This is a genomic window from Lysinibacillus sp. FSL P2-0066 (assembly GCF_037969495.1).
Classification (GTDB): Bacteria; Bacillota; Bacilli; order Bacillales_A; family Planococcaceae; genus Lysinibacillus; species Lysinibacillus boronitolerans.
The window spans coordinates 3,001,085-3,058,755 of record NZ_CP150202.1; the positions used below are offsets into that span (position 1 = coordinate 3,001,085).

Annotated in this window: 50 protein-coding genes, 1 other RNA gene, 1 riboswitch and 3 other annotated features (2 of these 55 running past the window's edge); of the genes, 7 read left to right on the forward strand and 44 right to left on the reverse strand. The window is 38.7% G+C overall.

Going from position 1 to position 57,671, the window contains the following annotated elements:
- From MKZ14_RS15030 to MKZ14_RS15065, 8 genes are all read right to left on the reverse strand, one after another.
- Nucleotides 1-125 carry the beginning of a DUF1292 domain-containing protein gene (locus tag MKZ14_RS15030; RefSeq protein WP_339280184.1) on the reverse strand. It extends 403 nt beyond the left edge of the window, so 125 of the gene's 528 nt are visible here — the first part of the coding sequence; it begins with the start codon at nt 123-125; its stop codon lies off the left edge, out of view.
- Nucleotides 126-895: 770 nt separating this feature from the next.
- Nucleotides 896-1,204, reverse strand: a complete 309-nt coding sequence (locus MKZ14_RS15035; RefSeq protein WP_016994165.1) for a DUF1292 domain-containing protein — start codon at nt 1,202-1,204, stop codon at nt 896-898.
- An 18-nt stretch (nt 1,205-1,222) separates the two neighbouring features.
- Nucleotides 1,223-1,639, reverse strand: coding sequence for a Holliday junction resolvase RuvX (gene ruvX / locus MKZ14_RS15040; protein ID WP_016994166.1), 417 nt, complete (start codon nt 1,637-1,639; stop codon nt 1,223-1,225).
- 2 nt (nt 1,640-1,641) lie between these two features.
- A complete protein-coding gene (locus tag MKZ14_RS15045; protein WP_004226839.1) occupies nt 1,642-1,908 on the reverse strand; it encodes an IreB family regulatory phosphoprotein in 267 nt (88 codons plus the stop codon).
- An 88-nt stretch (nt 1,909-1,996) separates the two neighbouring features.
- Nucleotides 1,997-4,657, reverse strand: coding sequence for an alanine--tRNA ligase (gene alaS / locus MKZ14_RS15050; protein WP_339280185.1), 2,661 nt, complete (start codon nt 4,655-4,657; stop codon nt 1,997-1,999).
- Between the two features lie 88 nt (nt 4,658-4,745).
- Nucleotides 4,746-4,962 (reverse strand) — a binding site (T-box leader).
- A gap of 68 nt (nt 4,963-5,030) precedes the next feature.
- A complete protein-coding gene (locus MKZ14_RS15055; RefSeq protein ID WP_016994168.1) occupies nt 5,031-5,996 on the reverse strand; it encodes a magnesium transporter CorA family protein in 966 nt (321 codons plus the stop codon).
- A 246-nt stretch (nt 5,997-6,242) separates the two neighbouring features.
- A riboswitch (M-box (ykoK) riboswitch) is annotated at nt 6,243-6,408 on the reverse strand.
- Nucleotides 6,409-6,456: 48 nt separating this feature from the next.
- A complete protein-coding gene (gene hpaB / locus MKZ14_RS15060; RefSeq protein ID WP_339280186.1) occupies nt 6,457-7,890 on the reverse strand; it encodes a 4-hydroxyphenylacetate 3-monooxygenase, oxygenase component in 1,434 nt (477 codons plus the stop codon).
- Nucleotides 7,891-8,013: 123 nt separating this feature from the next.
- The gene (locus MKZ14_RS15065) at nt 8,014-10,446 is read right to left on the reverse strand and encodes an ATP-dependent RecD-like DNA helicase (protein WP_339280187.1); all 2,433 of its coding nucleotides are present in this window, start codon (nt 10,444-10,446) and stop codon (nt 8,014-8,016) included.
- Between the two features lie 188 nt (nt 10,447-10,634).
- Here MKZ14_RS15065 and hisA point away from each other — a divergent pair, with 188 nt between their 5' ends.
- From hisA to MKZ14_RS15080, 3 genes are all read left to right on the forward strand, one after another.
- Complete coding sequence (gene hisA / locus MKZ14_RS15070) at nt 10,635-11,402, forward strand: phosphoribosylformimino-5-aminoimidazole carboxamide ribotide isomerase (protein WP_036076247.1); 768 nt, start codon at nt 10,635-10,637, stop codon at nt 11,400-11,402.
- A complete protein-coding gene (locus tag MKZ14_RS15075) occupies nt 11,399-11,686 on the forward strand; it encodes a hypothetical protein (RefSeq protein WP_016991611.1) in 288 nt (95 codons plus the stop codon). The genes hisA and MKZ14_RS15075 overlap by 4 nt, the downstream gene beginning before the upstream one ends.
- Nucleotides 11,687-12,472: 786 nt before the next feature.
- A complete protein-coding gene (locus tag MKZ14_RS15080) occupies nt 12,473-13,222 on the forward strand; it encodes a GTP pyrophosphokinase family protein (RefSeq protein WP_036076297.1) in 750 nt (249 codons plus the stop codon).
- A gap of 86 nt (nt 13,223-13,308) precedes the next feature.
- Here the strand turns inward: MKZ14_RS15080 and MKZ14_RS15085 are convergent, their stop codons facing one another.
- From MKZ14_RS15085 to MKZ14_RS15105, 5 genes are all read right to left on the reverse strand, one after another.
- On the reverse strand, nt 13,309-14,754 hold the full coding sequence (locus tag MKZ14_RS15085; RefSeq protein ID WP_016991614.1) for an MDR family MFS transporter: 1,446 nt from the start codon (nt 14,752-14,754) through the stop codon (nt 13,309-13,311).
- A 173-nt stretch (nt 14,755-14,927) separates the two neighbouring features.
- Nucleotides 14,928-15,587 carry a tetratricopeptide repeat protein gene (locus MKZ14_RS15090; protein WP_016991615.1) on the reverse strand — a complete coding sequence of 220 codons (660 nt, stop codon included), beginning with the start codon at nt 15,585-15,587 and terminating at the stop codon, nt 14,928-14,930.
- A gap of 74 nt (nt 15,588-15,661) precedes the next feature.
- Complete coding sequence (gene mnmA / locus MKZ14_RS15095; RefSeq protein WP_036076246.1) at nt 15,662-16,786, reverse strand: tRNA 2-thiouridine(34) synthase MnmA; 1,125 nt, start codon at nt 16,784-16,786, stop codon at nt 15,662-15,664.
- 78 nt (nt 16,787-16,864) lie between these two features.
- Entirely contained in the window at nt 16,865-18,013 is a 1,149-nt protein-coding gene (locus MKZ14_RS15100; protein ID WP_016991616.1) for a cysteine desulfurase family protein, read from the reverse strand.
- A 339-nt stretch (nt 18,014-18,352) separates the two neighbouring features.
- Nucleotides 18,353-18,772 (reverse strand): Rrf2 family transcriptional regulator, encoded by a 420-nt coding sequence (locus MKZ14_RS15105; protein WP_004226809.1) that lies wholly within the window; start codon nt 18,770-18,772, stop codon nt 18,353-18,355.
- 204 nt (nt 18,773-18,976) lie between these two features.
- Here MKZ14_RS15105 and MKZ14_RS15110 point away from each other — a divergent pair, with 204 nt between their 5' ends.
- Entirely contained in the window at nt 18,977-20,263 is a 1,287-nt protein-coding gene (locus MKZ14_RS15110; protein ID WP_339280188.1) for a replication-associated recombination protein A, read from the forward strand.
- Between the two features lie 84 nt (nt 20,264-20,347).
- Here the strand turns inward: MKZ14_RS15110 and MKZ14_RS15115 are convergent, their stop codons facing one another.
- The 15 genes from MKZ14_RS15115 to hisS all read right to left on the reverse strand — a co-directional run bounded on the left by MKZ14_RS15115 (nt 20,348) and on the right by hisS (nt 33,946).
- A complete protein-coding gene (locus MKZ14_RS15115; RefSeq protein ID WP_339280189.1) occupies nt 20,348-21,064 on the reverse strand; it encodes a hypothetical protein in 717 nt (238 codons plus the stop codon).
- A gap of 279 nt (nt 21,065-21,343) precedes the next feature.
- Nucleotides 21,344-21,862: a hypothetical protein gene (locus MKZ14_RS15120; protein WP_016991619.1), complete on the reverse strand. Its 519-nt coding sequence runs from the start codon at nt 21,860-21,862 to the stop codon at nt 21,344-21,346.
- A gap of 209 nt (nt 21,863-22,071) precedes the next feature.
- Nucleotides 22,072-22,458 carry a hypothetical protein gene (locus MKZ14_RS15125; protein WP_333004799.1) on the reverse strand — a complete coding sequence of 129 codons (387 nt, stop codon included), beginning with the start codon at nt 22,456-22,458 and terminating at the stop codon, nt 22,072-22,074.
- 140 nt (nt 22,459-22,598) lie between these two features.
- Nucleotides 22,599-23,360: a tRNA threonylcarbamoyladenosine dehydratase gene (locus tag MKZ14_RS15130; RefSeq protein WP_339280190.1), complete on the reverse strand. Its 762-nt coding sequence runs from the start codon at nt 23,358-23,360 to the stop codon at nt 22,599-22,601.
- Between the two features lie 194 nt (nt 23,361-23,554).
- Nucleotides 23,555-24,637: a MupG family TIM beta-alpha barrel fold protein gene (locus MKZ14_RS15135; RefSeq protein WP_339280191.1), complete on the reverse strand. Its 1,083-nt coding sequence runs from the start codon at nt 24,635-24,637 to the stop codon at nt 23,555-23,557.
- Between the two features lie 25 nt (nt 24,638-24,662).
- Nucleotides 24,663-25,988: a PTS sugar transporter subunit IIC gene (locus MKZ14_RS15140; protein ID WP_016991622.1), complete on the reverse strand. Its 1,326-nt coding sequence runs from the start codon at nt 25,986-25,988 to the stop codon at nt 24,663-24,665.
- 47 nt (nt 25,989-26,035) lie between these two features.
- Nucleotides 26,036-26,356 carry a PTS lactose/cellobiose transporter subunit IIA gene (locus MKZ14_RS15145; protein ID WP_016991623.1) on the reverse strand — a complete coding sequence of 107 codons (321 nt, stop codon included), beginning with the start codon at nt 26,354-26,356 and terminating at the stop codon, nt 26,036-26,038.
- A gap of 17 nt (nt 26,357-26,373) precedes the next feature.
- Nucleotides 26,374-26,685: a PTS sugar transporter subunit IIB gene (locus tag MKZ14_RS15150; protein ID WP_016991624.1), complete on the reverse strand. Its 312-nt coding sequence runs from the start codon at nt 26,683-26,685 to the stop codon at nt 26,374-26,376.
- A 226-nt stretch (nt 26,686-26,911) separates the two neighbouring features.
- Nucleotides 26,912-28,087 (reverse strand): GNAT family N-acetyltransferase, encoded by a 1,176-nt coding sequence (locus MKZ14_RS15155; protein WP_339280192.1) that lies wholly within the window; start codon nt 28,085-28,087, stop codon nt 26,912-26,914.
- An 86-nt stretch (nt 28,088-28,173) separates the two neighbouring features.
- Nucleotides 28,174-28,452: an HPr family phosphocarrier protein gene (locus MKZ14_RS15160; RefSeq protein WP_339280193.1), complete on the reverse strand. Its 279-nt coding sequence runs from the start codon at nt 28,450-28,452 to the stop codon at nt 28,174-28,176.
- A gap of 19 nt (nt 28,453-28,471) precedes the next feature.
- A complete protein-coding gene (locus tag MKZ14_RS15165) occupies nt 28,472-29,191 on the reverse strand; it encodes an SIS domain-containing protein (protein WP_339280194.1) in 720 nt (239 codons plus the stop codon).
- 4 nt (nt 29,192-29,195) lie between these two features.
- Nucleotides 29,196-29,918 (reverse strand): GntR family transcriptional regulator, encoded by a 723-nt coding sequence (locus MKZ14_RS15170; RefSeq protein ID WP_016991628.1) that lies wholly within the window; start codon nt 29,916-29,918, stop codon nt 29,196-29,198.
- Nucleotides 29,919-30,502: 584 nt separating this feature from the next.
- Nucleotides 30,503-30,702, reverse strand: a non-coding RNA gene (gene ssrS, locus MKZ14_RS15175) — 6S RNA.
- Between the two features lie 139 nt (nt 30,703-30,841).
- Nucleotides 30,842-32,611: an aspartate--tRNA ligase gene (gene aspS, locus MKZ14_RS15180; protein ID WP_205444597.1), complete on the reverse strand. Its 1,770-nt coding sequence runs from the start codon at nt 32,609-32,611 to the stop codon at nt 30,842-30,844.
- A gap of 66 nt (nt 32,612-32,677) precedes the next feature.
- Nucleotides 32,678-33,946, reverse strand: coding sequence for a histidine--tRNA ligase (gene hisS / locus MKZ14_RS15185; RefSeq protein WP_339280195.1), 1,269 nt, complete (start codon nt 33,944-33,946; stop codon nt 32,678-32,680).
- 233 nt (nt 33,947-34,179) lie between these two features.
- Nucleotides 34,180-34,423: a binding site (T-box leader), on the reverse strand.
- A 164-nt stretch (nt 34,424-34,587) separates the two neighbouring features.
- Between hisS and MKZ14_RS15190 the strand changes: the two genes are divergently transcribed.
- On the forward strand, nt 34,588-36,174 hold the full coding sequence (locus MKZ14_RS15190) for an SH3 domain-containing protein (protein ID WP_036076239.1): 1,587 nt from the start codon (nt 34,588-34,590) through the stop codon (nt 36,172-36,174).
- Between the two features lie 43 nt (nt 36,175-36,217).
- On the opposite strand, the gene MKZ14_RS15195 is transcribed toward MKZ14_RS15190, so the two are convergent.
- The 7 genes from MKZ14_RS15195 to MKZ14_RS15225 form a co-directional block, all read right to left on the reverse strand.
- Nucleotides 36,218-37,624, reverse strand: a complete 1,407-nt coding sequence (locus MKZ14_RS15195; RefSeq protein WP_036075835.1) for an AbgT family transporter — start codon at nt 37,622-37,624, stop codon at nt 36,218-36,220.
- A 596-nt stretch (nt 37,625-38,220) separates the two neighbouring features.
- On the reverse strand, nt 38,221-38,436 hold the full coding sequence (locus MKZ14_RS15200) for a DUF2642 domain-containing protein (protein WP_016991632.1): 216 nt from the start codon (nt 38,434-38,436) through the stop codon (nt 38,221-38,223).
- Between the two features lie 71 nt (nt 38,437-38,507).
- Nucleotides 38,508-38,948 carry a D-aminoacyl-tRNA deacylase gene (gene dtd / locus MKZ14_RS15205; RefSeq protein WP_333004809.1) on the reverse strand — a complete coding sequence of 147 codons (441 nt, stop codon included), beginning with the start codon at nt 38,946-38,948 and terminating at the stop codon, nt 38,508-38,510.
- Between the two features lie 32 nt (nt 38,949-38,980).
- Nucleotides 38,981-41,176: a bifunctional (p)ppGpp synthetase/guanosine-3',5'-bis(diphosphate) 3'-pyrophosphohydrolase gene (locus tag MKZ14_RS15210; RefSeq protein WP_016991633.1), complete on the reverse strand. Its 2,196-nt coding sequence runs from the start codon at nt 41,174-41,176 to the stop codon at nt 38,981-38,983.
- 205 nt (nt 41,177-41,381) lie between these two features.
- On the reverse strand, nt 41,382-42,296 hold the full coding sequence (locus tag MKZ14_RS15215) for a pseudouridine-5'-phosphate glycosidase (protein ID WP_333004813.1): 915 nt from the start codon (nt 42,294-42,296) through the stop codon (nt 41,382-41,384).
- 4 nt (nt 42,297-42,300) lie between these two features.
- Nucleotides 42,301-43,392 (reverse strand): carbohydrate kinase, encoded by a 1,092-nt coding sequence (locus MKZ14_RS15220; RefSeq protein WP_016991634.1) that lies wholly within the window; start codon nt 43,390-43,392, stop codon nt 42,301-42,303.
- Between the two features lie 113 nt (nt 43,393-43,505).
- On the reverse strand, nt 43,506-44,756 hold the full coding sequence (locus MKZ14_RS15225) for an MFS transporter (RefSeq protein ID WP_333004814.1): 1,251 nt from the start codon (nt 44,754-44,756) through the stop codon (nt 43,506-43,508).
- A gap of 184 nt (nt 44,757-44,940) precedes the next feature.
- On the opposite strand from MKZ14_RS15225, the gene MKZ14_RS15230 reads away from it, so the two are divergent.
- Nucleotides 44,941-45,399 carry a MarR family winged helix-turn-helix transcriptional regulator gene (locus tag MKZ14_RS15230; protein WP_036075828.1) on the forward strand — a complete coding sequence of 153 codons (459 nt, stop codon included), beginning with the start codon at nt 44,941-44,943 and terminating at the stop codon, nt 45,397-45,399.
- A 36-nt stretch (nt 45,400-45,435) separates the two neighbouring features.
- Here MKZ14_RS15230 and MKZ14_RS15235 read toward each other — a convergent pair whose 3' ends face one another.
- The 8 genes from MKZ14_RS15235 to MKZ14_RS15270 form a co-directional block, all read right to left on the reverse strand.
- Nucleotides 45,436-45,948, reverse strand: coding sequence for an adenine phosphoribosyltransferase (locus tag MKZ14_RS15235; protein WP_016991635.1), 513 nt, complete (start codon nt 45,946-45,948; stop codon nt 45,436-45,438).
- 35 nt (nt 45,949-45,983) lie between these two features.
- Nucleotides 45,984-48,302 (reverse strand): single-stranded-DNA-specific exonuclease RecJ, encoded by a 2,319-nt coding sequence (gene recJ, locus MKZ14_RS15240; protein ID WP_333004815.1) that lies wholly within the window; start codon nt 48,300-48,302, stop codon nt 45,984-45,986.
- A gap of 157 nt (nt 48,303-48,459) precedes the next feature.
- Complete coding sequence (trpA, locus tag MKZ14_RS15245) at nt 48,460-49,251, reverse strand: tryptophan synthase subunit alpha (RefSeq protein WP_333004817.1); 792 nt, start codon at nt 49,249-49,251, stop codon at nt 48,460-48,462.
- Complete coding sequence (trpB, locus tag MKZ14_RS15250) at nt 49,248-50,459, reverse strand: tryptophan synthase subunit beta (RefSeq protein WP_004226717.1); 1,212 nt, start codon at nt 50,457-50,459, stop codon at nt 49,248-49,250. The genes trpA and trpB overlap by 4 nt, the downstream gene beginning before the upstream one ends.
- A complete protein-coding gene (locus tag MKZ14_RS15255) occupies nt 50,459-51,073 on the reverse strand; it encodes a phosphoribosylanthranilate isomerase (RefSeq protein ID WP_333004819.1) in 615 nt (204 codons plus the stop codon). The genes trpB and MKZ14_RS15255 overlap by 1 nt, the downstream gene beginning before the upstream one ends.
- Nucleotides 51,070-51,861, reverse strand: coding sequence for an indole-3-glycerol phosphate synthase TrpC (gene trpC, locus MKZ14_RS15260; protein WP_333004820.1), 792 nt, complete (start codon nt 51,859-51,861; stop codon nt 51,070-51,072). The genes MKZ14_RS15255 and trpC overlap by 4 nt, the downstream gene beginning before the upstream one ends.
- Nucleotides 51,861-52,889 (reverse strand): anthranilate phosphoribosyltransferase, encoded by a 1,029-nt coding sequence (trpD, locus tag MKZ14_RS15265; RefSeq protein ID WP_333004821.1) that lies wholly within the window; start codon nt 52,887-52,889, stop codon nt 51,861-51,863. Before trpD ends, trpC begins: the two co-directional genes overlap by 1 nt.
- Nucleotides 52,889-54,217, reverse strand: coding sequence for a chorismate-binding protein (locus tag MKZ14_RS15270; protein WP_333004822.1), 1,329 nt, complete (start codon nt 54,215-54,217; stop codon nt 52,889-52,891). Before MKZ14_RS15270 ends, trpD begins: the two co-directional genes overlap by 1 nt.
- A gap of 99 nt (nt 54,218-54,316) precedes the next feature.
- Nucleotides 54,317-54,557, reverse strand: a binding site (T-box leader).
- Nucleotides 54,558-54,877: 320 nt separating this feature from the next.
- On the opposite strand from MKZ14_RS15270, the gene MKZ14_RS15275 reads away from it, so the two are divergent.
- Nucleotides 54,878-56,566, forward strand: coding sequence for a methyl-accepting chemotaxis protein (locus MKZ14_RS15275; protein ID WP_333004824.1), 1,689 nt, complete (start codon nt 54,878-54,880; stop codon nt 56,564-56,566).
- 105 nt (nt 56,567-56,671) lie between these two features.
- Here the strand turns inward: MKZ14_RS15275 and secDF are convergent, their stop codons facing one another.
- Nucleotides 56,672-57,671: the final stretch of a protein translocase subunit SecDF gene (gene secDF, locus MKZ14_RS15280; protein ID WP_333004825.1), read on the reverse strand. The gene runs 1,268 nt beyond the window's last position; only the last 1,000 of its 2,268 coding nucleotides appear in the window; its start codon lies off the right edge, out of view — the gene reads right to left on this strand; the stop codon is at nt 56,672-56,674.

Sequence of the window (57,671 nt, forward strand, 5' to 3'; positions counted from 1 at the left end):
TTTTCATCTACAAGAGAAAATAACACATAAGACTTGTCCTCTGCATCAAATGTAAAGACTACACGACACTGCTGTTCCTTTCCATCTTTTCCGATAATCATAAATTCTTGCGTTTCTTCATTCATACGTTTTCCTCCTTTTTGACAATTTGATGTCAATTAATAAAAAGTTTTTTATCGAGTGGGGTTAAGGCACTTTTTGATTAGGTTCTTCTATTTTCGAGCGGATTCTCACATTTTAGGAGCGCTTCTTCTCTACTTTTGAGCGGGTCCCCTCATTTTAGGAGCACTTCTTCCCTATTTTTGAGCGGGTCGCCCCATCTTAGGAGCACTTCTTCCCTACTTCTGAGCGGGTCGCCCCACCTTAGGAGCGCTTCTTACTTACTTTTGAGCGGGTCGCCCCATCTTAGGAGCGCTTCTTCTCTTCTTTTGAGCGGGTCCACCCTCCTTAAGAGCGCTTCTTCTCTACTTCTGAGCGGGTTCTCACATTTTAGGAGCGCTTTTTCTCTATTTTTGAGCGGGTCGCCCCACCTTAGGAGCGCTTCTCACCTACTTTTGAGCGGGTCGCCCCATCTTAGGAGCGCTTCTTCTTTACTTCTAAGCGGGTCCTCCCATCTTAGGAACACTTCTTCCCTACTTCTGAGCGGGTCGCCCCACCTTAGGAGCGCTTCTTACCTACTTTTGAGCGGGTCCACCCTCCTTAGGAGCACTTCTTCTCTACTTCTGAGCAAATCCCCTCATTTTAAGAGCAATCCTCATCATTTGTGGATCAAAATTCACACATTTATCGAGCATTCACTCCTTAATTTAACAATCCTTGTACAAAGAAGAGTGTCAATAAAAAAGGAACAAGGACTGCAAGCTGCGATCCTTGTTCCAAGCTTTGAGTTAGAAGTTTAGTCTTCGTATTCATCCTCTAAAGCGTTTAAAACGTCCTCTACCATATCCCACTCTGCTTCAGTTTCGATTGGTGTTAATTCACCATCTTCACCATTTTCAGATGGTACAAATGAAGATACGAAAATTTCAACGGAGCCATCTTCGTCTTCCTCTGCTCCTACCATTGAGTAAAATACATATGATTTGCCAAACTCTGGAGATTCATGAACGTGAATCACTTCACAAAGCTGCTCGTTTCCGTTCTCGTCAATCACTGTAATGTGTTGAACATGTAGTTCTTCTTCATGGTTATGCTCGTGTGCCATGCATTGTCACCTCATCAATTAATTTTTGCTATCTAAGTAGCCTTGTAAAATCATCACAGCTGCCATTTTATCAATGACCTGCTTGCGCTTTTTGCGACTCACGTCCGCTTCGATCAGCATACGTTCTGCAGCCATCGTCGTTAAACGTTCATCCCATAACTTGACGGGTAGTGAAAATGTTTCTTCCAACAACTTTTTATAGTTCTCGGATGCTTCACCACGCGGTCCTACCGTATTATTCATGTTTTTTGGGTATCCTACAACAAATTCTGTTATAGTATATTCCTTTACTAGCTCGGCGATACGGTCAATACCGAACTCACCATTAGCCTCATCAATTTTTACGGTTTCAATACCTTGGGCGGTCCAACCAAGTGCATCACTTACAGCAACACCCACAGTTTTTGACCCAACGTCTAATCCCATAATTCTCATTTCTAGTCCTCGTTATTCTTTTTAATATAAAATTTAACAAGCTCCTCTAGAATTTCGTCACGCTCAAGCTTGCGAATTAAATTACGAGCATCCTGATGGCGAGGAATATACGCCGGATCACCAGAAAGTAAGTAACCAACAATCTGATTGATAGGGTTATATCCCTTTTCCTCTAATGAAGAATGAACTTTCAACATTACCTGCTTGACTTCCTGTTCCATTGATTCTTCTGGAAAATTAAATTTCATCGTTTGATCAAATGAACTCATGACCAGCACCTCGCTTTCAGAAATAAGGAGATGTGCAAACAAGCTCATCTCCAATTTCTCTTTATTATAACATGTTTTGGTGAATTAATTAAATGGATTTAACATAATCATACACAGAAAGTAGTGCTTCATCAAGTTTTGATGCATCTTTTGCACCTGCCATCGCCATATCTGGACGACCGCCACCTTTACCACCACATGCTTCTGCAACCATTTTCACAATATTCCCCGCATGGTAATTGCCACCAACTAATTCTTTTGAAACGCCAGCACATAACATAACTTTTTCACCATCAACTGCTCCAAGAACAATGACTGCTTTTGGCATCTTCGCTTTCAGGTCATCCATCATTTGACGAAGTTGATTGTTATCCTTCGCTTCCACTTTTGTAGATAGCACTGTTACATCTCCAATTGTTTGAGCGGCATCCACAACTGCCCCTGCCTGTGCATTGGCAATTTTTTGAGATAATGCTTCGTTTTCACGTTGTAATTCTTTGTAGTCGGCTTGTAATGCCTGTACTTTTGTGACAATATCTTTCGCATTTGCTTTTAGTAATGCTGCTGCATCATTTAATAATGCTTCTTCTTCTTTTACTGCTTCATAAGCCACTTTTCCTGTAACAGCTTCAATACGACGAGTACCTGCACCGATACCACCTTCTGAAACAATTTTGAAGAAGCCAATTTCAGAAGAGCGTTTAACATGGATACCACCACATAGCTCAATTGAATAATCTCCAATTGATACTACACGTACAACATCTCCATATTTTTCACCGAACAAGGCCATGGCACCCATTGCTTTTGCTTCATCAATGCCTTTTTCTTCAATAACGACCTCTATATCATCCCACACTTTTTCATTTACAATACGTTCAATTTGTTGTAATTCTTCTTTTGTAACTTGACCAAAGTGAGAGAAGTCAAAGCGTAAACGATCAGGGCCTACATATGATCCAGCTTGGTTCACATGATCGCCTAGCACATCTTTTAATGCACGTTGCATAATATGTGTCGCTGTATGGTTTTTAATGATTAAATTACGATCATCACGATTGACCACTGCTTGCACTGCATCTTCCACATGCATTTCACCAGATTCAACTACTACCGTATGAAGCGGTTGACCATTCGGTGCTTTTTGAACATCTTTTACAATAGCCGTAAAGCTATCATTTGAAATTGTCCCACTATCGGCAATTTGGCCACCCATTTCAGCGTAGAATGGTGTCTTCGCTAAAATAACCAATGCTTCTTGACCTTCTGAAGCGACTTTTGCTACTTGACCATTGACGATCATTGCAGCGATTTCAGTACTAGCTGTTAACGTATCATAGCCAACAAATTCACTTTCCACCGTTAAGTTTGCTAATACTTCATTCTGTACTTGCATAGAGTCAACATCTTGACGAGCAGCACGCGCACGTTCACGTTGTTCTTCCATTGCTGCCTCAAAACCTTCATGATCTACTTTCATGCCTACTTCTTCTGCATATTCTTCCGTTAACTCGATTGGGAATCCGTAAGTATCATATAAACGGAAAGCATCTGCTCCTGGAATGTAATCATGACCGGCAGCTTTTTGAGATTCCACTACTTCATTAAAGATAGTCAAACCACCATCTAATGTTTCATGGAAACGAATTTCTTCATTTTTAATGACACGTTGAATAAATTCGCATTTCTCCGTAACTTCTGGATAGAAGTCTTCCATAATTTTACCCACAGTTGGTACAAGTTCAAACATAAATGGTTTTTCAATACCAATTTGTTTAGCATAACGAACAGCGCGTCGTAGTAAGCGACGTAATACATAGCCACGTCCTTCGTTTGATGGCAGGGCACCATCGCCTATTGCAAATGCTACTGTACGGATATGATCTGCAATCACTTTAAATGGTGTATTAATATCTTCTTCTGAGCCAAAGATTTCATTTAAATCTACTTCACCAGGACGCTTATATTTACGGTTGGCAAATTCCTCGATTTTTTCAATGATTGGCATGAATAAATCTGTATCAAAGTTCGTTGGTACATTTTGAACGACTGATACAATACGCTCTAAGCCCATACCTGTATCAATATTTTGCTTTGGTAGTGGCGTGTAAGTACCGTCAGGATTATGGTTAAATTGAGAGAACACAAGATTCCAAATTTCAAGATAACGCTCATTTTCCCCACCTGGATACATTTCAGGATCATTCTCATCTGAGCCGTATTCTACACCGCGATCATAAAAAATCTCAGAGTTTGGACCAGATGGACCTTCTCCGATATCCCAGAAGTTTCCTTCTAAACGAATTAAACGTTCTTCTGGAATACCAATCTCCTGATGCCAAACATCATATGCTTCCTGATCTTCTGGGTGAATCGTAATGGATAATAACGCTGGATCAAAGCCCATCCATTTTTTATCTGTCAAAAATTCCCAAGCGTAATGAATTGCTTCTTTTTTAAAGTAGTCACCAATAGAGAAATTTCCTAACATTTCAAAGAATGTATGGTGACGAGCTGTTTTCCCAACGTTTTCAATATCGTTGGTACGAATCGATTTTTGTGCATTTGTAATACGTGGATTATCAGGAATAATACGTCCATCGAAATATGGTTTCAATGTTGCAACACCTGAGTTGATCCAAAGGAGTGATGGGTCATTTATCGGCACAAGTGGTGCTGATGGCTCATGATGATGCCCCTTTTCTTTAAAAAATTCCAAATACATACGGCGAATATCTACTGCTTTCATTGGATAAATTCCTCCTATTTAATATTGTAAAATCACGATACGAATCCTGCGATTTACCGAAGAAAATAAAAAAAGCCCTCATCCCCAAAAAAGGGACGAGGACTTGTCATTAGTCTCGCGGTACCACCCTAGTTGTAAGTAAAAATTTTTACTTACCTCTTTAGCACTTGTAACGTCAGTGAACGGCAGGGATTAGCTGCACTCTGGAGTAGCTTTCGGCATTTGCTGCTGTGAGGATTTTTTCAGCCTAGAAATCCCTTTCTTGTCCACACACAAATACGTACTTTTTCCATCATCGTTTTTACTTTTTCTATCGAAAATTATAAAAAAAATCTATTGCGCTGTCAATTAGTACTAGTATGACTAACACAAACTAAGCAATCATTTTTTTGAAATATGCCCACATACCCCACGTGAAAATGACTAAAAAGGCGCTGATAGCAATAGTTGTATAAGGTGAATCCTGATAAGGTAAAGGTACATTCATACCAAAAAAGCTAGTAATTACAGATAGCGGCAACATAATTGTCGAAATGACCGTTAATAAATTCAGCTTTTCAATAGATTTACCACTGATTATTGAAAAATACGTATCAAGCGTGCTGTTAACTAAATCGCGGTAAGTCTCTGTAGAGTCGACAATCCGTTCTAGATGGTCATTCAAATCTTTATAGAATGGAATATTTTCTTCTTGAATATCAAATTTCCACTGGCCATTGGTTGTTGAAAAAATTCTTCTTTGTGGCATTATGGCCTGACGAATTAAAATAATTGTCCGCTTCAGTGCAAGAAATTCCTCAGTCACCACTTTCGGTTGATAATCATAAATCTCTTCTTCCAGTTCATCTATACGTGCTCGAATTCGTTCTAATACGGGGAAGTATTCGTCTGTAATTCCATCAATAATGGTATGCAATAAAAAATCAGTACCCTTTTCCAAATATTTTGGACTATTGATACAAACATTCTCCATGTTGCCTAGCCATTGCAACTTTTGTTTATGCACAGTCACAATATAGTTTGGACCCATAAAAATATTTAATTCAACGGTTGTAATTTCATTGTTACTTTTTTCATTATAGATTGGTGCATGAAGCACAAAAAATTTATAATCACCATAACTATCCATTTTCGGACGTGAGCCCTCATGTAAGCAATCCTCCACAGCTAGTGGATGAAAGCCAAATACATCTGCTATATTATTCAATTCATTATAACTATACGCATATAAATCTACCCATAATAAGTCTCCGTTATGAATAGGAAGTTGGAAATCCATCATATTGAAATCATGTTGGACTGTCTTGCTGCCGCTATTATAATAGTGGATTTTAATCATTGCATTTCACCTCGTGTTTTGTTATTGAGGGAAACAAAAGGTCATCCTTTATCACCTTTTGTCTGCGTCGGTGATCAGAAATCGATGACTTTTTATGTGTTTCCGTTTGCCTAAATGATACTTATTCGGTTCAGGACTACTATCCATTTCTCATCACCTTCCTTTCATAACAAAAACACGCCTTCTACGAATGAAGGCGTGTTGAATACACATATCAAAAAATAGCAATTAAAAACATTGCATGCTTGTTACCTTCAAACGTTGAGTTTTAGCACTATGCGGCATAGGAATATGTCCAGCTACGTTAAAAAACACCTTATTTCGATGATTTCTGTTGACCCATTGGCGTCTCTCGACATTTTTGGGTAGTAGCGTATCTCCAGCATAGGAGCCTCACCTAACGAAGGGATGTTATTTTTTTGTTCCTACACATCATAGCGGATTGCCTCAAAACTGTCAATCAATCATTTTTCAAAAAGTCTTCCACTCTTTGCACTAAATGCTCTCGTTGATAAGATTGATAGAGCAGGCTAGATAAACGCACAGGATCACCAAAGAAAAAGCGTTCGTACAATGTTTGCCTTGTGCCAAAACTACTCATCGTTAAATCCCAAGCTAAACGGAATTTCTTTACTCGCTCCTCACCTTTATCTTTGAATGATTGCAAATAATGTTCAAGGTCACCCTCATCTGCTGCAAATGCATGTTCAGTTGGTATGGACATCAAGCCACTTGCCCCTAGTTGCTGGATAATTTCCGTAAAAGTTGGATATACTTTCGGGAAAATTTGAATAGCCACTTGTAATGTTGAGAGATCAGGTCGAATAAAGCCAAACATATCCCTATGTGCATCCACTTCTGATTTGATTAACAATGCTTTCATCGTTTCTAATGGCACAATTACGTCCACTACTTTTTGTTGTACATGTTGGTAGTCACCGATATTAATAGTGTCCACAATCGATTGTACAACCCCTAGTACAAATTCAGTCTTGGCAATTTGACGAGACAACACTTGATGTAAACCGTAAGCCTGGAAGCCACTGACATTCATAAATTGATTTGCAACGTCGACATTTTCATAATAAAAAACGCGTTCCCATGGAACAACTACATCATCAAATACAACGATCGCATCCATTTCTTCAAAACGAGCACTCAAAGGATGATCAAAAGTAGAAGGTCCACCTACAAAAGACTGTCGACATAAAAATTTTAACCCCTTCGTATTACTCGGTATAGAAAAGCCAAATCCCTTTCCTTCATCATAGCCATTTGTAGATAAAACAAGAAGCTCATCTGTTATGCCACCCTGTGTCGCTAGTAATCTTGCCCCTTTAATGACTAAGCCCTCACTTGTTTTCCCAATGATTTTAGCAGCAATGGTCACTTCTTCATCCTCATAGTAATAGCGCTTGCGATTCACCTGTGGTTCGATAAAGGTATGTGTCATCGTAATATCATTCTCGCGAGCATACTCATAAAACTTTAGCAAATGCTCTGGAAAACAATTTGGCTTTTCTTTTAAAAAGTCTGCTGCTGATGCCAGGGCCATTAATGTTGTATTCATATAATCAGGACTTCTTCCCATAAAGCCATGGGAAGATAATGCCCATTCCCTTGCTGCATGGCGCCTTTTCACAAGATCTTCTGGCGTCATTACTTGAAGAAAGGACATGCCAACTCTCTGTTTACTAGTTGGCGATTCATAGGTCATTTTTTCAAGAAGTGCCTCTTGATGTTGTAAATCAAAAAGTTTCGCTTGACTCTGCATAATTCCTTTAAAGGCAGGATGTTCTGACACCTTTCCTGTTACGACTTTCCCATCTAGCGAAATATACGTTTTTAAAGCATCAATTCGTTCAATATACTGCTGCCCTGTCATTATTGGCATTCTGTCACCCCTATACATTCCCTATGTTTTTGTACTTATCTAGTATATGAAATGTCCAAATATTAGGTGACGATACATCAATTAGAAAAACCCGATTAGACAGTCTAAACGGGAATATATATTTTAGTCATCCAAAAAATCATATGGAGAGACATCATTCATACCAATCATTGGATGAATATAAGGGGCTGTTTCTACTGTTAGCTTTTGTTCAACGGAAACAGGCTCCTGCATCCCTTCATTATCTACTGGCACTGCCTCGACTTCCACAAGTTCTTCCTCAATTTCCATAGGGTTAAGTCTTGCACGTAAAGAGGTGAAACGCTGAAGGTCATCTGTACGTTGTAAACCATCCGCAAGCACATCTGGTTCACCACATAAAATCAAAAAGTTTTTAGCACGTGTAATACCTGTGTATAAAAGATTACGCCGTAACATTTTGGAATACCCTCTAACCACTGGCATAATGACCGTTTGAAACTCAGAGCCCTGTGATTTATGGATGGAGCAACAATAAGCTAGTGTCAATTGATTAAGGTCGCTTCGTTGATAGGTCACTTCAATGCCATCAAAGGATACGATCAGTAAATCTTGTTTTTCGATCGTCTCTTTCGCCTTAATAATACTAATGACCTCACCCATATCTCCATTAAAGACATTGCTTTCAGGTTGATTGACTAATTGAAGGACTTTATCTTTTATTCGATAGGTTACATCCCCAAAGACCAGCTCTTTTCGTGTTCCAGTATCATTTGGGTTAATAAGCTCTTGAATCATTTTATTTAAATTATCTATACCAGCTGGTCCTTTATACATGGGCGCCAACACTTGAATATTACGGATTTCCTGACCTTTTGCGACAGCACTTTTGACAACCTGTGTAACAACGTTGGCAACTTGATCGGCTGAAGCCTTAATAAACGAACGATCAGAAGTTTTAGCTGTTAACTCTTTTGGAATCGTTCCTTTTTTTATTTGATGGGCAAGTTCAATAATCGTTGAGCCCTCTGCTTGTCGGTAAACATCTGTTAGCTCAACAGTTGGTAGCTGCTTGGATGCTAATAAATCCTTTAACACCTGTCCTGGACCCACCGGTGGGAGCTGATCCTGATCTCCTACAAAGACAACCTGGACATCTTCATGTAAAGCTTTTAATAATTGATGGGCTAGCCATGTATCAACCATGGACATTTCATCCACAATAATCAGCTTCCCTGTCACTTCCCGCTCTGTCTCTTCCTCTTTTTCTTGCCCTGTAAAGCCAAGCAGTCGATGGATGGTCATCGCTGGAAGCTCTGTTGACTCGGCTAATCGTTTAGCAGCACGTCCAGTCGGCGCACAAAGAATGATCGGAAATGGCTCCTCTTTTTGGGCATACTCTTTTGGATTTAAGGATAGGCCATGAAGCTTTGCATAAACTTCCACGACTCCCCGTACAACAGTGGTTTTCCCCGTACCAGGACCACCCGTTAAAATCATAACAGCTGAATTTAAAGCCTGTTCAATGGCATTCGCTTGTGTTTCTGCATAGGTAACATTGAGTAACTCCTCTGTTTCTCCAATGGCTTTTCGAATTTCATCTTTACTAAAATGTTCAGCCTTATTATTCCGCTCGATAAGCGATAAGATTTTCGATGCAATCCCTACCTCTGAAAAATAGAGTGATGGTAAATATAACCTTGTCTCTTCACCACAAATTTTGCCTTCTTCACGCAAATCAATACAGGCTTGAGAAATGTCCTCGAACGGTATCTCCTGTCGTTGGCTTTGTTCAAGCATTTCCTTAACGAGCGGTAAAACATGTTCTGCATCGAGATAGACATGTCCATCCGATAAAGCCGCTGTATTTAAAATATGTAAAATCGCTGCTTTGACACGATCAGGATGTTTACCGGTTATACCTAATTTCGCACCTAGCTCATCGGCTCGAAAGAAACCAACCCCTTCCACATCTTCAATCAAGCGGTATGGATTTTCTGTTAGTAATTCAATGGCTTCTGTTCGATAGGTTTGATAAATTTTCATCCCAAGCTGTGGACCAAATCCCCACTCATTCAATTGTATCATGACCCGTTCTAAGCCTAAGTTTTGCTCAATAGTGCGATGAATAACTTCTTTTTTTTCAGCGGATAGCCGCGGAACAGCATCGAGAGCACTTGGATCCTCTAAAATAACACGGAGTGCATTAGCACCTAGTTTTTCAACAATCGTTTCAGCTGTTTTTTTCCCTATTCCAACGAATAGGTCACTTGATAAATAATGAATAATTCCTTGCTCGGTGGCAGGTACCTCTTTCGTAAATGTTTCAATTTGAAATTGAGCACCATATTTAGGATGCTGTTTTAAAATACCTGTAAATCGATATTGCTCATCCATTTGTAGTGGGGGAAAATAACCAACAACAATAATTTCTTTATCTTCATATTGCAAATTCGTCTCTTGAATTTTCACACGTACAATCGAATACATATTTTGCGCATTATGAAAGATAGAGACGATCGGACGTCCGAGTATAAAAAATTTATTAAGTTCAAATAAATCTAAATGATCTGTCATGTTCGGTCCGTCCTTTCTATAGTTTTCAATCTTTTTATTTTACCATAGCCTCATGAAAATATCGCAGACAAATATATATTCGCTTTATTATTTTTACATTATTTTGACAAATGACAATTCTCTGCCTTTATCCTCTATTCCATGCTATGATTAAGAAGAATTAGTTGCACGGAAGGATTGTGAAATTATTGGAATTTAGACCTTGCATCGATTTACACGATGGCAAAGTAAAGCAAATTGTAGGGAGTACTTTAGGGTATACGAATCAAGCAGTTGTAGAAAACTTTATTTCTCAGCATGACGCTAGCTACTATGCACAAATGTTTGCCCAAGATCGTTTAACAGGTGGACACGTTATCATGCTCGGTTCAGGTAATGAAGATGCTGCCCTATCCGCTTTAACAGCCTATCCTCAAGGCTTACAAATTGGTGGGGGTATCACGTCTGACAATGCTCAAAAGTATATTGACGCAGGTGCTTCGCATGTCATTGTCACATCCTATATTTTCCATGATGGTCAGCTCGATTTAGCTCGTTTAAAGCATTTAAATCAATTAATAGGTAAAGAACACCTCGTCATCGATCTCAGCTGTAAGATGCGTGACGGGAAGTGGTTTGTCATGACAGATAAATGGACTACATTTAGTCATTTCGAAGTCAATGCAGCGTCCATTGCCTATATTGAAGATTTTTGTGATGAACTGTTAATACATGCTGTCGATGTTGAAGGAAAAAAGGGTGGCATGCAGGAAAGCTTGGTACAGGATTTAGCTGCCTGGACATCTATTCCGACTACCTATGCAGGCGGCGTTCGTTCAATTGAAGACTTAGAAAAGTTTAATCAATTAGCCAATGGAAAACTTCATGTAACAATAGGAAGTGCGCTCTCTATTTTTGGGGGCAATTTACCTTATACAGATGTAGTAGAATATTGTAAAAAAGGCGGGATCTTGTGAAGCTTATTTATAAGGATTATGTTTTTCCATTTCACGAAACAAATTTAGAGAGAATCATAGATGGTAAGTATTTTAAAGTGAATAAAAAAGATCATTCTCTTGCGATTCATGTGCAGCTTGACAACGAACAAATGCTACTGGAATTTTCAAAATCACTAAAGGCAACATGTGGGTTCTTACGCGATCAAGAAACAGAGCCTTATATCGGAACCTATATTGATCTACAAGTTTTCGTTGATGAGTTTAATAAACGTTATAACTTAAATGCTGAAATAATTAGTTAAAACAAGGGACGGAAAGCTTCCCTTGTTTTACCCTCAAACCCTCTTCTGCATAATTCCTTCCCCCTATTACCGAAACCTTTTCATTGTCATGTAAGTTATATATTATATAGCATAAACCATAGGGGGGTTCTATCACTAAACTACATACTCAACATTTCCTACATTATTTTTTATGCTTCCCGCCCTTCTTATAGGGATGCTCTCACCATGATCTCTCATGGCATAGGCTTTATTTTGAATACAGAATATGTTCAGGTATTAGTTTTTGCTATGTTATTTCAACAAAAACTACCCTTAAATCTTTAGATGTAAGCCCTCTTTCTATCCGATCTGTTTTAATCATTTTACGCATTATGCCCTTTTGGTTTAATGGTATAGAGGGTGTTCATTGATGGATAACTTTAGGTCAGATTCATTTTTATATGGTTAGTATTATTTTGCCTATATTAATTGTTTATTTATGGATGCTTTCAATAAATAAACATTTATCATGTATGATAGGATTCATGTTCCTCAATAGAAGGTATATTATTAATGCAACCAAATACAGCGCAAATCACTGGGTTTGCATGTTTATCCACCATTATTTTATGGAGAGCTATAGTAAATTCGAAATGGCAGTACATTTCACTACTTATATTAGCCTTCATTTAGCTCCAGTCCTAGATGTGGATCAAATTATTTTTAGTGGCTGATATGGCTATGGAATTTCGCCAATTATCGGCTATCTCATTGCCATACAAAAATAAAAATCGAACAAACCGAAAAAGAAAGGATTTAACAACGATGAAAACTGAACTAGAAGTAAACACTTTAAAATCATTTCAAACTGAATTAACACGCTTCTTTTTAGCTTACAAATTTGCTCTACAGGAAGTGGAAACGAAAATTAATATTTTACAAGAAGAATTTAAGTTAATTCATGAATATAACCCAATTGAACATATTTCGACACGTGTAAAATCCCCGAAAAGTATTTTAACGAAGATGATGAAAAAAGAGCTTCCTCCTTCAATTGAGGCGGTGCGTGAAAATATCCGTGATATAGCTGGTGCTCGCATCACCTGTTCCTTCGTGGAGGATATTTACAAGGTAAGCGCCATGTTACAAGCACAGCATGACATGGAAGTTGTTGAGGTGAAGGATTATATAGCCAATCCAAAAGAAAATGGCTACCAAAGCTTACATCTCATCATTAAAATCCCGATCTTTATGTCAGACCATATGGAAAAGGTCTATACAGAGATTCAAATTCGTACAATTGCAATGGATTTCTGGGCAAGCTTAGAGCACAAAATTTATTATAAGTACAATAAAGAAGTACCTGAGCATATTCGACATGAATTAAAGGAAGCTGCCCTACAAGCAGCTGAATTAGATCGAAAAATGGAGCGACTGAACAAGGAAATCAATATTTTAAAAGAAAATGAAGCCGAACCTTCATTGCTAGACAGTACCCCAATCGCACATCTAGCGAAATACTTAACGGAACTACCTGGCAATAAAATAATGGATGATGCGCTATTTAAAAAGTAAATCCATGCTGAGATTTGGTCATCAAATGAAAAATCCACCTCACACTGCTTAACCACAGAATGTGAGGTGGATTTTACTGTTTTTCGCTATTGCGACTTCCTTATGGATTTCGTTGCTACAAAAAAGGAGAAAATCAGAGCACAAATAGCAAAAATAAAGGTAGCTATATATACATAACTAACGCCATTCGCAATAGTGTCCTTTAAAAAGCTTACTTCTTCTAAATTAAAGCCACCTTTTGCAAATTCACCATTTAATTGAATTTCACCTTTTCCTAATGAAGCCATTTTTTCACTCGTTGCAAGGTTGAAAATCATACCAAATAGTGCTGCCCCAATCGCTTGGCTAAATGTATTCGTAAAGGAGTTCAAACCAATTGATATACCAAGTTGCTTCGGATCTGCCACCTTTTGTATGGAGATCATCAACATCGGCATAATAAAGCCCATCCCTAGTCCAATTAATGATGAAGCGAAATAAACGCTGAAATCACTAGAACCGGAAGATAGTCTTGCCAACAATAATGTACCCGTAACAAGTAAAATCGTACCCATTTGGATAATGCGTTTATTTGTTAAACGACCGATTAAATAACCTGCCATAATCGAGTTCACCGTCCAAAAAATAGACATTGGTGTTAATAATAAACCAGCCTGCGTTGCATTTTTGCCTAAAACACTTTGGGCAAATATTGGAATATAAACCGTCACACCAATGACAATAGACATGCCGCTTAAAGTTAATGCATTAATGACCATTAGTCGTCCATTTTTAAACAGTGTTAACGGAATAATTGGCTCCTCTGCTCGCAACTCTACCCAGATAAAAATACTTAAGAATACAAGAGCAACACCGTACATTAGCAGCGATTGACCTGATAACCAAGTTTGTGTTTTACTGTTTTCGATAATCACAAACAGTAACGCAACCATGCCAATTGTAAAAAATACTGCACCTAGGTAGTCAATTTTACGCTTCACTGCCTCTAGTTGTTCTTTATAATGTTTAGCAATTAAATAAATAGAGGCTAAACCAAACGGTACATTAATGAAGAAAATAAAATGCCAAGATACTTGGTCAACAATAAACCCTCCAAATAATGGACCTACAACACCAGAAACGCCCCATACCATACTTAAATAGCTTTGTCCTTTGGCACGCTCTTTTTCAGTCTTAAACAATTCACCAACCATTGTTAATGTGATGGGCAAAATTGAACCTGCGCCAATACCTTGAATTGCTCGAAAAACAATTAATTGCTCCATGGATTGAGCTAAACCACATAACATAGAACCTACTAAAAAAATAATGATACCTGTAATAATCATTCGTTTACGGCCAAATAAATCGGCTAATTTACCAAAAATAATCGCCGCAATGGCTGAGGCTAGTAAATAAGCGGAATAGATCCAGCTTATTAAGTCTACACCTAATAAATCAGCCGTAATACTTGGGATAGCAGTACTTACAATCGTTCCTTCAATTGCAGCAAGTGCTGTTACAAGTAATAGTGCCATAAATACTTTATTCATTCTGTCACCTTTTCCTTTCCTGCATGACATACATTACCAAGTTTGAACTAGAAATAAAAGAGAAGGGATTCAATTTATGAAAAAATAAACGATGTTTTTCTGTTTTACTAGATAAAATCAATAAAAAAGCAGCAAGAATGTAAATCAACATTCACTCGCTGCTTATTATCTAATCAGTTAAATCGTTGAGCAATCATATCGTAAATATAACGCGCTTGGTCATATTCAGGTTGTAATGTAAAGGCTTGTTTCAAATGATACATTGCATCTTCTGTTTGTTCAGTGGACACGGCATATAGTACACCTAAATTATAATGTGCATCTGCATTATTCCAATCCTGTTCAATCAAGAGATCCAGTTCCTTCTTCCCTTCCTCAAACATTTCTAATGCACATAGTACGATCGCATAGGCTAAACGAATCTGTGTATCCTCTGGAGCAATTTCTACAGCACGTTGTAAATAAGGTAATGCCAATTTTGTGTTATCCATACGTTCAAAGCATTTCCCCATCATATAATAGACATCGGCACCTTCAATATGATGTTTTAGCGCTTGCTCATATAGCTTCACAGCCTCAGCATAGCGTTCAGCATTGTAATATAAATTGGCTAGACCGTAATAGGCTGTAGCTGCTGATTCATCCACAGTAATTGCCTTTTGGAAGAAACGTTCTGCACGTTCAGTATCCTCTAATACGGCTAATAAATTGCCGAAATTTACATAGCCAAGAGCATTTTCAGGCTCTGCCTCAATTGCTTTTGTAAATAGTTGAGCAGCATCCTCATAACGTTTTTCTTGAAATGCTTGGATGCCCTGTTCATTATAATTCATTTATTCTTCACCTCTATGTAGCGAAAGACTGCTTTTAGGAAGCCAAGAGGCCATAAAAGCAGTCTTAACGCAATTTATCCAACATATGTTAGTTTTTCATTACTTTTAAAGACTTCGTCAATTGTTCCGCCACCCATACATTCTTCTCCATCGTAAAGAACAACAGCTTGTCCTGGAGTGATAGCACGGACAGGCTCTGCAAAGGTAATATGGGCACGCCCATCTGGTAAAATTTCAACTTCTACTGGTGTATCGGTTTGACGATAACGGAATTTTGCTGTGCAAGAAAATTTCCCAGGCAATTTTTTTGTCGAAGTATAGTTCATTTTCACTGCTGTTAATGATGTTGAATACGAATATTCATTGTCAAAGCCTTGTCCGACAAGTAGAACATTACGCGCTAAATCTTTTCCTAGCACAAACCAAGGCTCGCCGTCCCCACCAATACCAAGCCCGTGTCGTTGACCAAGTGTATAGTACATTAAACCATCGTGTTGGCCCATTTCAACGCCATCCATTGTTTCCATTTTCCCAGGTTGAGCTGGTAAATATTGACTTAAGAACTCTTTGAAATTACGTTCACCGATAAAGCAAATGCCTGTTGAATCTTTTTTCTTGGCCGTAGCAAGTCCTGCTTCTTCTGCAATTTTTCGTACTTCTTTTTTCTCTATATCACCAATTGGGAACATTACATGCGCCAATTGCTCTTGTGATAATTGATTTAAAAAGTATGTTTGATCTTTATTATCATCAACGCCACGTAACATTCTAACTTCACCATCACCACTACGATCAATTCGTGCATAGTGACCTGTCGCTAAATAATCAGCACCAAGGTTCATGGCATGCTCTAAAAATGCTTTAAATTTAATTTCTTTATTGCACATAACATCAGGATTTGGTGTACGCCCTGCTTTATATTCTTCTAAAAAGTATGTGAAAACTTTATCCCAATATTGTTTCTCGAAATTGACAGCATAGTATGGGATACCAATTTGATTACATACTTTTATCACATCGTCATAATCTTCCGTTGCTGTACAAACACCGTTTTCATCCGTATCATCCCAGTTTTTCATAAAGATCCCGATTACTTCATATCCTTGTTGTTTTAACAAGTATGCCGCCACCGATGAATCTACCCCACCTGACATGCCGACAACAACTCGAATTTGAGAGGGGTCACGTGTTTCTTTCATTGTGGTCACCTTTTCTTTTATCTAATTACAGTTTATGTTTCAATATTCTACCGAAACATAACATTGGTATTTTGCAAATTATTTTTTAGCTAGTTTTTTCACAATTTGAGCCGTTTTTTCTGCCGCATCTCGAATATCCTTTTCCGTTAAACCCTGCCCAAAGCTGAATCGGATGGAGTTTCGTAGCTCCTCTGCACTTTGTCCAAACATTGCTACTAACACATGAGAAGGATCAATCGATCCTGCAGTACATGCCGAACCACTCGAAACATAAATACCTGCCATATCAAGGTTCACTAAAAACGATTCTACCTCCATGCCCGCAAAGCTAATATTTAAAACATGAGGCAACGAATGTACCTCATCACCATTTACATGAAATGCTAGCTTTTGCTGTGAAAAAACAGCAAGCATAATTTGCTTAAAGTGATTGTATAGTGAACGCTTTTCTTCACGCAACTCATTTGCAACTTGCACTGCTGTCGCAAAAGCAATAATGGCAGGTATATTTTCAGTACCTGCACGACGTTTTTTCTCTTGTGCGCCTCCAAGAGCATAACTTGCTAACGGTGTTCCTGATTTTTGATAAAGGAATCCAACACCTTTTGGACCGTTGATTTTATGAGCAGATACACTCAATAAATCCACCTGTAATTCATTTACATCAATGCGCTCTAAGCCATAAGCCTGAACCGCATCTGTATGGAAAGTGGCAGGATGCTCACGCAATAGCTCACCAATTTCCGCAATTGGCTGAATCGTTCCAACTTCATTATTTCCATACATAATTGTCACTAGAATAGTATCTTCACGAAGGGCTTTTTGGACATCCTCAACCGCGACACGCCCTCTTTGATCGACAGGTAAATAGGTCACCTCAAAGCCATCACGTTCAAGTTTTTCACAAGTATGTAATACTGCATGATGCTCTACTTGCGTTGTAATGATGTGTTTTCCTTCCTTTGCACGGGCATAGACAGTCCCTAAAATTGCCATATTGTCAGCTTCTGTGCCACCACTTGTGAAAATAATTTCCCCTGCTTGCGCACCAATTGATTTCGCCAATAGCTCACGTGCATCATCTAGATATTTTCTTGCCTCTCGACCTGCTTTATGAATACTCGATGCATTGCCAAATACCTCCTGCATAGCAGTCGTCATCGCCTCTATTACTTGGCCATTCATCGGAGACGTGGCCGCATGATCGAGATAGATATATGAATTCATGTTGAAAACTCCTTTTTATCAATTACACCTCGGCATAATTAAGTCAGGATTTTTTCGAGCTCGCTCGAAAAGCCCTTTTCAAACTCTGTGACATCCGCCAGAGGCTTTCGCTTGATTCAGTTAATGCTTGCAAAATCAATACAAGTATACCTCGCTCCTCTATGAGAGGGGAGTCTTCCGTACTTGGTGGTTCATTTTAGGACAAAAAACATTTCTGAATCGAGATAAAAGCACAAAACCCACATCACTCATCGTAAAATAGTTATTGAGATGTGAATCGTTCACAATCTCCCTAAAAGATGAAGTGAATGCAGGAGTAGCGCTTTAGCTTAAACTATTTTAAATATAGAACATGTAGCCTTCCACTACATTTTCTTCTGTATATTGTGCTAAATCTTCAATGGTCGTTGTATCTAACACATTTTTTACTGCATCGCGAATACGTAGCCATAACTCACGTTGAGGTGCTTCTTCATTTTCAATGCCCTCTACTGGTTGAATAGGTCCTTCTAGCACACTAATAACATGGGCCGCTGAAATTTCGCTAGGTGGATTAGCTAGCATGTAACCACCATAAGCACCACGTACACTTTTTACTAGGCCTGAATTACGAAGCGGAGATACTAATTGCTCTAAATATGCTTCTGAAAGCTCCTTTTCCGCAGCAATTTTACGCAAAGGAATTGGTCCTTCCCCATAATGCTTTGCTAATTCAATCATAATTGTAAGCCCGTAACGGCCCTTTGTTGAAATTTTCATTTTATCACCCTCAATTAGTCTAGTCAAAATACTACCAACAGTATATCATAATCTCCTCTTGATGAACTCGGAAATACACCTAGAAGGATATGATATACTTATTAAAGCGATATAAAATCGTTCAAAAGCTATATGAGTGCTTTATTTTAGCGTAAAAAAATGGATGAAGCAAAAAAATGACAACGACTGAAAGGGGAAGTTATTTTGCACAATGAACCACTCGCTTTTCGAATGCGACCTTTAACCCTTGATGAGATTGTTGGTCATCAGGATTTCATTGGTCCCAACACCGCCCTTTATAAAATGATTCAAAATGAACATGTCCCTTCCATGTTGCTATATGGAGAACCTGGAATCGGTAAAACATCCATTGCCAATGCCATTGCAGGAAGTTCCAAGCTCCCTTTCTTCGCACTTAATGCCACACGAGCTGGCAAAAAGGATGTGGAAGATATTGTCCAAGAAGCCAGAATTTCAGGGAAAGTGCTTCTTTTTTTGGATGAAATTCATCGCTTCAATAAATTACAGCAGGATACGCTGTTACCACATGTAGAAAATGGATCGATTGTATTAATTGGTGCCACGACAGAAAATCCGTATCATGATGTTAATCCAGCGATTCGTTCACGCTGTGGCGAAATTTATCAGCTAAAACGTTTAACGAAGGAAAATTTAATCGAATTAATCGAAAAAGCATTAGCTGATGAAAGACGGGGACTAGGCAAATATCATTTTGCCTTAACACCATCACAAATTGAACAAATTGCAGCCGCAGCAAACGGAGATGCGCGAAAGGCATTAACTTTGCTTGAATCCATTTATTATGCCAGTGACGAGGTGGATGGGCAAACGATTGCTGCCGACCATGTCATTGAACATCTCATCAGTCGAATTGGTGTATATGGCGATAAAAAAGGATCACATTTTTATAATTTACTATCAGCCCTGCAAAAATCTGTGCGTGGCAGTGATACCAATGCTGCTTTGTATTATTTAGCGCATTTATTGGAAACAGGCGATTTAGTGGCTGTCAGCAGACGCCTCCTTGTTATGGCCTATGAGGATATTGGTCTGGCTAATCCCGAAGTCGGACCTCATATGTTAGCTGCTATTCAAGCAGCCGAACGACTAGGATTACCAGAGGCACGTATCCCACTTGCAAGTGCTGTCATCGAAATGTGCCTTGCCTCAAAATCCAATTCAGCCATTGTGGCAATTGATGCTGCCATTAAGGCTATTCATGAAGGCAAAATAGGCGATATTCCACATCATTTGCGAGATGCTCATTACGAGGGTGCCAAAGATTTAGGACATGTTGGCTATCAATATCCTCATAACACACCGATTGGTACTTTTGGTGGTTGGGTAAACCAACAATACTTGCCAGACGAACTTGTAGGCACTGAATTCTACAAGCCTGTTATTGCTGGTGAGGAAAAACGCATGGCCAGTATCTACGACAAACTCAAATCATTTCAATATAAGAAATAATAAAACACAAAAGCAAAGTCACTATCTCAAGGAATTGAAATGACTTTGCTTTTTATCTAACAACAGGATAGGCTGCTCTAGCAATCAACCTGTAAAGCTCGGGTTATTTGTTGTGTAGCGTTCTTGGTAAAACAAATTTAATGGTTCTGCTAAATGTCGAAGTGATGGCAAAATGGATTCTTTTACATCTCCTTTATCTGCCTTACTATGCAAAAAGACAATTAAATTATACGACTGATACAATAAGCTCGCGAACTCTTGATTGTTTTCTCTTACCTCAAAGCGAATTGCTTTTACAGCAATTGCTTGTGCAATTTTTTGTTCTCTTGTTTCACAGGAGGGGTCCGTACTTAATTCATCATCCGACACTCTGTATAACCGTTTTAATGCACCATAGACCTCTTGATTTCCACTAAATCGATCTTTTAACCACTGCAAGACAAATTGCAAAAGAATCATTGCATAGATAAGGGAAAGACATTCATCGCCACGTGATTTTTTTGCCAAGCGTTGGAAATATTCTGCTTGTGTGACTAGTTCAAAAAGAATTAAACGAATTGGATAAAGCATGGCATGGCCGCTATTGATGTACAGCTTTTCCCGATCTCTATACATAGCCAACCAAATATCTTTGACCAATGAAATAGATTTCCTTGTTGAGAGCGCTAATTGACATTGAATAAGCTCCTGTTCAATTGTCGGTTGGATAAGCTGTTGAAATAATAGTTCATCTTCCTCACTAACTAATAAAAGAGGTTTTTCCAAATTCGCCAAATCTATTTCTATTCCATTTACAATCATTGCTTAGCCCCCTTCCAATAAGTTCTTACAGCGCGAGCACATATATTACCAATTTTCTAACTATAATTCGACAAAAATACATAAATACCTTTCAAGAAAATATGTCTTTTTACTTTCCCCACAATAAAAAAAAGAATCCACGCCACTAAAAAAGCAAGTAAATCACTCTCTTTCCACATCGAACATTGTAGAAAAAACTGATTTATTTACAATTAGTTACGTAGATTCTTGACGTATAGGCTATTTTCAGAAAATAGATAGTCTATTATTGTCAAAGGTCTAAGAAGAAAGTTCCTGATCAACAAATAATTTAAACTGTTGAAGACATTGCTTCACTTCACCTTTCTGTGACAGCACCTCGTTGCGTATGATTGTTGCTTGTTCTTCATCCTCTAGCACTTCAGTTAAAAGAGCAATGATATCTTCTAATAATTGCTCATTCTCTTCCTGCTCAATACTTGGTAAGGAATAGGCTGCTATTTTTAATAAATGCTCTACTTTTTCAGGCGTTTTTTGTAAAGCATTCGAAGAATAATAGGTCGATGCAGCTAAAAAGTAGCATAATTTTGCACAACAATCGATAAATAAATGCCAATACGTATTTGCTTTTGGTAATTCCCCTGCCCGCTGATTAACATATTCCTTATAATAGGTTGTGACTTGTATATATAAAGGATTCAATTCTCTCATGGCTTTCGGATAATTGTTGGATGTATCCAAATAGTCAAATACAATGGCATTCATTTTCTCTTGAAGTTTGACAATATCTAAATGATCACGAATTACTTGAATTTCCATTTCCCCACTCTCCCATATGTCATTTGCTGTTTAACTTCCTGGCTATTCACTGAGTAGCACCAAGCAAACCAAACAAACTGATCGATTATCTAATGGATGATTTAAATTATAGCAATAAACCATATGAAGTAGTGTGGACATGAAAAAAATAAGACAATTTCGTGAATTAATAGCATTTTATGTACATAAGGGGAACTATTTTGGTAAAATTATACCCTTTGTACATATTCATCAAATAACCATGGATCCTTTGCTCGATCGATGATTTCGATAATACTTCCATACACATATTTTTTAATGCGCTTTTGGGGTATATAAAAATAAGCATTGTTCATAATTAACCATTCACTTAATGTTAAATCACTACCTGCTTGTTGATTTGTTAAGATTTTTTTATGTCGCAGAACATCAGCCATTTTATAAAAACCATCTGACAATTCGTAGGCTGATACATCAAAATTAAAAATGGGGCTGACAACCTGTCCAACATCAAAAATATGTATAGTTTGGTTTTCTTCATCAATAGCTAACTCTACTGTGCTAATCTCGTCGAAAAGATTTAAACCTCTATATTCCATTTGATAAATTTTTTCCATTTGTATACGCCTCCTTTTTTACAACGGTCTAATTGTAACATAGAAAAAGTAGCTACCTCTAAATACAATTAAGGCAGCTACTTCTACGAATATGAACATTTATGCTGTTTTTTGACTATTACCAAAGCACGTAAATGGTATTAACCTTGTACGCGCGTAATTTTTACATCTTTTAGGATGGTATTGATTACCCAGCTTGCTGCAATTAAACCCGCTACGGACGGTACAAAGGCGTTAGATGAAGGCGGCATCTTTGCTTTGCGAATTGCTGCATCAGGCTTACCTACATGTTCGACAACATCTGGACGTACGACAATTGGACTTTCATCTGAAAATACAACCGTAACACCCTTATGAATACCTTCTTTACGTAGCTTAGTACGAATGATTTTAGCCAATGGGTCTGTATGTGTTTTTGAAATATCTGCAATTTGGAAGCGAGTAGGGTCCATCTTATTTGCTGCACCCATGCTTGAAATAATAGGAATATTACGCTTTAAGCATTCCTTCATTATATGAATTTTATACATCACTGTATCACTTGCATCAATTACATAATCAATGCCTTGTGCAAAAAATTCTTCATAGGTTTCTTCCGTATAAAACATGTGCATGTCAATCACTTCACATGCTGGGTTAATATCTGCAATACGCTCTTTCATGACAGCTGATTTTGATTGACCAACTGTTGATAGGTATGCGACAAGTTGTCTGTTGACATTTGTGATATCTACATTGTCCTTATCGACTAGAATAATACGGCCGATTCCGCTTCGTGCACATGCCTCAGCCGCGAATGAACCGACACCACCCACACCAAGAATGGCAACCGTTGTATTTTTTAATTTCTCGAGACCCTCTGTTCCTATTGCGAGCTCGTTACGTGAAAATTGATGTAACATCCTGACACTCTCCATCTATGAAATTTTATTAGTAAACCTAGTTATATACTAAGATAAAATCAAAACCTATCTTACATTTTATCATGTTATTGTTCAAGAGAAAAATATAAAGAAAAAATCCAAATTGCCTACGGAATATGTAAGACCACCATAAAGAAAAGAGATTGATGACTCAATCTCTTTCTCACTCTTCTTTACTTTGTAAACCCAAATGTTGACCATGGTTGAATATGTGTCAATAAAAATTGTTCTTCCTCCACAATGCGAGCTACAACATTACTCGATCCTGTATTCGGAATGTCCTTTAGCACAATCTGTAGCTCTCCCTTATAACGAACATCTAAATTATTATCAATCGTGACATCTCCTGTTTTTAATGGCCGTATATCATGCACAGGAAAATCTCCATTTTTATATTTCACACGGGACTGGGTGCTCCGAATCACGTATTCAGACACATCACCTCGATTAAAATGAGGCTCTTTATAAAGAATCGTCTCCTCTAAAATGCTCGTGTCTTCAGACTGGACAACTCTTAACTCAAGCTTATTACGATTTAATTGTCCTAATGCACGTAGTTCTTCCTCAGAAGCAAACATATTGCCAATAATACAATCGTCAATTAACCCCGTATGCCATAAATCTTTCGCCTGTACAGTGATTGGGAGATGACGGTGTTCCTCTAATGTAGGTAACCCGTGCTCTGTTTGCTCCCAAGGTCCAAATTGACCATGTTGCGAGGAGATCATCGCTGCTGTCCTCACATTGTGTGCTTTAAAGTGTTGAGACGTTTGTAAAAAATGCTGACGAGATAGCCCAGTAAAGCGTCTTGGATAAAAATTATGACAGCCAATAATGTTCTCCTTATTGGGCTGATAAGAGAGAATATTATCTACATACTTCGTACCATTACTAATGTTTAATTCTATTTTTAGATTACTTGCATCAAGCGACATCAACGCTTCTTCCTGACCTGAAAACCCCATATCTAAACGTAAGGCTGCCAAATAATAATGTTCTTTTAAATAGCCAATATCCCTATAGGTTAACCCTAAATCTTCAAAAACACCTGGTGCAATATCAGCGGATATGCCAAAGCCGAGGCGTTGGGCAAATTCATTGATTTGCTGTAACTTTTGACGCTCCTCATCCTGTTTTAATGACATTAGGCATGTAAAAATACGATCAAAGCCATTGTCATGAGCCAGCTGAACATAGCGCTTCATTTCCTCAAACGTACTATGCTGCGGATATAGCGAGATTCCTAATCTTTTCACTTCAAACCCTCCGTTAATTTGACGCTTATACTTCTACTTTTTGTCCTCTGGATTCCACTACAGACTCCTCACTCTGTGCCTCTAAAGCAGCTTTTTGCTCATTCTGCCTTGCCATACGGTTTGCCATCGAGATAAATGGCAGATAAATACAAACAGCGATGACAATTAAGGCCATGCTCAAAACAGCACCACGCCAAGATTGAGTTGCTAAAAATCCATTAATAATCGGCGGTGTTGTCCATGGTGGTGAGACGGTAGCAGCTGGCACCCAGCCCCATTTCGTTGCAAAGAATGCGATGGTTACATTTATCATTGGTGTCAAAATGAACGGTACGAATAAAACCGGATTTAATACAATTGGTAACCCAAAAAGTAATGGCTCATTAATATTGAAAATCCCAGGTGCTGCAGATAATTTCCCAACTGTATTATATTGCTTATTCTTTCTAGCAAATATGAAAATCGCAATAATAAGTGCTATTGTCGTGCCAGAGCCTCCCATATTAATAAAAGCATCAAAGAATGGTTTATTGACAATGTAAGGCGCAACTTTACCAGCAGAGATAGCTGCAACGTTTTCGTTAATAGCGGGTAAATTAATCGTTTGCATAAATGGTTCGATGATATTTGCTCCATGTACGCCAAGTGTCCATAAAAATGTAGGTATAAATGCCAAAATTAAAGCGGCTAGCCATGTATTTGTTAGACCCATAAATGGCTCTTGAACCGCAGAGTAGAAGGATCCGACAATATCAGGTATATCAAAACCTGCTGAAATAATTGTACGTACTATAGCAAATATTCCAATCGTAATAATGGCAGGAAGTAACGCAGCAAATGATTTGGCAACAGCTGGTGGTACACCCGTAGGCATTTTAATTAGTAGCTTAGGATTGCCAGACAATCTACAAAACAATTCTGTAGAAAGTAGTGCAACAATCAGAGCAATAAATATTCCACCGGTACCTGTTGTTAAGCCGGTTAATCCGCCTTCCCCGAAAGTTCCAAATGTCATATAGCTTGATAGACTAATGACCCCAGCAGACAGCCCATCTTTTTGATAACTTTTTGCAAGATGATAAGCAACGGTAAAGGCAAGTAACAGTGAAATGATATTAAATGTAGCACTCCAAATATTACCGCCGAATTGAGTCCATGTCTCATGTTTCCAAATGGCATCGAGTGCATTTTGATAAAAATCGATAGGCAAATTGTTAATAAGTACAGCCAAAGATCCCACAATCGTTAAAGGCATAATCGTAATAAATCCGTCACGAATGGCAACTAAATGACGCTGATTCCCTACCCTAGCAGCAACCGGTACAAACTTTTCTTCTAAAAAACGGAACACTCACATACACTCCCTTTGCTTTTTATTTATAACATCAAAATTTGATGTTACTCCCCTTTGATTCGTTCATATAGCTCAATCATTTCCTGTGCTAAATCGCGAAAAGTAATGGCATTCATTAAATGATCTTGCGCATGAATTAATAACATCGAAACCTCTACTTTTTCTCCCCTTGCTTCTTGAGACAGTAAGCCCGTTTGAGAATGATGTGCATCAATTAATGACTCATTCGCTAGGTTAATTTTTTCTTTTGCTGCCTCAATGTGCCCCTTTTTTGCTAGTTGAATAGCTTCCATACACTCACTTTTCGTATTTCCACTATGCACAATCAGTCCCATAATGGACTCCATTAATGCTGTATCTTCCATTCCCCTTTGCCCTTCTTTCATCCAATTAGTTGTAGTGCCTGTTTCAGGACATTTTCACCGTTCATCATGCCATAATCCGCCATATTGATCACATCGATTGGAAAGCCCTTATCCTTATATTTTGTTTCAAATGAACCTTTCAAATAACGAACCTGTGGGCCTAATAAAAGAACATCAGCCTTCTTTGTCGCTAGGATCTTTTCAACCTCTCCCTCAGCAATGGCGAAAATATCGGCTTCAATATTTTGCTCTTGAGCTGCTTTTTGCATCTTTGACACTAATAAACTAGTACTCATACCCGCTACACACACTAACATGATGTTTTTCATTCGATACACTCCTTTTATTTTCTTCGATTGTGTAATCGCTTACTTATTTTGAGAATAGCACCTATTGGTATATACCACAATATAAATTTTACATTAAATTTATATTAATCAAGTTATTTACAAAATTGGGCTATGTTACTTTTATCGTAAAATTAATGGTTATACTCAACTGGTATAGTCCAGAAAAAAAGCCAAAAAAATTTCAAATTTTCTTATTATTCACTACCTAAAAATACTCATAAAATGCTGGCTTTTCAGTAGGGAGTGCCCGTTGCCACTGTTCGATAATTTTTTCTGCCGTAGGTTGATTAGCATAGACAACCGCTTCTTTGACAGAAAGATATCCTACCATCATCGCAGAAAAAAGATTAATTGGTAGTGTTAGCATATGCTTGTCAGAGACTGAATTTGTCTCAATTATTGAGACCTGACCATTTTTATTTATTTGATAAACATGCTCATTCCAGAGACAAAATGGATCTTCAATACGAATGGTTAATGTTTCTTGAATATCCTTCCACGGATACTGCTGCATAAATGCGAAAACGTCTACTACTCTAATCATCACATCCTGTTTGACTTCTCTTTTGAATTGTGGCTCCTTGAAATAAAAGCCAAAAGGATAATGATTACTAGTAACCCCAGTTATGCTACTGACACTCGCTGCATGAGATGTCATATAACGCCACATAGCTTGTTCGGCTAAGTGATTTGCTACAACAAAATCTTGGATAGTAAATATCCCATCTTGAATCGTATAACGAATATAGCCCTCTATATTATTGTCTTGAAAATAGACTGCAAAGTGACTATCTGGACTCCTTCTTTCAAGTCTTTTCCACCATCCTTCATCCCTTACCATGCCACCATTTCGAATGATTGCCTGTGCATTATGAAAATCCTTAATCATCTGAAAGAGCGCAGGATCTAACCACTCAAAGCTCATCCTTTTCATGACGTCTACTTGTTTCCCTAAAGAGGGAAAAAGCGTCTGAGGAATTGTATAATGGAGCTTCTCAAAAAATAATTCCCAACCAAAATAACGATAGAAGGACACAGAAAATGGTGCTAATACTGAAATCGTTTGTCCATTGTCTCGCATTTTTTGTAGCGCTTCTGTCATAAGCCTTTTGATAATACCCTGCTGTCGATACTCAGGATACGTTGCAACAAAGCCGATGCCTCCCATTTTATAAGAAACCCCATGAACCGTTATATTTAACGGCAATATTAAAAGCTGACCAACAACTTTATTATGATCATAAGCACCTAATGTCGTGCTTTGCTCAATCCAATAATGAAAATCTTCTCGACGAGCCCCTGTATACTTATTTGGAAAGCAATAGTCTCTCAGTCGATGAATCTGCCCATAATCATTAGGCGAGACGATGTGAATGTCCATTTAACCACCTCTTAATTTCCAATATTCAGACAATTAGTTATAAGATTCTGTTGCAGTGGCATGATCGTAACCACTGCAAGAATCTTTTATTCCTCTTGCCATTCTTCTCCTATTGCGTTAGACAACATGACTTCGGTAACAGTTTGAAATAATGTTGCCACATCTGGCCCCTCTGCTGAAATTTCCACTACACTTTCTGGTTTAACACCTAATGACATCACGCCCATAATAGACTTTAAATTAACGGATTTTTCTTTGTATGTTAATTTAATATCATTTTGGAATGGTGTCACTGCAGTAACAAGTAATGCAGCAGGTCTGGCATGAATACCTTCAAGAGATGTAATCTTATACATTTTCTTCATTTACCATACCTCCTTTCTTTCACGTAAAGTTAATCCGATGTTGATATTTGGCAATCATTTTCTCATTATGCGTCCAATCGGAATCAACATTATTGCTGACAAATATCGGTAACTCTATGGAGGACTTTGCTAACGTTTCTATGATTTCACTGAATAAAGCATTTAATAGTAATGAGCCAATAACAGTGGATGCTGGCGCATACTGCATCTCATGTATATTTAGTACACCATCGCCAATCGGTATATGGGTATTGATGACGAAATCTACCACATCTTCTAGCCGTAGCCCACTGTGATGCCGTGTAGACTGTTCCTTATAGAGGAGTGACTGGAGGGATAGCACAAATATCCCTGAGTCCTTTGCTAATAAAGCGACGTCAATAGGTGCTGCATTTCTCCCTGAGGTTGAAATGACGATGCAAACATCATTTTCACGAAAGTCAAACTGTTCCTTATGCTGTTCAATAATAGTTGGATCTTTTTCATTGATTGAAGAAGCTAATGCTCCAGCATGTAAAGCTAAAGGTTCAATAAATATAGGACGTACGGGTACTAAACCACCTGCTCGATAAAATGCCTCCTGTGCCAATAGCTGTGAATGACCACAACCAAATAATTGAATTATCCCACCTTTTTGGAGACGTTGGACAATGAGTTGTGCCGCCTCACCTATATTGGATGCCTCCTGCTCCTTCACAATCTGGATAAGCTTTTCGATTTCAGAAAAATATGCATGCATAAAATCACCTTTTAATTTCACTTATGAATTTATAACGATCAGCTCGATACGTACTGCGTACAAGCTCAAAGGGCTTACCATCTGATAAATAACTTGTACGTTTGATAATTAAAACTGGTGCTGTTTGATTAATTTGTAGAAACTTACTATCCTCTTTCGATACGATGGCTGCCTCCATCTGTTGTACCGCATTTCCAATTTTTTGATGGAACTTTGCTTCGATTAAGGCATAAAGCGAGCCCATTATTTGCTTCTCATCCAACTCTGGATAAATTTTAACTGGGATATATGTTCTTTCGATTGCCATTGGTTGCGCATCTGCATTTCTTATGCGCACTACAAAAAATACTTCTTCACCAGGCTCTATCATTAAATCTCTTGCAATATCCACTGGTGGTATGATTTTCTCAAATCGTAATACCTTACTGCTTGGTTCCATTCCTCTTGCTCGCATATCTTCCGTGAAACTCGTTAAGCCTTTTAAAGGTTGCTCTAATTTTGGATTTGCAACATATGTGCCTCTCCCTTTTTCTCGATATAATAGACCACTATTTACTAGATTGGTAATGGATTGACGAACAGTCATTCTACTTACATCAAATTGTGCAGAAAGTTCTCGCTCTGATGGGATGGTCTCACCAATTCTGTATTCTTCTAAATAAATTCGTTGTTTAATAATCTCTTCTATTTGTATATAAATAGGTATATGAGAATTTTTCTCTAACAATTCTTGCACCTTCCTTATCGCCTTTATGATTTCTCAATACAACTTTACCTCTTCAGATCGCATTTTGTATATCGCATTGTTGATTAAGTAAAGCTCAATTATGTCCACTAACAACATCTGCATGACAGTGTGAAAAGGACATATTTACATCGTCGCTTGTTATATGCTAATGATGGCATACTGAGCGCCCCTCTATCATTGTAGCATCTGCGTTCAATCGTTGTACCCATTATGTTCTCTACTGACAAATCATCGACTCGTAATATTGATACAATTTACTTTCTCTTAAACAGTTACTTCCATCATCCATAATTAAAACGCTTTCAAAAAAGTTCATCCAAGTATTATCCACCTATAGGATAACCATAACTTAGAAGATTATTAATCTTTAGAACAGATAGCCTCTTCATAAAGGTATAGTTGTCTATACCAATTATATGATGCTTCATCAGAAATAAAAAGTAATCTTTTGTATTTTCTAAATATTTATTTAAAATTCTATACTCGTTCTTAGCAACCTTGATCCTGTTTAATTTGATATAAAAAAGGAGCTATGATAAGCTCCTTTCAATCCTATGTATAGGACGAATCCCAATTGTGCCGTAATGCCAAGAAACATTCGTTTTGAACCCGCAATTCGCAGGTGGGTGCCCGCTTTGCAACTTTAAACGTCCCGCTCCGTTAGGGGCATGTTTGCGACTACAAAATGAAGGCTCCCGATTCTATAATGTTCGGTCAAAACTGTGAAGTAGAGTTAGCAGTTAGACAAACACATCAGGATTCGTATTACAGTTATCATACCACCACTTTTCTGATAATTCAAACGATTTTCTCTAATAATCTATAATTTCTTAAGAAAACGCAAAAAATACCTAGATTCCCAACAGTATTTGCTAGGAAGTCCAGGTATTTTGTATTACACATTATTTTCTAAATGGTTTGATGGCCAGGCTTAATTCACTTAGTTGCTCAGGAGATACTTCACTTGGTGCTTCTGTCATCAAGCAGCTTGCACTAGCTGTTTTCGGGAATGCAATTGTATCACGTAAATTAGTACGACCTGCTAATAGCATGACGAAGCGATCAAGACCAAATGCAAGACCTGCATGTGGTGGTACGCCGTATTCAAACGCTTCTAATAGGAAGCCGAATTGTGCTTGTGCTTCTTCTTCTGAGAAGCCAAGTAATTCAAACATTTTTTCTTGTAGCTCACGTTCATAAATACGTAATGAACCACCACCAAGTTCGTAGCCGTTTAAAACGATATCATATGCTTGTGCCCGTACTGCTGCAGGGTCTGTGTCCATTAACGCTATATCTTCATCAAACGGACGTGTGAATGGATGGTGTGCAGCATAGTAACGTCCATCTTCCTCAGAGTATTCGAATAATGGCCAGTCAGTAATCCAAAGGAAAGCAAATTGTGATTCATCGATTAGGTTTAAATCTTGTCCTAATTTCGTACGTAGAGCACCTAAAGAAGCTGCTACAATAGCTGCTTTATCAGCGACAAATACTAGAATATCGCCAACTTCTGCCCCCATACGCTCGATTAATGCTGCTGCTAACGCTTCGTCAAAGAATTTCGCGATTGGACCGTTCAGGCCTTCTTCTGTAACCTTTAACCAAGCAAGACCTTTTGCTCCGTAAATACCAACGAATTTCGTTAACTCGTCCATGTCTTTACGAGAATAGTTGTCAGCTGCACCTTTAATATTGATACTTTTTACTTGTTTACCTTGTGCAACCGTATCGGCAAACACTTTGAAATTACAGCCTTCAAAAATATCATTTAACGCTACTAGCTCTAATCCAAAACGTACATCTGGCTTATCTGAACCATAGCGATCCATTGCTTCTTGGTATTTCATGCGTTGGAATGGTGCAGGAATGTCGATTCCTTTTACTTCTTTCATTACCGCTTGGATTAAGCGTTCATTCATTTCTAATACTTCTTCTTGTGTTAAGAAGCTCGTTTCAATGTCCACCTGTGTAAACTCTGGTTGACGGTCAGCACGTAAGTCTTCATCGCGGAAGCAACGCGCAATTTGGAAATACTTTTCAAAGCCAGCAACCATTAATAATTGTTTAAATAATTGAGGTGATTGTGGTAATGCGTAAAATTCACCTTCATGAACACGTGAAGGTACTAAATAGTCACGAGCACCCTCTGGCGTTGATTTTGTTAAAATTGGTGTTTCTACTTCTAAGAAACCTTCGTTTTGTAGGAAGTTACGAATTGTACGTGTCACATCAGAACGCATTTTGAATGTATCGAACATTACGGGACGACGTAAGTCAAGATAGCGATATTTCAAACGTAAATCTTCTGATACGTCTGTGCGATCTTCAATCTGGAATGGCGTAGTTTTTGCCGTATTAATGACGACTAATTTTGTTGCTTCCACTTCGATTTTACCGTTTGGCACATTTGGATTGATTTGATCCTCTGTACGAAGAATGACTGTACCTTCCACCTCGATCACATATTCACTACGCACTTTATCTGCTAATGCATGTGCTTCTGCCACATCTGGACTAAAAACGACTTGCGTAATACCAGTACGATCACGTAAATCAATGAAAATTAAACCACCAAGGTCACGACGGCGCTGTACCCAACCTTTTAATACGACTTTTTCGCCTTGTAACACTTCTGAAAGCTCGTTACTAGCATGTGTTCTTGTAGCCATTGTTAAATTCCTCCAAAATATCTTCAATTTATGTAGCATTTCACTACAAATGCCCTCTGTCTGTTTTTATGCTTGTTGTGTTAAATAGTTCACTAGCTCTGAGAATGTCACTTTGTGCTGTTCACCAGATTCCATATGTTTCACAGCAGCTGCCTGCTCTTCAAGTTCTGTTTCACCTAGAACAAGGGTATATTTTGCACCTAGACGATCCGCTGATTTCATTTGAGCCTTCATTTTACGGTCTAAATAATCCATCTCTGTCGCAAGTCCCTTCGCTCGGAAAGTGCTTGTCAGCTCAACAGCCTTTTGCTTCGCCTCATCGCCCATTGCAATAATGTAAACATCTAGCCCTGAAGCTGTGTCTAATTCAACACCCTCTGCTTCAAGTGCCAGCAACAATCGCTCAATACTTAATGCAAAACCTATACCTGGTACATCAGGACCGCCAATTTCTTGCACTAATCCATTGTAGCGTCCACCACCACATAGTGTTGTAATCGCTCCAAAGCCTGATGCTGTGGACATAATTTCAAATGTTGTGTGATTATAATAATCAAGTCCTCGCACGAGATTTGGATCAACCTCGTATGAAATACCCAATGTATCTAAGTACGATTTCACTTGAGCAAAATAAGCAGCTGATTCTTCTGTTAAGAAATCAGTTAACGCTGGAGCCGTTTGCATTAACGGATGCTCACGATCTACCTTACAATCTAAAATGCGCAATGGATTTTTTTGCAAACGATTTTGACAGTCTGAGCAAAACTCATGAATATGTGGCTCAAAATGCTGTAATAAAGCAGTACGATGTGTATCACGTGTTTCTTTGTCGCCAAGTGAATTAATCACTAATTTTAAATCCTTTAAACCAGCTGATTCATAGACGTCCATAGCAAGAGCAATGACTTCTGCATCAATCGCAGGATCTGCTGAACCAATTGCTTCTACTCCAAACTGTACAAATTGACGATAACGACCCGCTTGTTGACGCTCATAGCGGAACATTGGTCCTAAGTAAGAAAGCTTAACTGGCTGATCTGGAGCACCAAACATTTTATGCTCCACATAGGCACGTACGACACCAGCCGTATTTTCTGGACGTAGTGTTAATGAACGCCCTCCACGATCTTCAAATGTATACATTTCCTTTTGTACAACATCAGTTGTTTCCCCAACCCCACGTGCAAATAGATCCGTTTGCTCGAAAATTGGTGTGCGAATTTCGTTATAGCGATAAACACGACAAATATCACGAATAATCGCTTCAACCTTTTGCCATTTTTCAGATTGACCTGGCAAAATATCTTGTGTCCCTCGTGGCACTTTAAAACTCATGTAATTCCCTCCTATATTGATTGCTTATGATAGAGCAGCTGTTGTACCACTTTGAGCGAATGCATGCTTTGATTGAGCGGATTTCTGTCCGTTCTGAGCGGGTTACAACCTCTGATGAGCGCTTTTCACACTAGTTGGAGCGCCTTCCCCTCTTCTCTTAGCAAAAACAGCAATCCCTCGAAAAAACTCATTACTTTTTGGGCAACAAAAAAAGCCCTCGTCACCTTGCTAATGCAAGGGACGAGAGCTGTATAAGCTTCCGCGGTTCCACCCTAGTTGACACAAAATAATTACATGTGTCCTCCTCTTAATCGGATAACGGCCGATTCCGTTTTTTCCTACTAGGCACTGCTTTTCAGAAAAAAGCCTCTCAAGTGTTATTCACGTGATACATTTTTGTAGGAAAGATTGCAGCCTAAGTCTTTCCCTCTCTTTTCCAATAGTGGTATACGCTACTTGCTTGGTCATAAGCGATTAATCATTTTTCGATTACCCTTTATGTTAGTCACTAGCCAAAGCAATGTCAACTATTTTTGTATTTTTCACCCGTCTATCTTGAAAATAACTAATTCTGTTACCATTTTACCACGAATTTTATGATAAAAGCATGGTAAAATAGCACAAGGAATAGGAGGAATCTGATGAGGACAAAAATTTTACATAGTATAATCATCTTCGTACTAATGGTAACGATGGCGATTCCAAATAAGAACTTTGTTCAAAGAGCTTCCGCTGACACCAGTGATCTAAAAGTCGCTGGAACGATTCTTCATTTGCGTGAGGGTCCTGGATTGTCTTATCCCATTATTACGACTTTAGAAGAAGGTGACCCTTTAACCTCAATCGGTCGAGAAGGTGATTGGTACCAAGTCAAAGCAGGTAATTACGAAGGATGGGTTGCCTCTTGGCTGACAGCACCTACTAATGCTAAACAAGTGATCGACAAAACCGTCATTTCACAAGTTGACCGTTTAAATATTCGAACAGAACCAGATATCTCTTCAGCTGTTCTTGGTCAACTTTCTACAGGTAACCAAGCAAACCTCGTTGAAGAAAATGGAGAATGGGCAAAAATCGATTGGAATGGACTAACAGGATGGGTGTCGAAGGATTATGTCACGATCAACGATAACCCTAAAAAAGAAACGGAACCCAAGGAAGATGCTGTAGAAGTAACTACTACAACCACGGCATCCGCTAATAAAGATGCAACCTTCACCATTTTAGTGGACACCCTTAATGTTCGTAAGAAGCCAGATTTGAACGCTAAAAAAATCGGCACCGCAACAAAAGGACAAGCCTTTAAAGTACTCGCACATGAGCATAATTGGGTACAAATTCAGTACAATGATAAAAAAGTTGGTTGGGTCTATAGTTTTTATGGTACATTCTCCAATAAAGTAAAAAGTACCTCAAAAACATCATCTTCCAAAGAGTTAGAGTCTGTTACGATTATCTATAATGGGACAAACCTACGAACGGATGCCTCAACAGCAGCAGAGGTGGTTGAACGTGTAGATGCTGGTGGGAATTACCCGATAGTAGGCGTTAAAAATGATTTTTATGAAATACAAATAGACGACGAAAAAACAGCCTTTGTCGCGAACTGGGTGGTCACAACAAGTTCCAATAAAGCGACAAATCCACAGAAAGAAATAGAAGAACCCCGTAAAAAAGGTACTTTAAGTGGATTAACGATCGTTGTTGATGCTGGTCATGGTGGAAATGACCATGGTACAACTGGTCAACGTGGTACTGAGGAAAAGGGCATTACTTTAAAAACGGCCACTTTGCTAGCTTCCAAGCTAAGTGCTGCTGGCGCAAACGTTGTCATGACAAGAGAATCGGATGAATATGTGGCATTGCGTAAGCGTGTATCGATTGCCCATCAATATGAGGCAGATGCCTTTATTAGCCTTCATTACGATGCAACAGATGATAGCTCCATTAACGGCTTCACGTCCTATTATATGAATAGCAATCAAAAAGGGCTTGCTGAAGCAATTCATGACGGCCTTTCCAGTAAACTAGATTTAAGAGACCGTGGTACACAACAAGGGAATTATTTAGTATTACGAGAAAATCGTCAAAAGGCCGTCCTTATTGAGTTAGGCTTTTTAAGTAATTCAAGTGAGGAGCGCGTTATTACAACAGCTAAATTCCGTGAACAAGCGACTCTTGGTATTTATCAGGGAATTCTCAACTACTTTAATGAACAAGATGAATAAGCAAAAAAAGCTGTGGATGATAACATCCACAGCTTTTTCATATTTAAGATATTCCTAATGCTACCGCAGCAATTAGCGCCAGACAGGCAATCACTGCCCACCCAAGAATCATCTTCCAGATAAACTTAATCCACTTTTCATAAGGGATACCTGCAACAGCTAAATACGCCATTAATGCAGACGAGGTAGGAATAATAGAGTTCGTTAAGGAATCTCCATATTGGAAGGCTAAAACAGCCACTTGTCGCTCTAATCCTAATAAATCAGTGATTGGAATCATAATTGGCATTGTTGCTGCTGCCTGTCCACTACCAGATGAAATAAATAAATTTAAAAGAGCTTGGATAAATAACATACCGATTGCACTAATAGCATGTGGCAAATGTCCAATTGTTTCTGAGGCTGCATAAACGATTGTATCAATAATTTTCCCCTGCTCTAAAACAACCGTAATAGCACGGGCAAAACCTACAATTAAAGCACCAAATGTTACAGCCTTGGCTCCCTCAATAAAGGAATCAAAGATAGTAGCAGGTTTTAAACCACCAATTAATCCTGCAACTAATCCCATAATTAAAAAGGATGCCGTTAGCTGTGTTAAGAACCAGCCCCAATTAAAGACACCATAAATATTAAAGCCAATTCCACAAGCCATAACAATAAATACAAATTTATGCTTTCCAGTTAATGTAGGAATGTCAATCGCAGAAACATTGGATTTAGCTTTTTGCTCAATATCATAAATGACACTTGCCTGTGGGTTCTTTTTCACCTTAAAAGCATAGCGAGATACATAGAAAATAGCAAAACCCAACACAAAAACATAGACAACAGCACGGAAGCCAATCCCTGAGAATAATGGTACATCAGCTAATGATTGTGCAACACCTACCGTAAAGGGATTAAGCATTCCTCCGAAAAATCCACTGGCGGCACCAAGTGTAATCATAGCTGTTCCTGTTACAGCATCAAAGCCCATCGCACGTGCAATGGCCACACCAATCGGTACGAAAATAATTGTTTCTTCCGCCATCCCCATTGTAAAACCACCAACAGAGAATAAAATCATCGATAAAGGAATCAGTAATTTCTCTCTGCCCTCTAAAGCTTTTACTCCTTTATAGACACCTGCCTCAATAGCACCTGTAGAACGAATAATACCAAAAACACCACTGACTAAAAAAATGTAGAAAATAATTTGAGCCCCTTTTTCGAGACCCATTGGAATCGCTGTAAACATTTCAAAAAAGGAAACTGGTTCACTCTCAATATGATGATAGCTTCCATCTACAACGAGCATTCGCCCTTCTTCATCCTCTACACGTTCAAACTCACCCGCTGGTATGATATAGCTTGCAATACCTGCTAAAAAAATAATAGCAAAAATAATCGTATATGTATGAGGTACTTTCAACCAGCTTTTCTTCTTTACCCCCTGCTCATTTTCCATTAAATCACGCTCCTTTTTCTGATTTAGACATTAGCAGTATATTGTCGCTATTTGTCGCTAATTGAAAATAAATATACATGAGTTTAAATTTATTGTAAAGTATTAATTTTCTATTATTTCAGAAAGCACACGCTGCCGTTCCTTATTAAACCTCTTATTCCTCTCCTACAAACACAGAAAGTTATATACACATAATCGAATACTAATGTGCATTTCCATCGTCATATTTTGTTTTCTAAAATAATAATTATATCTCGATGACACAAATTGTTTCTTATTAAGACAGAAGCAATGTGCAGTGGTGTTGGAGAAGATAGAGTTGATATGATTGTCCTTCGATTTTTCAACCATGAACTTCATGAGAAAAATCAATCATGAAAGGCATCAAAGGTTGTATGTAGGATGAAAAAATTGGAGGTTAGCTATCCATGAGGAATCAAATGATTTATTATTTTTAGAAAATAATATTCAACTGTTTGATAATTTTTAGTTTCTGGAACTACATTTACTATTATGAGATTACTATTTGCAATAAACAGATAAAAAAAGAAAAAGAACCTTCTATCATTTATTATGATTTGAAGGCTCATATTTTTTCATTTTTTTGTAGTTTCCAATGTAACCCATACAATTTCCTCCATTCGAATGAAGAAAGGCGTACGATTCATCTCAAGAACCATATGGTCAGGTAGTATGGATAATAAAATACCTTGTTGAATATTTTTTGCTGTTTGCACCACTACTGCCTGACCAATCATCATGCTAAGAGTTTCGTATAAATATGGATTGGTTATACTTCTCGTCTGCGTCATGTTTAAGACACTCCTTCCTATAAAACTAACCATACTCTTTAGTATATGAAGGAATTATAGGAAATGTTCCATTATTTTGACTCTAGAAGAATTGTGACTGGACCATCATTAATTAGTGCTACATCCATCATTGCACCAAAAATACCTGTTTCCACATGTAAGCCATGCTCGCGTAATGCCTGATTAAAAGCCTCCCACAGTGGCTCAGCTGCTTCTGGTCTAGCTGCGTTGATAAAACTTGGACGATTCCCTTTTTTTGCATCCCCATACAAAGTAAATTGTGAGACGGATAAAATAGCGCCCCCATGCTCTAAGATCGAATGATTCATTTTTCCATCTGCATCTTCCCAAAGACGTAAGTTAGCTACTTTTTTTGCTAAATAGGCAACATCCTCTTGTGTGTCTTCATGTGTGATTCCCACTAAAAGAACATAGCCATAATCAATTGCTCCTGTAACCGTTCCGTCCACTGTTACAGAGGCAGCTTTACTGCGCTGTAATACTACTTTCATGTACTAAACCCCAATTCTATATTGCCTATCAATTAGTTAATGACACGCTGTACCGAATAAATATCAGGTGTTTGTTTAATTCGCTCAACAACTTTATGCAAATGTGAAATATTTGAAATAGAAATTGTTAAATGAATTGTTGCCATTTTATCACGGTCAGCACGACCACTTACTGCTAAAATATTTGTTTTCGTTTCACTAACAATTTGCATGATTTCATTTAAAATGCCAGGTCTGTCAAAGGCTGAAACTTCAATATCAACAGGGTATTCCTTTTTCTCAGGAATGACACCATGCTCCCATTCCACTTCAATTAAGCGTTCCTGCTCATCCTCAATTTGAATATTTGGACAGTCCTCACGATGGACAGAAACACCTCTACCCTTCGTAATAAAGCCTACAATATCATCGCCAGGAACGGGCGTACAGCAGCGAGAAAGTCGAATGAGCATATTATCAATACCCTTTACAATAACGCCCGATTCCGTACGTTTTTGTGGAATTGGATTTTTCATTTTTTGTTCGATTTTTTCTAGTGCTTCTTCCTGCTCACGTTCTTTACGACGTTTTTCAGCTAAACGATTCACAACCTGCTGTGCAGTAATCCCATTCACACCAACTGCCGCATACAAATCTTCTTCATTCGTATAGTTAAATTTGTCGCATACCCGTTTTAGGTTTTCAGAGGACAGCGTTTCCTTTAAATCGAAATCCTGAGCACGGATTTCTTTTTCAATCATTTCTTTACCTTTGACAATATTTTCTTCACGCAGGTGTCGTTTAAAGAATTGCTTTATCTTATTCTTCGCCTGCGAGGATTGAGCTATTTTTAGCCAATCGCGACTCGGACCAAAGGATTGTTTCGAAGTTAAAATTTCAATGATATCACCCGTTTTTAATGGCGTATCAAGCGGTACCATCTTCCCATTAATTTTCGCTCCAATCGTACGATTTCCCACTTCGGAATGAACGCGATAGGCAAAATCAATAGGAACAGAACCTGCTGGCAGTTCAATGACATCGCCTTCAGGTGTAAAGACATAAACCATATCAGAGAATAAATCAAATTTTAAGGATTCCATAAATTCCTCTGCGTTGGAAGATTCATTTTGGAACTCTAAAATTTCACGGAACCACGTTAATTTTTGATCGACATTCTGCTTTTGATGATCGACGTTTTTGCCTTCTTTATACGCCCAGTGCGCCGCAATCCCGTACTCTGCAATTTTGTGCATTTCCTTTGTACGAATCTGTACCTCCAACGGGTCACCATAAGGCCCAATAACAGTCGTATGTAGAGACTGGTACAGGTTTTGTTTTGGCATAGCAATATAGTCTTTAAAGCGTCCTGGCATTGGTTTCCATAGTGTATGCACGATTCCTAATACGGCATAGCAATCTTTAATACTATCGACAAGAACACGAATGGCTAATAAATCATAAATTTCATTAAACTGTTTCTTTTGTAACACCATTTTTCGATAGATACTGTAAATATGCTTTGGTCGACCATAGACATCTGCGTCAATTTCAACCTCATTCAGTTGTGATTTCATCTCAGCCATCACATTTTCTAAATAAGCTTCACGTTCATCACGTTTTTTCTTCATCAGACTGACAATACGATAATATTGTTGTGGGTTTAAATAGCGCAGTGCTGTATCTTCAAGCTCCCATTTTACAGTCGAAATTCCAAGACGATGAGCAAGTGGTGCAAAAATCTCGAGCGTCTCTTTCGAAATGCGTCGTTGCTTCTCAGCAGGTAAATGCTTTAACGTACGCATATTATGAAGACGGTCTGCTAGCTTAATGAGAATAACACGGATATCTTGCGCCATAGCCACAAACATTTTTCGATGATTTTCTGCCTGCTGCGCCTCTTTTGATAAATATTTAATTTTCCCTAGTTTGGTAACACCATCAACAAGCACGGCTACCTCTTCGCCAAATTCACGTACCAAATCATCCCGCGTAAAATCCGTATCTTCGACAACATCATGTAAAAAACCTGCTGCTACAGTTTCCGGGTCCATTTGTAATTCAGCTAGAATACCTGCTACTTGTACTGGGTGAATAATATACGGTTCACCAGAGCTACGGAATTGCTCAATATGGGCATCCCTTGCTAATTCATATGCTTTTTTCACGAATGCGACATTTTCATCATTCATGTAGGATTTGACTAACTCAAAAACGTCCTCAGGAGTCAAAATTTGCTCTTTCGCCATAACATGTCCACCTTGCTCGTCAAATTTTTCAGATTAGATATAAACTTAATTGTATAAAATATTGTGGCCTATTGTAAAGAGACTGTATCATTTAGTTTAGTTAATCTCGTGAACAGATCGAAAAACGGAAAAAATATCCTTCTTTTTAATAAAAAAGACCCTTTGCGACTTCACGTCACAAAGAGTCCTTGTTTCGACAAATGGATTAGTGTAATTGATTGTAAGCTACAGCAATTTTCGCGCCGACAACTGCATTGTTTTTCACTAATGCAATGTTGGCATCAAGACTTTTACCTTCTGTTAATTCTTTAACTTTGCCAAGTAAGAATGGTGTAACGTTTTTACCTTGAATGCCATTCTCTTCAGCTTCAACTAAAGCTTTTTCAATAATGTTTGTAATAAATGCATGCTCTAATGCTTCCGCCTCAGGAATTGGATTTGCAATGACAGCGCCACCTTTTAAGCCTAATTGCCATTTCGCAGATAGCATTGCTGCAATTTCTTCCGGCGTATCTAACTGGAAGTTTACATCGAATCCACTTTGACGTGTGTAGAACGCTGGTAATTCATCCGTACCATAACCAACCACTGGCACACCTTTTGTTTCAAGATATTCTAATGTAAGACCGATGTCTAAAATAGATTTTGCACCTGCACAGATAACGGCAACATTTGTTTGAGCTAATTCTTCTAGGTCAGCAGAGACATCCATTGTTGTTTCTGCACCGCGGTGTACACCACCAATACCACCTGTAACAAAGATTTCAATACCTGCAAGCTCTGCACAGATCATTGTCGCTGCAACTGTTGTAGCTCCTAATTTTTTCGTTGCTAATAAGTAGCCTAAGTCACGACGTGAAGCTTTCGCAACACCTTGAGCATTACCGAACATTTCTAGCTCTTCATCTGATAGACCAATTTTAATTTTCCCATCAATTAATGCAATTGTCGCAGGGACTGCACCATTATCGCGAATAATTTGCTCAACTTCAAGCGCAGTTTGCACGTTTTGTGGATATGGCATACCGTGTGAAATAATTGTTGATTCTAATGCAACGATTGGTAGACCTTTTGCTTGTCCTGCTTTTACTTCTTCTGATAATACGATGAAATCTTTCATGTTGTTATTCCTCCATTTCATGTTTCAACAAATCTACTGATAACTCAGGTCTTACTGTATAAGGAGATGCCAATGTATTTTTTGCATTGGTTAATCCAGCATCAATACATGTCTCAAAAGATTGTCCCGTCAGCCAACTGTGAATGACAGCGCTGACAAAGGCATCTCCTGCTCCTGTCACATCTTCAATTTTGTCAATCACTTTAGCGGCAACATGACGAGGTGCAATCGTTGCAGATGCTGCATAAACACCCTTGCTGCCAGCTGTGATAATGACATGCTCCGCACCTAGTTGTAGGAGCTGTTGTAATGCTTTTTCATAATGGGTAGCGTTTTCAATTTTATGTCCAACAATTGTTTCCGCTTCATCTGTGTTACAAATAAACCAAGTTACGCCTTGTAATGTTTCAGGTAGTCGATTCATTTTTGGCGAAGATACTGGCACAATGACGAGTGGAATATCACGAGCAATGGCTACTTGCTGGATATACGCCACTGTTTCTTTTGGACAGTTTAAATCCAAAATAAAACAGCCTGCGTTTACAAGCATCGTTTCATGTTTTTTCAACAAGCTAGGTAACAGAAGGTCATAAACCTCCATATTTGCTACAGCTAGTGCTAGCTCTCCTTGTTCATCCATGATGGCAGTATAAGAACCTGTAGAAGCCTCTGCAAGCTGCTCTACATAACGTAGATTCATAAAGGATTCCGAAGCCTCTTGGATCACTTGCCAATCAGCATCCTTACCTGCCGTTGTTAGTAACGTCACTTGATGATTTAATCTGCCTAAGTTTTCAGCAATATTTCGACCAACGCCACCTACGCTAAAAGAAGAACTGGCAGGGTTAGATGTTCCAAATTGAACATTGCCCTTAACATGGAATTTGCGGTCTAAATTAGCTCCACCGATGCAAATAATTTCATTTTCCTCGGGTAATATATAAGCACGACCTACAATTTTTCCTTGCTTCGTTAAACTAGACACTAAATTAGCAAGCACGGGACGCGACAGATTCATTGCATCTGCCATTTCTTGCTGAGACATAAACGGATTCTGGCGAATTAAAGCAAGCACCGCCTGTTCTCTTTCATTCATAGCATCACCTTTTATTATATTTGTTTATATTATAAACTTTTGTTTACATTATGTCAAAAGATTCTTTATTAAAAAAGTTGAACCTCATCTTACTGAGGCTCAACTTTTTTTGTTTATGTTTGCTGAGGTGTTTGTTTTTTAACAATGATGACGAATAAACTGGCCATTGCACAAAACATTCCTGCAAGGAAAAATGCCCATGTATAGGAATTAAAAAATTTATAAATTAGCCCTCCACCATACGCAGCAACCGCCGCTCCTGCTTGATGTGAGGCAAATATCCAGCCGTAGATAATACTGCTTTTTTGCATACCAAAAATTTGTCGCGTCATACTGATAGTTGGTGGCACTGTAGCAATCCAATCTAGTCCGTAAAAGATGGTGAAAATCGTTAATAAAACAAATGATCCTTGTGCGAGTGCGTAAGGAAGCAATAAAAGAGATGCGCCTCTTAACAGGTAATACCAAAACAATAACCATCGATTATCGAAGCGATCAGATAACCACCCAGAGGCAGTCGTGCCTAATAAATTAAAAATGCCCATAAAAGAAAGAAATGATGCTGCTGTGACTAAAGGAACGCCAAAGCTAATACAATAAGAAACAAAATGAGTACCAATTAATCCGCTTGTCGATAGCCCACAAATAAAAAAGCTGCCTGCTAAGAGCCAAAATGCTTTAACCTTAATCGCCTCATATAAACCTTTAAAAGCCATAGCTATTGGATTCTTCTTTTGTTGTATTTGTTGTTCCTCTATAGCCTCCTCTTGTCCATAAGGAGTTAACCCCATATCCTGGGGTCTATTTTTTATAAAAAGCGCAATCATGAAAAACATTATAATACTAAGGAGTAGCATTAATGTGATAGCCCATCGCCAAGAATAGTGTTCAATAATGATAGCTAGAACTGGTAATAAAATTAACTGGCCTGTAGCTGTACTTGCCGTTAAAATACCAACCGCTAACCCTCTGCGCTTTACAAACCAATGATTCGCCACATATGGACTAAGGACAGTTAAAAAAAGACTCGCACCAAGACCAATAATTCCACCCCAAATAACGATTAGCTGCCAGGATTGATTCATCAAAAATGTTAAAGTCATTCCTAATACTAAAGTTGCCATGGCACCTAGCATCATTTTCTTTAGGCCAATGACTTCAAGCAATGCAGCCATAAATGGACCAGATATGCCATATAAAAACAAACTTACAGCAAAAGCTAAAGCAATGGTTGAACGATCCCAGTGAAATTCTTTTTCAAGAGGATCGATAAACACGCCAGATGATGACATTGTAATCCCTGCGACAATTATCGAGAAAAATGTGACGATTAAAATAAACCAACTATAATGAACACGCTTCACCTCAACACCTTCTTTTCTTTGATAGACTACAAAACATGTATATACATGTTTAAGTCTGCTTATTTCATTTATATGTATATACATGTATAATCATAGTAATCGTTCATAAAGCTGTCAAGAAGGAATTTCTAGTTATTGGGTGTATACTGATAATTAGTAGAATCCCCTTAAAGGAGTACTGTCGATGAAGAATCAACTTAAAAATATTGATTATACACAAATTTGTGTTTGTGCAAACCTTAGAAAAAAAACAAGGGTCGTCACACAATTATATGATAAGCTGCTACAGCCTACTGGTTTAAAGGTTACACAATATTCAATGCTTGCACATATCGACCTTCAACAAGCTGTCTCAATCAGCCGTTTAGGTGAAATTTTACAGCTGGATCAAACCACTGTAACACGTAATATTAATCTATTAAAGCAACATGGCTATGTTGAATTAAGACGAGATACAAATGATGCTCGTACCAAAAAAATTACACTTACTGAAAAAGGATTAGAAAAACTGCATGAAGCAGCACCTATTTGGCAAGGAATTCAAGATAGAATCATTGAGGACATTGGAATGGAGAAATACGCAGATTTCTATGATACCTTGCGAACAATGCAACAAATCATTCAATCCTATGATGAAGTATAAAAAGCGCCCTCATTGTAGGGCGCTTTTGCAATGCTCTTAATATTGAATAAGTGTTTTAATATTTAAATCGCCAAGCTTGTCTCGACCATTTAATTCTAAAAGTTCAATTAGGAATGCACAGCCTACTACCTGACCACCTAATTGTTCCACTAAACGCACTGTTGCTTCAACTGTTCCCCCAGTTGCTAATAAATCATCACAGATTAACACCTTTTGACCAGGCTTAATTGCATCGTGATGCATTGTTAATGTATCTTTTCCATACTCTAGACCATAGTCCGCACTAATCACCTCACGCGGTAATTTACCTGGTTTACGAACAGGTGCAAAGCCAATTTCAAGTGCATAAGCTACTGGACAACCGATAATAAACCCACGAGCCTCAGGGCCAACTACAATTTCTGCTCCTACTTCTTTTGCATATTCTACAATTTGATCTGTCGCATATTTGTAGGCAGGTCCATTATCCATAATTGTCGTAATATCTCTGAAGGTAATGCCTTCTTTTGGCCAGTTTTCAACCGTTGTAACGTATTGCTTTAAATCCATATTCTTGCTCCTTCTACGAAACGTTATTCGTCCGTTTATGTTAATCGTTCATCAAACCATTGTTTTAATTCTATATAAGGAGCATAGACAAGCTTTTGCTCCATTTCAATCTGTTCTGAACGTTGTTTGTAAGACGGTGCCTCTGTTAGTGCTTGTTTTGGCGCATTCACGTTGACAGTCGTCAGTCCACTCTCCATTTTAACAAAACCAAGCTCAAAAAACACCTGTGTCATAAATTTTAATGTATCTAATGGCCACCCCGTATGCTTCGCTAAATCTGCGATATGCATATCAAGCGGAAAGGCTGGTCGATTTTTTAAGAACTTGTAATACCAAGCAAATTGCTCACGAGTAGGTAGACCACTGAAGTATTGTGAGTCAGGCATATAAAAATGAGCATAAATACGTGAAGGGGCTGTCTTCTGTAAAACGTCCTCTAGCTTTTGAACATTGTGTGGCAAGTCTAAGAGCACGATGTAATCACTTTGTTCAATATTTGAAAGGGCTGGGTCAACCAGTGTAATAGATGCACCTATTAATGATTGATAATAGGTCATCGTTTCTGGACGAAAGGCGATAAACCGGGCCACGTCCTTCGGTACGGTATTCAGCCATCGAGCTGTTTGACGGATACCACGAATATCAAATAACTGCCATTCTGTAGTTTGGACATCCTCGATCATAAATTGGGCTTTTTTACGCCCCTGCCATTCGTTAATTTGCAAATCGCCTATAAAGGAAACTTTGATGCCATACGTTAATTCATCATGTAAATGCCCTTTGTTAAAACCAACACTATCCAATTTATCATAGCCGTTTGTTATTTCCATTTTAATATGATTCTCGCCCGCTCCAATTTTACGCATGGAGGCGATTTCTACATCCTCCAGCACATACACAGGCTTAGGGAAATCTGTGCCAAATGGTCCTAGTGTTGAAATTTCCTCAATAGCATCCGCTGAAATTTCATCTATGCTGAGCGGTATATCAATATGCACTACAGGTGTTAATTGCTCCTCTGTTAAACAGGCTCTTGCCTGAGCATCTAAGCGAGTACGTAGTTCATCCACATGCTCTAATGATAAGGTCATACCTGCAGCCATAGGATGTCCACCAAAATGTGGTAAAATATCTCGATTTTTAGCTAGTTCATTATATAGATGAAAACCTTCAATACTTCGAGCAGAACCTTTTGCTATGCCCTTTTCTGGATCGAGTGACAGCACAATCGTTGGACGGTAATACAGTTCAACGAGACGTGAGGCTACAATTCCTACAACACCTGCGTTCCAGCCCTCGCCAGCAACAACAAGAACTAAGGAATTGCCGATTTTTTCATCTGCTTCAATCAGTGCGATGGCTTCATCTGTAATACTTTTCACAATATCTTTGCGCTCGGTATTGCAGGCATTTAGCTTTTTTGCCAATGCGGTTGCTTTAGCATTATCCTCCGCCATTAATAATTCAACACCAGGAGCTGCTTCACCTAGACGACCAACAGCATTCAATCGTGGACCAAAATAAAAGCCAATCGTTTCTTCTGTAATTTTCGTCTGCTCTGTACTGGCTATGTCACACATCGCTTGTACCCATGGACTAAGGGAACGACGCATTTCTTGTATGCCCCTCTTCACGAGATAGCGATTTTCATCCACCAACGGAACTAAATCTGCTACAGTGCCAATCGCCACAAATTCTATTAGATGGCTTGGTAGTTCACCATAAAGAGCATGTGCCAGCTTAAAGGCTACCCCTACTCCTGCTAGCTCGCCAAATGGATATTGCCCTTCTGGTATTCGGGGATGAAGAATAATATCTGCTGGTGGTAGCTCCTCACCTGGTTCATGGTGATCTGTCACAATGACATCCATACCAAGCTCCTTTGCTACTCGAATAGGCTCAATACCAGATATACCATTATCCACTGTAATGATTAACTGTACACCATCTTCATAGGCCTCCCGAAATAGGGCTTCATGCGGACCATAGCCATGGATAAAACGATTCGGAATTTTAAAGGAGACGTCTGCTCCAAGATCTAGTAAAACATGTAACATAACGGTTGTGCTTGTCACACCATCCGCATCATAATCACCATACACTAAAATTTTCTCACCATTTTCTAGTGCTTGTTCAATTCGTGCTACCGCTTCAGCCATACCATGCATAAGAAATGGGTCATGGATATTTGCCTCAGTCATATTTAATAAGCTTTCTGCCTCAGCCGTTGTTTCGCAGCCTCGTGCTGCTAAAATTTTTGCTGCAATCGCAGAAAGTTGTAAGTCATTTTGTAATGCTTGTACAAGTGTTGCGTCAGGACGCTCCACCTGCCATCTTTTTTTCGATAGAATCATCTGCTCACTTCCTTACGAAAGCTATTATACCGAATTTCTATTGGTTGCGCACTATCCGTTAGATTGATAGTTTTATCCATGGGTTTTTAATTTCTATCCGTCACTTTTCCATTTCTTTCCGCCAATTAAAGCACTTCATCAAAAAAAGCCTACTCTTCTAAAGAGTAGACTTTTCTAACAAACCTTTCGAGGCGGCTACTAATGCTTCCACCATTGCCAAATCTCCTTGATGCAATGCCGTCACAATGGCACTACCGACAATTACACCATCTCCCAAAGCCCCCATCTTTTTCACTTGCTCAGGTGTTGAAATACCAAAGCCTGCAAGCACAGGGATTGGACTTGCTTGACGTAAGCTGGCAAAATGCTGTTCTAAATTATCGGCAAAACGTGATCTTGCTCCTGTGATCCCATTAACGGTCACTGCATAAACAAAGCCCTGACTAGCTGCTGCGATGCGTGCTATACGCTCTGGAGGGCTTGTCAATGAGATAAGCTGTACCACATCAATGCCATATGGATTTAATGCATCACGTAACAACTCGCTCTCTTCCAAAGGGACATCTGGTACAATTAACCCCTTAACTCCTCCAGCTACACAGGCTTGCGCAAAAGACTTTAAGCCATATGCTAATACTGGATTGAAATAAGTCATGACTACGAGAGGCACTGTTATTTCATCTTTAAATGACGCGAGTGTTTGCAACACGTTTCTTAATGTCACACCAGCTATGAGAGCACGTTCTCCTGCTCGTTCGATCGTTGGACCATCAGCAACAGGATCTGTAAAAGGAATTCCTACTTCAATAGCTGTTACCTCTAATTGCTGCAGTTTTAAGATAATTGGCTTAATGGTCTCTAGCCCTCCGTCACCTGCCATGATATATGGTATGAAAGCCTTATGACCTGCAGCATTTGCCTGTTCGATCGCTTGCTGTAAAGTTGTCATTTTACATCCCCCCCTAGTGCTGCTCGAACTGTGTGAACATCTTTATCTCCTCGACCAGATAAGCACACAACAATGATCTGATCTTTCGCCATAGTCTTTGCAAGTTTTGCCGTATAAGCAATGGCATGAGAACTTTCAAGTGCAGGTAGTATCCCTTCCGTTCGGCTTAATAATTGTAGTGCCTCCAGTGCTTCAGCATCTGTGATGGAGTCAAATTGCGCTCGACCAATATCATGTAAATAACAATGCTCTGGTCCTTTCCCTGGATAATCTAACCCAGCTGAAATAGAATGTGCTTCTTGGACAAAGCCGTTTTCATCCTGTAATAAATACATGTAGGCGCCATGTAATACACCTAATTGTCCACCTGCGATGGCCGCAGCATGCTTCCCAGTTTCAAGACCACTTCCTGCTGCTTCAACACCGTATAAGGCAACTGATTCATCATCAACGAATGGGTGAAACATACCGATTGCGTTACTGCCACCTCCAATACAGGCAACAACTGCATCAGGTAAACGCCCCTCTTTTTGCACGATTTGCCTTCTTGTTTCTACTCCAATGACACGCTGAAAGTCCCGAACAATTTTTGGGAATGGGTGAGGACCTAAGGCAGAGCCTAAAATATAGTGGGTATCCTCAACATTTGTCACCCAGTAACGTAGGGCAGCGTTCACAGCATCCTTTAATGTTTTAGAACCACTTTCCACCGATTGAACCTTTGTGCCAAGCAACTCCATACGAAAGACATTTAACTGCTGACGTTTTATATCTTCTGCTCCCATAAATACAACACATTCTAGATTTAATAATGCACATGCAGTAGCTGTTGCCACACCATGCTGCCCAGCTCCTGTTTCAGCAACGATTTTCTTTTTACCCATACGTTTGGCTAGAAGTGCTTGCCCAATCGCATTATTAATTTTATGTGCACCTGTATGGTTTAAATCTTCACGCTTTAAATAAATCTTTGCTCCATCTAGCGCCTTCGTTAAATTTTCTGCGTAATAGAGCGGTGTTTCACGGCCAACATAGTCTTCTAAATAATAGGACAGCTCCTCTGTAAATGCAGGGTCTAGTAATGCTTGCTCATAAGCAGCTTCTAATTCAAGCAAGGCTGTCATTAATGTTTCGGGCACAAACCGACCACCAAATTGTCCAAAACGCCCTTCTTTTGTCGGTACACTATTTGCTATTGATATTCCCATCATCTGCTCCCCCTCTTTACTGCCTGTAAAAAAGCTTGTATTTTGCTAGAATCCTTGATTCCATCTGTTTCCACACCACTTGATACATCGACCATAAAAGGACCTACATCTGTAATGGCTGCTTCAATATTGTCTACATTGAGACCACCCGCTAATAATAATTTTGCTTTAGGAATACCTACTTGCTCAAGCAGTGTCCAATCAAAAGTGTGACCACTACCGCCTTTAAACTCTGTACCAGGCGCGTCGAACAAATAATAATCTACTTGATAGTTAGCAGCTGCTTGAACGTCCTCTGTTCCTCGTATCGATAATGCCTTAATGGCAGGATAACCTTGCTCCTGAATAAATGCTGGCGTTTCCTCTCCATGATATTGCACGTAATCTAAGGGCACTCGCTCAACCGCTTCCTTTAATTCAGCTGGCGTTGGATTGACAAAGACTCCTATTTTCAAAACGCCTTGTGGTACATGCTTCGCTAATTGTTGGGCCTGCTCAATGGATACACGGCGTTTACTCGGTGCAAAAACAAACCCTATCGCATCTGCACCCGCATGAATAGCTGTTTTGACATGTTCTTGTTCCTGTAGACCACAAATTTTGACCTTTGTCATACCGATGCCCCCTCTTTACTTACTTTCAAATCTCGTAGTGCTTGCCCCGCATCTCCACTCCGCATTAAAGCTTCACCTACAAGGACACCACTAACCCCCATCGAGGCTACTTGCTTCGCATCTTCTCGTGTCCATATGCCACTCTCACTAATTAATACTCGATTCTCATCAAATGGAAACGTATTAGCAATTTCTTTTGTACGCTCTAGGCTTACTTCAAAGGTACGTAAATCTCGATTATTAACGCCAATTAACTTTGCATCTACTGCAAGAGCGCGTGCAAGCTCCTCACTATCATGTACTTCCACTAAAACTTCTAGGCCTAAGCCCGTTGCATAGCTATATAAATCACGTAAGGCATCGTCCGTTAAAGCAGCCACAATTAATAAAATAATGGATGCACCTGCTGCCTTGGCAAATCGAATTTGTACCCGATCGATCATAAAATCCTTACAAAGAAGGGGTGTATCGACTGCACCAGCAACTGCTGCTAAATCTTCAAAGGAGCCTTTAAAAAATTCCTTATCGGTTAAGACCGAAATAGCTGCTGCCCCTGCTCGTGCATAGATTTGTGCTTGTGCAACTGGGTCTGCCCCGCCAGCTATTAACCCTTTGGAAGGCGAAGCACGCTTCATCTCAGCAATGACTTGCAGTGTATGGGCTTGTCGCAATGACTCAATTAACGAGCGACGTGGCGTATCTGTAAAGTTTGCTAAAGGGTCTGGCTGCTCTAACAAAGCGCCCACCTCAATCTTTTTTTGCTGCAAAATTTTATTGAGTATATTCATTATCCTACCTCCACTTCTTTAATTTGCTTGCTATACGTAACAACCGCCTCTAATTTTTGTTGTGCTCTCCCACTAAAAACACTTTCCTTTGCCATGGCTACACCCTCTTTGATGGTTTCCGCTTGACCATAACCAAATAAGCCGATACCAGCATTTAATACTACTGTATCTAAATAAGGACTCTGTTCCCCAGCCAATATTTTTTGCATAATCACCGCATTTTCATCTGCATTGCCACCACGGATGGCCTCTAAAGGTGCCGTTTGAAGACCAACATCTTCGGCAGTTAGGGAAAATGGAATTAAATCACCTTTATCTACTAAAACCAATGTATTTTGTCCTGCTAATGAAGCCTCGTCCAAGCCCTGTGGTCCTGAAACGACAATCGCCCGCTCACGTCCAAGCATTTGTAATACTGAGGCATATTCCATGACAAAATTCGGACGATTAATACCTGTAAATTGTGTGGATAATGGGACCGGATTTGTTAAAGGACCAACAAGATTAAAGATTGTCGGTTTACCTAATGAACGGCGAATTTCACCAATCCTCTTTAATTTGGGATGGACATTCGGTGCATAAATAAAAGCGATCCCCTCTCTCTCTAGCAAATGAGCTGTTTGTGGGATAGAAATAGCTGTATGAATACCTAGTGCCTCTAGCACATCTGAGCTACCAGAGGAGGAAGAGATTTTACGGTTCCCATGCTTGGCAATTTTGACACCCGCTCCAGCTAACACAAAAGCAGAAGCTGTACTGATGTTAAAGGTATGAAGACCATCTCCACCTGTACCGCAATTATCCATATAGCTATCTTCTTTTACGGCTATATCAAGAGCAAAAGATCGCATAATAGTTGCTAATGCGGCTACTTCATGTGCAGTTTCTCCCTTCGCCGATAAAGCTGTTAAAAAGCTTGCTATTTCTTCTTTAGGTGTATCATCTTGAAATAACCATTGCGCTGCCTGTAACATTTCTTCGTACATGAGATGTGTTCCCTGCAGTACTTTCCTTTGTAATCGTTCCATTAGCTTTGCCCCCCATTGTTCACCAGTAACTGTAAAAATGCCTGTTCTTCCTCTTGCACTTGGTGTAAAACGTCTTGCACATTTGTATATTTGGTAACAGTTATTGTTGCTTGTAAAGTCATGCTATCCTGTTTAACTACAATAGATTTCCCTGTTAAAGCAAAATCCAAATGACCATTAAATCCAATAAAGCCAAGGGCACCAAAATTACCAGCTGTATGCGGAAGCTTCGTAGCTGAAAGTGGAGATATGGTTGCTGCTAAAACATCAAGGGCATGAAGCATTGGTAAAAGCTTTCCTTCAACCCTAGTCGTCATGTGCAGTGCCTTTTTGGACCGCTGGATACGCATTGCCTCCATGACCTGAACAGAATCTCGGAAACAAACCGACTGTAATTCTTGCTGAACAGCACTAACAAGAAGTGCATGGGATTGTCTAATGCTTTCATGGTTGTATAATTTGTGTTCATTTTCTAGGTCTTCATTTTTTGTTTCCCCTCGCGGATATGTTCCCTCTGTAGGAGTCGCAATAACTCTTTCACCTTTTACTTGAATTAGACTTTCAGGAGAAGTACCTAACACAACATGCTCCTCAAATTCTATATAATACATATAGGCTGCAGGCCTTTTTTTGCGTAGCTGCCGATACAAAGCCAACGTATCACCTTGAAAATTTGCTACATAATGATTCGGCAAAACTACCCTTGTTATATCATCAGGTAAGTTAGCTTGCATTGTCTGTAAAACCTTTGCAAATGATTCATTTGTTGTAGCATCAAGCGGTTGATAACGATAAGATGCTTCGTCACTGATATGCCCGTTTACTATTTGTTGAGCCAATTCTTCCAAATCAGGTTCTTGCTTTTCTGCATCAATATTTGTATGAATCAATGTCACTTCATCTGTTTGATGATCGAAGACAATAATCGTTTCATAGACATGAAAATAAGCATCAGGTAATTCTATTTTTTTATCTACGAACATCGTTGTACCGCCAAAGCCTATATACCCAACGGCACCACCTGAAAAAGGAAATTGTGTCGTATTGGAAATACGTGGCATAAGGCGTTTAAGAAGAACAAAGAGTTCTCCTTGATGCACATATGTTTTTCCAGTTTTATAGGAAACCTCCTGAATTTCTTGGCCCACACCTTTATATGTTTTTCGTGGATTAGCCCCAATAAAGGAAAACCTTCCCGTTCCTTCATGTTGAGCAGAACTTTCCAATAAAAATTTATGTTTTCCCTGTAAACGTCTGAAAATCAAAATAGGTGTTAAAGAATCGCCATTGATCGTTTTCATTTTTGTTCTTGAACTCGTTGTTTGCATAGCTATTTTGCTCCTTTTTCAAAGATTCCTTTAGCTAATGTCTAGACGAATGCTGACTGAAAATAAAAAAGCCCTCTGCAAAAAGGATTATTCCTAATTGCAGAGGACGATTATGACCGCGTTGCCACCTCATATTAGAGCATATGCTCTCACTTTTGTGCTTTTCATTATGGGTATGGTAAACCACACCTTGAAAGCACCCCTATAACGTGGGGAATTACGTTCGCTTTTTATAAGCGACTCTCATAAGTCCATTCACATAAGCTGTAAATCAGTTTACACCATCCACTGACTCTCTTTATTACACACTTATGCTACTACTCTTATTCAACAATTTCTCAGCTATTCTCATCTAAACTCAGCTCATCTGTTCTTCGGCTGACCTCGCTCCCGAGACCTTCTACCTTGACCGAACAAAAAGTTAGCCTTAATTCTAAGCCAATCCAATACTATTGTCAATCAATTCTGACGAAAAAAGTTAATATTCCTATTTTATTTTGAAGAATTAAAAGTAGGTATATTATCCTTCTATAAAATCTTATTGGAGAATAAGATTTCCTACTATTGAAAATTCCTGGAGTATTGACCATGTAAATATATCAAGTTATAGTAATTTCAGAACATCAATTTTTCCATATAATAAAAGAAAGTAGGAAGTTTATGTCCGTTCGCAAAAAATTAAATATTGGTTTCATTTCCTTAACATGTTTACTACTTATCTCAAGCATCGTTTCATTTATTCAATTTAAAACAACACAGAATGATTTAGAAGAAGTACTGAAGCATCGGATGGTGCAAATCCAATTAACAGATAAAATCCAACAACAACTTGCGTCCCAAGGTTTATTTTTACGCTCCTATATTTTAAATAATAAGGATGAAGCAGCTAAGGCCAATTTAGAGCGCTATGAAAAGTTGTTACCTGAAACAGTTAATGAACTTTCTACTATTGTTCGATCAGATTATACAAAAAATATTATGCAGCAAATCACGGAATTGCAAAAAGAGTTACTTTCAAATTCACAGAAAGCAATACAAGCGTTTAATAGTGGCAACACGAATCTAGCACTCTCTATCATCAATAATGATGTTACAAAATACAATAAAGACATTTTTAAGTTAACAACCGAATTATTAGCTTATCACGATGAACAGCTTCAAAAGGTTGACCAATCTGTTAATCAAACCGTTTCACGAGCTATTGTCATTGCTATTAGCCTTCTAATTGCTAGTATCATTATCGGTTTATATTTTATGCATTTTGTCAAAAACTCCATTGTTCTACCACTACGTAAGGCCATCGGAGCAGCAGATACATTAGCAACAGGTGATTTAACAATCGCTAAGCTTGACCATCAATCAAAAGATGAGATCGGTACACTTGCAAATGCAGTCAATACATTAAAACAAAACCTAGCTGGTTTAATGACTAACATTCAAGATAGCGCATCCCATTTATCGGCTGTCTCAGAAGAGCTTTCCGCTAGTACAGAGGAAGTAACGGCAACCTCTGATAATATTGCGCAAAGAATTCAAGATAATGTAACACATATCACTTCTTCTGCTAGTGCCTCTCAGCAAAGTGCTGTGGCAATGGATGAAACCGCATCAGGTGTCCAACGCATTGCGGAGGCGACACAAAGTCTTCATCACAATGCTGAAAATCTGACTCAACTTGCCCATATAGGTAGTGCAACGATTACAACCGCAAAAGAACAGATGGATTTAATTGCACTCTCAACTTCTGACATTGCAACACTAACGCAAAAACTAAGTAAGCAATCGGAAGAAATCGGACAAATTACAACAGTGATTACAGCTATCTCAGAACAAACAAATTTACTGGCACTGAATGCTGCCATTGAAGCAGCAAGAGCTGGAGAACACGGGAAAGGCTTTGCAGTTGTAGCGGATGAGGTACGAAAACTTGCTGAGGAATCAAATCAATCTGCCAATCAAATCGTTGCTATTACAAAAGAAATTCTAACAGATACGCAAAATGTTGCAGCATCAGTAGACAATGGTTTAGCCTCTGTAAAGGATGGTGTAGCCAAAATTCATGAGGCTGGAGATGCTTTCTATTCCATCACCTCTGCAGTTGCAGCATTCACAGAGCAAATTGAAGAAATTTCTGCCACATCTGAAGAAATCCCTGCCAGTGCTGAGCAGGTTGCTGCCTCTGTCACGGAAATCGCAAATGTCTCTCATCAATCAGCAACTAATTCTCAAATGATTGCAGAATCCGTTGACGAGCAAGTTGCGACGATGCAGCAAGTAAATACTGTTGCTGAAGAATTAAGTGAAAATGCGCAACAGCTACAAGGCTTAATTCAGCAATTTAAATTGTAAATACTATATGAAAAATCTGCTGCTTTTTATAAAAGGTAGCAGATTTTTTGCATAAAAAAAGCAGAGAATAGAAAACCATTCGTTTTCCATTCCCTGCTCACTAGATTATACAGTAGGTTCGTCTGTACCCCATTGTTTTTTCTCTTTTTTGCGTAGCTTTCCATCTGATTTTTTCATTTCACGAATTTTTAATGAATACCAGATTTGAGCTGCGATACAGATTGAAGAATACATACCTGTAATCAAACCAATCAATAACGCGATTGAGAAGTTTTGAATAGATGGTGCACCAAAAATTAATAGGGCTACAACAACTATAATAACCGTTAATACTGTATTAACCGAACGACCCATTGTTTGGCGTAGCGATTTATTCACGATATTCGCCAATACTTCACGGTCATTAATTGTATCATATCGATCTAAGTTTTCACGCATACGGTCAAAGGTAACGATCGTATCATTGATGGAATAACCAACAATTGTTAATACAGCCGCAATAAACGTAATATCTACTTCTAAACGCATAAAGCTAAAGACGGCAACAATTAAGAATACATCATGCAATAATGAAACAATTGCACCAATACCCATGCGCCATTCAAAACGAACTGCTACATAAATGATAATCCCTATTGCTGCAAGAGATAAAGCCTTAATTGCATTTTTTACAAGTTCCTTACCAACTGTAGGCGATACAGTACTTACAGCTGGTTCATGACCATATTTTTCGCCAGCTTCTTTTTTAAATTCTAAAATTTCTGCTTGTGTAAGGTCATCTTTATAGCGAATGACTGCTGTATTACTTTTCTCACCAGAGAGTATGATATCTTCTGATGAAAAATCAATGCTATCTAGATATTTGGAAACTTCTTCTTTTGTTAATGTTTGGTCAGATTCAATTTGGACACGAGTACCGCTTGAGAAATCAATGCCTAGGTTTAGGCGGAAAATACCAATAACCACTAAACCAGCCACTAAAATGGCTAAAGAGAACATATAGAATTTCTTACGGTTGTGAACAAAGTCAAATCGATCGAATTTCGTTGATAAATCTAATGTACCAATATTTTCATCGAGACTATGCTGTTTTGATTTTGCGATA

Bases quoted from the DNA above. Each gene is read 5' to 3' on its own strand.
- MKZ14_RS15035 (WP_016994165.1), bottom strand. From the start codon at position 1,204: ATGGCACACGAGCATAACCATGAAGAAGAACTACATGTTCAACACATT.
- ruvX (WP_016994166.1), bottom strand. From the start codon at position 1,639: ATGAGAATTATGGGATTAGACGTTGGGTCAAAAACTGTGGGTGTTGCT.
- MKZ14_RS15045 (WP_004226839.1), bottom strand. From the start codon at position 1,908: ATGAGTTCATTTGATCAAACGATGAAATTTAATTTTCCAGAAGAATCA.
- alaS (WP_339280185.1), bottom strand. From the start codon at position 4,657: ATGAAAGCAGTAGATATTCGCCGTATGTATTTGGAATTTTTTAAAGAA.
- MKZ14_RS15055 (WP_016994168.1), bottom strand. From the start codon at position 5,996: ATGATTAAAATCCACTATTATAATAGCGGCAGCAAGACAGTCCAACAT.
- hpaB (WP_339280186.1), bottom strand. From the start codon at position 7,890: ATGCCAATAATGACAGGGCAGCAGTATATTGAACGAATTGATGCTTTA.
- MKZ14_RS15065 (WP_339280187.1), bottom strand. From the start codon at position 10,446: ATGACAGATCATTTAGATTTATTTGAACTTAATAAATTTTTTATACTC.
- MKZ14_RS15080 (WP_036076297.1), top strand. From the start codon at position 12,473: ATGAAAACTGAACTAGAAGTAAACACTTTAAAATCATTTCAAACTGAA.
- MKZ14_RS15085 (WP_016991614.1), bottom strand. From the start codon at position 14,754: ATGAATAAAGTATTTATGGCACTATTACTTGTAACAGCACTTGCTGCA.
- MKZ14_RS15090 (WP_016991615.1), bottom strand. From the start codon at position 15,587: ATGAATTATAATGAACAGGGCATCCAAGCATTTCAAGAAAAACGTTAT.
- mnmA (WP_036076246.1), bottom strand. From the start codon at position 16,786: ATGAAAGAAACACGTGACCCCTCTCAAATTCGAGTTGTTGTCGGCATG.
- MKZ14_RS15100 (WP_016991616.1), bottom strand. From the start codon at position 18,013: ATGAATTCATATATCTATCTCGATCATGCGGCCACGTCTCCGATGAAT.
- MKZ14_RS15105 (WP_004226809.1), bottom strand. From the start codon at position 18,772: ATGAAAATTTCAACAAAGGGCCGTTACGGGCTTACAATTATGATTGAA.
- MKZ14_RS15115 (WP_339280189.1), bottom strand. From the start codon at position 21,064: ATGATTGTAAATGGAATAGAAATAGATTTGGCGAATTTGGAAAAACCT.
- MKZ14_RS15120 (WP_016991619.1), bottom strand. From the start codon at position 21,862: ATGGAAATTCAAGTAATTCGTGATCATTTAGATATTGTCAAACTTCAA.
- MKZ14_RS15125 (WP_333004799.1), bottom strand. From the start codon at position 22,458: ATGGAAAAAATTTATCAAATGGAATATAGAGGTTTAAATCTTTTCGAC.
- MKZ14_RS15130 (WP_339280190.1), bottom strand. From the start codon at position 23,360: ATGTTACATCAATTTTCACGTAACGAGCTCGCAATAGGAACAGAGGGT.
- MKZ14_RS15145 (WP_016991623.1), bottom strand. From the start codon at position 26,356: ATGGAAGATACAGCATTAATGGAGTCCATTATGGGACTGATTGTGCAT.
- MKZ14_RS15150 (WP_016991624.1), bottom strand. From the start codon at position 26,685: ATGAAAAACATCATGTTAGTGTGTGTAGCGGGTATGAGTACTAGTTTA.
- MKZ14_RS15155 (WP_339280192.1), bottom strand. From the start codon at position 28,087: ATGGACATTCACATCGTCTCGCCTAATGATTATGGGCAGATTCATCGA.
- MKZ14_RS15160 (WP_339280193.1), bottom strand. From the start codon at position 28,452: ATGAAGAAAATGTATAAGATTACATCTCTTGAAGGTATTCATGCCAGA.
- MKZ14_RS15165 (WP_339280194.1), bottom strand. From the start codon at position 29,191: ATGCATGCATATTTTTCTGAAATCGAAAAGCTTATCCAGATTGTGAAG.
- aspS (WP_205444597.1), bottom strand. From the start codon at position 32,611: ATGGCTACAAGAACACATGCTAGTAACGAGCTTTCAGAAGTGTTACAA.
- hisS (WP_339280195.1), bottom strand. From the start codon at position 33,946: ATGAGTTTTAAAGTGCCACGAGGGACACAAGATATTTTGCCAGGTCAA.
- MKZ14_RS15190 (WP_036076239.1), top strand. From the start codon at position 34,588: ATGAGGACAAAAATTTTACATAGTATAATCATCTTCGTACTAATGGTA.
- MKZ14_RS15195 (WP_036075835.1), bottom strand. From the start codon at position 37,624: ATGGAAAATGAGCAGGGGGTAAAGAAGAAAAGCTGGTTGAAAGTACCT.
- MKZ14_RS15200 (WP_016991632.1), bottom strand. From the start codon at position 38,436: ATGACGCAGACGAGAAGTATAACCAATCCATATTTATACGAAACTCTT.
- dtd (WP_333004809.1), bottom strand. From the start codon at position 38,948: ATGAAAGTAGTATTACAGCGCAGTAAAGCTGCCTCTGTAACAGTGGAC.
- MKZ14_RS15210 (WP_016991633.1), bottom strand. From the start codon at position 41,176: ATGGCGAAAGAGCAAATTTTGACTCCTGAGGACGTTTTTGAGTTAGTC.
- MKZ14_RS15215 (WP_333004813.1), bottom strand. From the start codon at position 42,296: ATGAAAGATTTCATCGTATTATCAGAAGAAGTAAAAGCAGGACAAGCA.
- MKZ14_RS15220 (WP_016991634.1), bottom strand. From the start codon at position 43,392: ATGAATGAAAGAGAACAGGCGGTGCTTGCTTTAATTCGCCAGAATCCG.
- MKZ14_RS15230 (WP_036075828.1), top strand. From the start codon at position 44,941: ATGAAGAATCAACTTAAAAATATTGATTATACACAAATTTGTGTTTGT.
- MKZ14_RS15235 (WP_016991635.1), bottom strand. From the start codon at position 45,948: ATGGATTTAAAGCAATACGTTACAACGGTTGAAAACTGGCCAAAAGAA.
- recJ (WP_333004815.1), bottom strand. From the start codon at position 48,302: ATGATTCTATCGAAAAAAAGATGGCAGGTGGAGCGTCCTGACGCAACA.
- trpA (WP_333004817.1), bottom strand. From the start codon at position 49,251: ATGACAACTTTACAGCAAGCGATCGAACAGGCAAATGCTGCAGGTCAT.
- trpB (WP_004226717.1), bottom strand. From the start codon at position 50,459: ATGGGAATATCAATAGCAAATAGTGTACCGACAAAAGAAGGGCGTTTT.
- MKZ14_RS15255 (WP_333004819.1), bottom strand. From the start codon at position 51,073: ATGACAAAGGTCAAAATTTGTGGTCTACAGGAACAAGAACATGTCAAA.
- trpC (WP_333004820.1), bottom strand. From the start codon at position 51,861: ATGAATATACTCAATAAAATTTTGCAGCAAAAAAAGATTGAGGTGGGC.
- trpD (WP_333004821.1), bottom strand. From the start codon at position 52,889: ATGGAACGATTACAAAGGAAAGTACTGCAGGGAACACATCTCATGTAC.
- MKZ14_RS15270 (WP_333004822.1), bottom strand. From the start codon at position 54,217: ATGCAAACAACGAGTTCAAGAACAAAAATGAAAACGATCAATGGCGAT.
- MKZ14_RS15275 (WP_333004824.1), top strand. From the start codon at position 54,878: ATGTCCGTTCGCAAAAAATTAAATATTGGTTTCATTTCCTTAACATGT.